Source organism: Bacteroides sp. AM41-16 (assembly GCF_003603495.1).
GTDB lineage: Bacteria > Bacteroidota > Bacteroidia > Bacteroidales > Bacteroidaceae > Bacteroides > Bacteroides uniformis.
The window spans coordinates 1-57,671 of the sequence record NZ_QTNE01000021.1; the positions used below are offsets into that span (position 1 = coordinate 1).

Here is a 57,671-nt window from a genome sequence, read left to right on the forward strand (position 1 = left end):
TTTCATCCTTCGTAGTTCAAAGTCGGGTGGTTGTCAAGATGATTTTTCTGGTTTGGTGTCGTCTTTTAAGCTGCCGCATAACGAAAAATGGTAGCCGTAGTTGCCGGATTTACAGCACTTTCGTATCAATTTAGCACTTCGGTTCGTTAAAAGCACCAAAGTATCAAGTTGGCACGAAAGCCGGCAATTATCGGCTACCATATGTTAGTGGCATTTATCATTTCATTATATTCATTTGCTTTAACGCATTTTTTGTTACATTAATTCTCGATGAAATAAAATCATCAACATTCAATCCGTCTGTCGGAATTACATTTGTTGCAAAAAAATAAACATTAGATTTTGTTTCAACATAACCAACAAACCAACCATTATATTTTTCTTCTATCGAACTTAATCCAGTCTTACCGCTTAAAATGTAATTTTCAGTTCGCTCAATTTCCATAATATTTTTGACAATCTTTATTGTCCTATCAGAAATTGGAAATTTTGAAAAATAGAATTTCCTTAAAAAGTCGATTTGTTGTTTTTGAGATATTTTTGAATTTCCTTCAAGCCAAAAATTGTCAATCGTTAAACTGTCAAAAATCATATTTTTATACTCAAATTTTTCTAAATATTCTTTCATTTTAATTGTTCCGATTTTCCTTGCAATTTCCTGATAGCAAGGAACACAGGAAATTCTAAAAGCATCTTTAAATGATAAATCTTTTTCCCAAATATCCATTTTTCTCTGCTCGCCATTCCATTTTAAAATAGTTGTATCATTTTCAATAATGCCTAATTCAACAGCAATTATAGAATTTGGAATTTTGAATGTTGATGCAGGTAATTTTCCGTTTTTAGCCCAATCAAAGTCATTTGAGTAAAAAGTATTCTTGTCGTTATCATAAATTAGAATTGAACCATTTACTTGAAAACTATCTAAAATTTTGTCAAAATCAGAAATTTCTGTTTCAATTATGTTTTTATTCGTTGTTGTGTTACAGCAAACAAATAAAAATATCATTGAAATAAAAACTACAAATAAAATATTTTTCATTTATTGTCTAATTATCCCTTAATTCCGCAACACTATAATTTAACTTTATTTATAAGTTCCTGAGCAACAATAAGTTGCCTAGGATTTTGCCGTGTCAGATTTTTCACTTATCTTAGTGTTGCAATTAGAAAACAAGCGAAAATCGTAACAAGGCGCTGCAAAGGTACAAATAAAATTCGAAAAACTCACACCTTTTGGAGGAATTTTTTCAATCATGGAGAAATTTGACTCCATGCTTTCACCCGTTATCGACTCAACACTGGGTCAGAGATGCAGCAGTATCTTCGGATATCAGTTCAGCGAGATAGTCCGTTCGCTGATGAGCGTTTATTTCTGTGGCGGCTCATGCGTGGAAGATGTAACGTCACAACTGATGCGCCATCTCTCGTATCATCCTACCCTTCGTACATGCAGCTCTGATACCATCCTCAGAGCCATCAAGGAACTGACACAGGAAAACATCTCCTATACTTCCGACCAAGGCAAGACCTATGATTTCAATACTGCAGACAAACTCAACACATTGCTTATAAACGCTTTGGTTTCTACAGGCGAGTTGAAGGAAATTGAGGAATACGATGTTGACTTTGACCATCAGTTCCTTGAAACGGAGAAGTATGATGCAAAACCGACCTACAAAAAGTTCCTCGGCTACAGGCCTGGCGTATATGTTATCGGTGACAAGATAGTCTATATCGAGAACAGCGATGGTAACACGAATGTGCGTTTTCATCAGGCAGACACCCATAAGAGATTCTTCGCTCTTCTGGAATCCCAGAACATCCGTGTAAATCGCTTCAGGGCAGACTGCGGTTCCTGCTCGAAGGAAATCGTCAGTGAGATAGAGAAGCATTGCAAACATTTCTACATCCGTGCCAACCGATGCAGTTCGCTCTACAATGACATCTTTGCTCTGAGAGGATGGAAGACGGAGGAGATTAACGGCATCCAGTTCGAACTCAATTCCATTCTCGTTGAGAAATGGGAAGGCAAGTGCTATCGTCTTGTCATCCAGAGACAAAGACGCAACAGTGGCGACCTTGACCTGTGGGAAGGCGAATACACTTACCGTTGTATTCTGACCAACGATTACAAGTCATCGACAAGGGACATTGTTGAATTCTACAATCTGCGTGGCGGCAAGGAACGTATCTTTGACGACATGAACAACGGATTCGGTTGGAGCAGGCTCCCCAAGTCATTCATGGCGGAGAATACTGTCTTTCTTCTGCTTACTGCATTGATACACAATTTCTACAAGACCATCATGAGCAGGCTTGACACCAAGGCTTTTGGGCTCAAGAAAACGAGTCGCATAAAGGCTTTTGTCTTCAGATTCATCTCCGTACCTGCCAAGTGGATCATGACTGCAAGGCAATACGTGCTGAATATCTACACAGAGAACCGAGCTTATGCAAAACCCTTCAAAACAGAATTCGGATAAGAATCCTTTCTTTCCGGTTTGAATCTGCGTATTACCTCAAGTCGCATCGTGGGGTAAGGGGATGGTGGCTACATATTGATGTTGTGCTGTTGCTTTTTACTGAAAGCTGCTACTAACGACTCATAAATCTACCCTTAATCGTGTATTGGATGATAGTTGCGGATTTTAGGTTAAAATAAACTTTGGTGCAAAGTTAATAAAATTCCGTGAGACTAAAGAGACTTATACGTAGAAAGTTAAACATACAACTGTATTTTCGCAGAAAATACTATAAAATGCCACCTGAAAAGCCCACTTTTCGTGCACATTTTTCCAACTAAAGCCATTTTTTCAACCTGATTGCTGAAACGACAATAAGGTTCACAATACCTGATTTTGCACCTTCAGGAACGCAGCACAAAATGATAGAAAATGAAAATTTCCGTTCATTTCCGTGTTAAGATATGTTAAGCAGATGTTTTCATTTTGGGGTTTTTGAAATTTTTGTTTCCAGTTTGTTTCTTTTGGTACTTTTTGCTTTTTGGGAGTGTTGATATTCAGCACTTTACAATTCGGAAGCAGATTCTGAAAAAAAAGATTATGATGATCGTTGGCGCATGTATTTTCTTAATCGCTGCCGCACAAGCACTTCCGATGTTCTTCGGTATCGGCGCATAACCCTCCCGCACGATGAAAGGCAAGGACGAACGCTATCCCGACTACCCGCTGTTCAAGGGCCTGCAACGGCCTTTGGAGTTCATGGGTATTCAGGGACGCTACATCTACTGGGCGGCGGGCGTTGCCGGCGGAGCCATCGTCGGATTTATCATCGCCTACTGCCTCGTGGGTTTCGTGGCCGGACTGGTCGTGCTGGTTGCGGTCGTCTCGACGGGTATTGCGCTTATCATGCTCAAACAGCGGAAAGGGCTGCATACCAAGAAAGACGGTCGCGGAGTGTATATCTACGCCCACTCGAAGAAACTGTGAGAAGAAAAGAAAAACCATCACGGGCAACGTGTGGTCTTGTTGAATGTTGAACGCGGGCCGGCCGCCTGAAATCCGGGTGGACCGGCCTTTTTTATTGTATTTTGAAATGACCTTGTACATCATTCTACTTTTTATCGCCTTGTGTGCCGGCATGGCCCTGTCGGTCTATGCGTTCGGTACCGGAGGCAAGCGTAAGCGTATCTTTCAGGACATCTATTTTTCTGTGGAAGATACGAACGGCGTGGGCGTGCTGTACACCAAGACGGGCGAATATTCAGCCATCCTGAAAATAGAGAATCCCGTGCAGAAATACTGTGCGAACATCGACAGCTACTACGAGTTCACGCACCTTTTCACCGCCCTCGCGCAGACGCTCGGCGAAGGATATGCCCTGCACAAACAGGACATCTTCATCCGGAAACAGTTCGAGAACGAGACGGGGGACAAACACGAGTTCCTCTCATCGGCCTACTTCCGTTACTTCAAGGGGCGTAACTATACGGACAGCGTGTGTTACCTGACCATCACGCAGGAGGCGAAGAAGAGCCGCCTGTTCTCGTTCGACAACAAGAAGTGGCGCGACTTTCTGGTCAAGATACGCAAAGTGCATGACCAGCTGCACGATGCCGGGGTACAGGCCAGGTTCCTGAACAAAGCCGAAGCGAGCGAATACGTGGACCGCTATTTCGCCATGAACTTCAAGGAGCGGATCGTGTCGATGACCAACTTCAAGGCGGACGACGAAACGGTCTCGATGGGCGACAAACGCTGCAAGGTATATAGCCTTGTCGATGTGGACTGTGCCGCACTGCCCTCACTGATACGGCCTTACACCAATATAGAGGTCAATAACACGGATATGCCCGTGGACCTGCTGGCTGCCATCGACAACATTCCGAATGCGGAGACGGTCGTCTATAACCAGATTGTCTTCCTGCCCAACCAGAAAAGGGAACTGGCCCTGCTGGACAAAAAGAAGAACCGGCACGCCAGTATTCCCAATCCGAGCAACCAGATGGCCGTGGAGGACATCAAGCGGGTGCAGGAGGTCATCGCGCGGGAAAGCAAGCAGCTCGTGTACACCCATTTCAACCTGATCGTCGCCGTACCGGCCGATACGGACCTGCAAAAATGCACGAACCACTTGGAGAATGCTTTCGGACGTATGGGTATCCATATTTCCAAAAGGGCGTACAACCAACTGGAACTGTTCGTGAACTCGTTTCCGGGTAACTGTTACGGCATGAACGAGGACTATGACCGCTTCCTGACGCTGGGTGACGCGGCGATGTGTCTGATGTATAAGGAGCACATACAGCACAGCGAGGAGACACCGCTGAAAATCTACTACACAGACCGCCAAGGCGTGCCGGTGGCTATCGACATCACGGGAAAGGAGGGGAAAAACAAGCTGACGGACAACTCGAACTTTTTCTGTCTCGGTCCTTCGGGCAGCGGCAAGAGCTTCCACATGAACTCTGTCGTGCGCCAGTTGTACGAGCAAGGAACGGACGTGGTGATGGTCGATACGGGTAACAGCTACGAGGGACTTTGCGAATACCTCGGCGGCAAGTACATTTCCTATACCGAGGAAAGACCGATTACGATGAACCCATTCCGCATCAATCGGGCGGAAATGAATGTGGAGAAGACGGGCTTCCTGAAAAACCTCGTGCTGCTCATCTGGAAAGGCTCGCAGGGTACGGTCACAAAGACAGAGGACCGCCTGATAGAACAGGTCATCACGGAGTATTACGACACTTATTTCAATGGGTTCGACGGCTTCACACCCCTGCAACGGGAGGATTTGCGTAAGGGGCTGCTCATCGACGACCGTAACCATGCCGAGAAGCAGGACGAGGACGAAGGAGAGCGGACCGGGCGTATCGAGCGCATGATCGACGAGATGGAACGCCGCCGTAAGGAGTTGAAAGTGGAAGAGCTGTCGTTCAACTCGTTCTATGAATTTTCCGTGCAGCGCATCCCCGACATCTGTGCCGAAAACCATATTTCGGGCATCGACATATCGACGTACCGTTACATGATGAAGGACTTCTATCGGGGCGGCAATCATGAAAAGACGCTGAACGAGAACATGGACAGTTCATTGTTCGATGAGACGTTCATCGTCTTCGAAATTGACAGTATAAAGGATGATCCTCTCCTGTTCCCTCTTGTCACACTGATTATCATGGATGTATTCTTACAGAAGATGCGTATCAAGAAGAACCGCAAAGTCCTGGTCATAGAGGAAGCGTGGAAGGCCATTGCCAGCCCGCTCATGGCCGAATACATCAAGTTTATGTACAAGACGGCCCGTAAGTTCTGGGCCTCGGTCGGCGTGGTGACGCAGGAGATACAGGACATCATCGGCAGCCCTATCGTCAAGGAAGCCATCATCAACAACTCCGACGTGGTGATGCTGCTTGACCAGAGCAAGTTCCGCGAGCGGTTCGATGAAATCAAGGCTATTCTCGGACTTACCGACGTGGACTGCAAAAAGATATTCACCATCAACCGGCTGGAAAACAAGGAAGGGCGCAGCTTCTTCCGAGAGGTGTTCATCCGCCGGGGGACGACCAGCGGCGTGTACGGCGTGGAAGAACCAAGAGAGTGTTACATGACCTACACCACCGAGCGGGCGGAGAAAGAAGCCCTGAAACTCTACAAGCGGGAATTGCGGTGCAGCCATCAGGAAGCTATCGAGGCGTACTGTCGGGATTGGAACGCCAGCGGTATCGGAAAATCCCTGCCGTTCGCCCAAAAGGTCAACGAGGCCGGGCGGATATTGAACCTTCATGTAAAACAATAACAATCAAATCATCAATTACAGAAAATGGAAAAGATAGACATCAGCCAAAGCGTGAAGACACTTGAGTTCGGGAGCAAATATGAAGCCCGTATCCAACGGATATTCCGTGAGTTCGACATCAAAACCATCCGGGATTTGTGCCAATGGCCCGGAAAGGACTTGGTAAGGGTACGCGACATGGGAAGAAAAAGCATCGAGGAAATAGAGGATGTTCTGGAAAGGTACAATCTCCGGTTGGGAATGCCCGGTAAGGAACTGGACGAATACGCCGGTATCGGAAATTCCGTGCAGGACGAGGAAGAAGAGGCGAAGTGGGAACAACGCAGGTACGAGATAGCCAAGGAGGTATTCATACACCACCGTCTGGTGGCAAATTCCGCCGTATATGAGGCCGACGAACTGATACGTGCACTAAGAGGCATGACGCGCCGTTGACGGGGGCTGTTTTTAACCGGGGAGGAATCCATGATGAAACGGCTGTCACTTATCCTTATGCTCCTGTCGCTCGTTGTCGTACAGCACATCCACGCGCAGTATTACAGCGTGAACTACGATGCGCGTACCGTGGCGGCAATGGCTACCGCTTTCGGTACGGAAGCCGTGGCGGAAAGCTATTACCGGGAGCAGGTCGATGACATACTCAAGCACTACAATGCGGCGGAAGTGGCCACGGCGGGGATTTTTGCCTCCAAGTTCTTGGAGCATAAAGCCTTTTCCGACCTCGGTATCTGGAACAGCAGTACGGAGAACTACTACTACCGCCGCATTTACCGCATGGTCTCGGAGAAGATCATACCCAAGATATGGGTGGTGGCGAAACTGATGCTCCGCTCACCGCAAACGGCTATCTACTGGGGCAGCTACCTGATGAAAATCTGCGACGAAACGAAAAGCCTGTGTATGCAGTTCGAGAGTGTAGTGACGAACAGCACGTTGGGCTTTTCGGACATCGTGTTTCTGGAAATCAACCGGAACATCGCCCCTCTGTTGAAACTCTCGGAGATAGGCGACATCGACTGGCAGCACATGCTGGACGACATCGCCAGCGTGCCGGGCAATTTCACCAAGGAGAACCTGCAACACGACATCGACAACCTCTACAACATGGGTGTCGGTCTCGCCTCGGCAGGTATCGGGAACATTGGTGACGCCCTGTTGCAAACCAGTTCGTTCCATGAGCTGATGGGCGGCAGGGTCAGCAAGGTCATCGACCTGTATGACCATTACGGTGCGCTCTTCGAGCAGGCGGAGCATGACCTCGGCGGCCTGCTGATTGACATGGTGGGCGGTGAGGACAACGTGGCGGGACTGTTCGATTTCAGCAACTACGACCTTACCTCCTGGATGACGGACTATCTGGACGAGACGGCGGGAAACTACTACACGCAACGGTGGTATATCGCCCGGCGTGAGCAAGGGAGTATCGCCTTGTGCGACTACTACCCGCCGACGGACGATAACAGCATACTGAACGGCGGCGAATGGACGCGTTTCGAGACAACCGATCCCGACTTTTATCCCAATGCCTCGCAACGGGAGCAGGCGCTCGCCAATTCGGAACGGTACGCCGGTTGGTCGAGAAGCCGGGTACAGCAGCTCAACAACCAGAATGACGGCTATACCTATAGTATCAACTACTGGCAGAACGGCTATATCATCAGCCGGGGCGGCAAACAGACGAAGAAGGCATACGCCTACGAAATCCATGTGAAGAAAAGCTGGAACCGGGAAGAGGTCGTCTATGAAGAGGTGTTCGATTCCTACTCGATGGACCTGAACACGTTCAAAGCCGGGCTTAACGCCCGACTCTCGGAGTTCAACGACAACGAGGAAGGTTATACCTATTATATAGCTTCTGACGCGCGGAACTATTATCAGGCGACGGACGCCGCGAAATTGCAAGGCTGCGAGAGCGTGACCATCAGTGTAACCTGTTCGGACGGGGCTACGCTCGGTCAGGGCACGACGCAGTACAAGTGCCGAACGTGCGGCAAATCCCTGAACGCCCATTCAAAGGAGTGTGCCATGCAGACCACGGTTACGGAGAACGAACTGGACTTGTCCGAGCTGGACGCCATGCTGCAGGAGGCAGAGAATCAGGTAGCCGCCATCCAGTCGCAAATCAACGCGTTGGAGAGCGAGAATGCCGACCTGCTGAAAAAAATCGCCGAGGCAAGCGTGGAAGATGCGGCGGTGTACCGGCAGCAGTACAACGCGAACAAGACACAGATAGACCGCCTGAAAAGCGAGCTGTCCGAATGGCAGAAGAAACAACGGGAATACACCGACGCGAAAACCGAGGCGTCGGGCGATAACGATGTGGCAACAGACGACTATTACCGCATACCGGCCATCATGCAGGACTGCAAGACGGCTTACAGCCTGTCGTGGCAGGACGGCGGGGCGTGGAACGGCTACACCTATGTCCGTAAGGCGACCATGCCGAACATCAACGGGGTCATCACGTTCAAGGCGACGGTCTCGATAGCCCGCAAACCGAAATATTTCCTCGGTATCAAGATACACCGTGCCATCGTGCAGATCAGTTGGGAACTGACCACGGAATACACCGACACGTATGTGGCCGACGTGCTGACGCTCGACCCTAACCTGTCGGACGCGGAGAAAACGAAACTGGTGAACGACCGTATTGCGGAGATTGCACGAGAGCATCCTTCGTGCAAGATCACGACGGAATATGCCCGTACCCCACCATTGGAAGAGACTCCGACCGGGGAGGTGTACCATCTGCTGTGGTCAAGCGACCGGCTCGAAATCGCACGGGAAGTGGATTCCCGGATTACGATGATATATGCCGACCTCGTGTCACTGGAGAAGATGATGCACTACAAACGGAGCATCATCGACGTGCTGAAGGACGTGCTGCCCGAATTGGATATGGACGAGGGACGCAGGCTGACGCTCGTGGAGGAATGCCACGAACGCTGGGTGGAGAATGCGCGGAACCTGCGGAGCGGAAACGGCAGGAACGGCAAAGGCAGCGGAAAGGAGGTGCGGCCATGAAACGTGCCCTGCTGATGGCAGTCGTGCTGCTGGCTCTCCTGCCCGGCATTGCCAAGGCGCAATGGACGTTCGACATCGTGTCGGTAGAAGCCTACATCAACGACCACAAGAAGCAACGCAGCCTGCTGCTGGCCCGCAGTACGCTGGAATACAGCAACAAGCTGCTGCACGAGTACAGCCGCAAAGAGGTCGGCGAGTACAAGGAACTGAATGTGGACTTGGACCGCTACACCCGTGCCTTCGACGTCATCGACGTGATGTACCAGTCCTTGCGGACGGTGCTGAACGTGAAAAGCACCTATACGGCGGTCAGCGACCGTATCGGCGATTACAAGAGACTGCTGGAGGACTTCAACGATAGAATCGTGAAACGGGGGCGCATCGACCCCGGCGATGCCGTGATACTGGCCATCAACGAAAAGGCAATACGGGACATCGCCGATGACGGGAAACAGCTTTACAAATCGGTCAGTGACCTCGTGCTGTATGCCACAGGGGCGGCAGAATGTTCGACCTCCGACCTGCTGATGGTGCTGGAAGCGGTGAACACGTCGCTGGACGACATCGAGCGGCACCTGAACCGGGCGTATATCGAGACGTGGCGGTACATACAGGTGCGCATCGGTTACTGGAAAGCGAAGATTTACCGTCCCAAGGTCAAGGAGATTATCGACGGGGCTTTCGGACGATGGCGCAAAGCGGGACGGCTGGATTATTAACGAACGATAAAAGGGAAAGAAGGCAAACTATCTACAGGTTAGAGTTTGACTTCCATGCCATCGACATCGGGAAATAAAAACAGAGAAAGAATTTTTAGTACAAACAAGCCTATTGGGATTATACCAAGGGATAAAAAGACATTCAGATTGATGCAATGGAAAAGATTGTTTTTGCAAAAGACATTACGTTATATAAGGCCGATTGTCTTGAAGTGATGCCTTTTCTTCCGGAATCAAGCATTGATTTGGTTTTATGCGATCCCCCTTTTGGAATTACAGCTTCACAGTGGGATAAAATAATACCATTCCCGGAAATGTGGAAAGAGATCAGGAGAGTCAGGAAAGAAAATGCACCTACGGTCTTATTTGGCAGCGAACCGTTCAGCAGCTTTCTACGCTGCGGCAATTTAGATGAATTTAAATATGACTGGGTTTGGGAAAAGTCAAAAGCAAGCAATTTTCTTCTCGCTAAAAAACAACCTCTAAAAGCACATGAGCTAATAAGTGTCTTTGGCAAAGGCAGAACCCCTTATTATCCAATCATGGAGGAAGGCGAGCCTTACGGGAACCGCACGAAGAGAGGAAGCAATTGGACAGGGATAAACAATGTACCCAATCCTACATTCAGGCATGAAAACAAAGGGACAAGATATCCACGAAGTGTGATATACTTCAAAACAGCGGAATCGGAAGGCAAAACGATTCATGTCAACCAAAAGCCGATTGCATTATTGGAGTATCTGATAAAAACATACACAAAGGAAGGAGATACTGTCCTTGATTTTGCTTCGGGGAGCATGAGCACCGCAATTGCCTGTATCTATACGAATAGAAAATGTATTTGCATTGAAAAAGACGAGACATATTTCTCGCAAGGAGAGAAACGAGTCAGGAATGAATACCAATATTTATGACAGTAAAGGAAGCTCAAAAAAAGTATGACTATACGATATAAATAACTGTAAAATAATGAATAACCGGAAATTAATATGAACAGAACTCTCTTACTCATGGCGGTTGCAGCAGTTGCAACGAGCGGTGTCAAGGCGCAGTCGGTTACTTACAACCATGACTCGCCGAAACAGAACCAGATTACGGTTATGGAAACCGGTACGGGCGCTCTGTCGCCCGAACTTTATTACACGCTGCTGCACAACAAGTACAAGAAGTCGGCGGCAAGCAAGAACAAACTGTCGTTCCGCACGCTGGCGGGTGTGAACCTGTACAACCAGACAGACGAGGCGGAAGCCATCGACTCGGCACTGGTCAAGCGGGCCGAAATCGAGGCACTGAATGTAGCCGACCGGCAGATTGACCTCGCGTGGCTGGCCGAGGGCGATAAGATAAACGCTCAAATGGAACGGCTTCAGCGCAACATCGACCGCATCCCCCTTGCCGGGGGCACAACGGACGACAGGGAGCGGTGGACGGAATACTACCACGTCTACCAGTGCGCCATTGACGCTACGAAGGACGCCTACATGCCCAACGCACAACGGAAGAAAGAGTACCTGCGAATCTACGAGGACGTGGTACGGCAGAACGAGATTCTGGTCGGCTACCTTGCCCGAAGACAGAACGCCACGGTTGCGAACGGGCTGCTGAATGCAACCGCCGACCGGAGACTGGACAAGGGCGGTATCGTCCGCGAGGCGATGGGCCGGTGGAACGAATCGCGTTCCGCCGTGCGAGGGGCGCAATCGGGCGGCGAAACTGATACGGGAGACGGAGACGAGACGGTAAACAGAAAGAACTAAAAACACACAACGTATGGCAGACGGAAATATTCTTTCGGATTTCGGTATCGACCTCTTGGAAGAGGAAATCGACGACGTGATTTTTCAGACCAACGAGTTTCTGACCGATGCGACCTTTACCGGCTCGCAAGGTCCCTTCTGGTGGATTCTTCAAATGTGCATGGCACTGGCCGCCCTATTCGCCATCATCATGGCGGCAGGCATGGCGTACAAAATGATGGTCAAGCACGAGCCTTTGGACGTGATGAAGCTCTTCAGACCGCTGGCCGTGTCGCTTATCCTCTGCTGGTGGTATCCTCCGGCAGACACGGGCATGGCAAACAGCGGGAGCAACTGGTGCTTTTTAGATTTCCTCTCCTATATCCCGAACTGCGTCGGTTCGTACACACATGACCTGTACGAGGCCGAAGCCTCGCAAATCTCGGACAAGTTCGAGGAAGTGCAGGAGTTGATTTACGTGCGCGACACGATGTACACTGCCCTGCAGGCACAGGCCGATGTCGCCCATACGGGTACGTCGGACCCAAACCTTATCGAGGCAACGATGGAACAGACAGGTGTGGACGAGGTAACGAACATGGAGAAGGATGCGGCGAAGCTGTGGTTCACCTCGCTGACTTCGGGGGTAATCGTGGGGATTGACAAAATCATCATGCTGATAGCCCTTGTAGTATTCAGAATCGGTTGGTGGGCGACCATCTATTGTCAGCAAATTCTTTTGGGAATGCTCACCATTTTCGGACCTATCCAATGGGCGTTCTCGCTCCTGCCCAAGTGGGAAGGCGCATGGGCGAAGTGGCTCACAAGGTATCTGACGGTGCATTTCTATGGTGCGATGCTCTACTTCGTGGGCTTCTACGTGCTGCTGCTGTTCGACATCGTACTTTGCATACAGGTAGAGAACCTAACGGCGATAACGGCAAGCGAGCAGACGATGGCGGCTTACCTGCAAAACTCCTTCTTCTCGGCGGGCTATCTGATGGCGGCAAGCATCGTGGCCCTAAAATGCCTGAACCTCGTCCCCGACCTTGCGGCATGGATGATACCGGAGGGTGACACGGCGTTCTCAACCCGAAACTTCGGCGAGGGCGTGGCACAGCAGGCCAAAATGACGGCGACGGGCGCAATGGGTACGGTAATGAGATAACAAAGTAACGATAAATATTCAAACAAAATGGTCATCAAGAATTTAGAGAACAAAATCAAACTGGTCGGAATTATCTGCACCGCCTTTCTCGTGGGGTGCGTCATCATCAGCGTGTCGAGTATCTGGACGGCCCGCATGATGGTTACGGACGCTCAAAAGAAGGTGTATGTGCTGGACAGCAACGTGCCTATACTGGTACGCCGCACGACGATGGAGGAAACGCTTGACGTGGAAGCCAAGAGCCATGTCGAGATGTTCCACCACTACTTCTTTACCCTTGCTCCCGACGACAAGTACATCCGCTACACGATGGAGAAAGCGATGTACTTAGTGGACGAAACGGGCTTGGCACAGTACAATACGCTCAAGGAGAAAGGTTTCTATTCCAACATCTTGGGAACGAGTGCCGTCTTTTCGATTTTCTGCGACAGTATCACCTTCAACAAGGAGAAGATGGAGTTCACTTACTACGGGCGGCAGCGTATCGAACGGCGCAGCAATATCCTGATGCGCGAACTGGTTACGGCGGGACAGCTCAAGCGTGTACCCCGGACGGAGAACAACCCGCACGGGCTGCTCATTGTGAACTGGCGCACGCTGCTGAACAAGGACATCGAGCAAAAGACAAAAAGCAACTATTAACTCTACCAGTCCTATGAATATCAAAGGATTCAGACGTATGCTGTTCGGCGAGAAGATGCCGGACAAGAACGACCCGAAATACAAGGAGCGCTACGAACGCGACGTGGATGCCGGGCGACGCTTCGCCAAAGCGACACGTATCGACAAGGCAGTGGCCAAAGTACAGGGTTTCGCCAACGCCCACCGGACGCTGTTTCTCGTCATCGTATTTGGCTTCGCCATCTGCGGGCTGACATGGAATATTTACCGCCTGACGGTGGTGTACCGCCATCATCCGACCCGCCGGACGGCCACGGAGATGCAGGATTCCGTGCTCCGGGAACGGCATAAGATGCTTTCCGTACCGCATGTACGAAGATTCGATACGAAGGAAAGTGGTACGGAAAGGCCGGAATAGAACGGCAGGCTTATGAATATGCCGTTTGAGAGAACTATAAGCAAGTATGTGCAACTCAATTAAAGGGAAACAATGAACAATATCTTCAAGAGAATTAATTTCAGGCAGCCAAAGTATATGCTTCCGGCTATCCTCTATATTCCCCTTCTCGGCACGTCGTACTTCTTTTTCGACCTGTTCCATACCGAGAAGGTCGAGGTACAGGATAAGACACTCCAGACGACCGAGTTCCTGAATCCCGAATTGCCGGACGCCCAAATCAAGGGTGGCGACGGTATCGGCAGCAAGTATGAGAACATGGCCAAATCATGGGGCAAGATACAAGATTATTCCGCTGTGGACAACATCGAGCGGGACGAACCGGACAATAACCAAGAGGAATATGAATCGCAGTACACCGAAGAGGACATCGCCCTGCTTGACCGGCAGGAAAAGGAAAATGATCTGGCAGCGGAAGCGGCCGATGCCAAGAGGCGGGAGCAGGAAGCTCTCGCAGAACTGGAAAAAGCACTCGCCGAAGCGAGGTTGAGAGGACAACGGGAGGTCATGCCGTCCGAAACGGACAGCACCGCAACGGCGGCTCCGCCGGACACGATGACGCAGGCCAAGGGAACCATCGACGAGGAAAGCCGTTCGGTCAAAGCTCCTGCGGAGACGGACAAGGCAAGCGAGGTGGTGAAGAAGGTAAAGACGGCTTCGGACTACTTCAACACACTGGCGAAAGACGCTCGGGAACCGAAACTCATCAAGGCGATCATCGACGAGAACATCAAGGCCGTGGACGGCTCGCGTGTGCGGCTGCGCCTGCTGGACGACATCGAAATCAACGAGAGCGTGGTCAGGCGTGGTACTTACCTGTATGCCACAGTCAGCGGTTTCTCTTCCGGACGTGTAAAAGGAAGCATCAACAGCATATTGGTGGAGGACGAACTGGTCAAGGTCAGCTTGTCAATCTACGATACGGACGGGCTGGAAGGACTTTACGTACCCATCAGCCAGTTCCGCGAGACAAGCAAGGATGTGGCGAGCAGTGCCATGTCGGGCAGCATGAACATGAATACCAGCGGATACGGTAACAGCCTCGCCCAATGGGGTATGCAGGCGGTGAACAATGCCTACCAGAAAACGAGTAACGCCATCAGCAAGGCTATCAAGAAAAACAAGGTGAAGCTGAAATACGGGACGTTTGTGTATCTGGTGAACGGACGGGAAAACAGGAACTAAAAGGGCAGTGACAATGGAATCAGACATATCAAAACTTCATAAGGGAACGGACGGCTTCTATTACGAGGACTACATCGCTCCCGATAAGCCCGAAACATTCGTTGGGAAGCTCGTAAGTACCGAATGGTGGCACAAAGGGGTACGATTCGCCCTGATATGCAACTTTCAGGCAGAAGACGGGCGGAGGATTGCCTTATTCGCCTTCCAGAAGCATACCGGTTTTTACGGGCCGAGAGACGGTGCGGTCAATTTCAAACATGTGGAGAAGAATACCCTCTGGGAGTGTGAAATCCGGAAAACCCGGACGGAACGCTGTACCTGGATGAGCGCCCGACAAATTGTAGAACTGAAAACAGACGCAATATGATAGAGACGGATCGCATTTACCTTATGGACTGCATGGAGGGCATGAAACAGATAGCGGATAGTAGCGTGGACGCCATAATCGCCGACCTGCCTTACGGGGTGTTAAATCGCAGCAATCCGTCGGTGAACTGGGACCGCCAGATACCGTTCGCAGCCTTGTGGGAGCAATACCGGCGGATTACCAAGCCGGACAGCCCCATTATCCTGTTCGGACAGGGGCTTTTCTCCGCATGGCTCATGCTGTCGCAACCCCGGCTATGGCGGTACAACCTCGTGTGGCAGAAAGATCGGGTGACGGGACATCTCAATGCCAAACGTATGCCGCTCCGGCAGCACGAGGATATTCTGGTATTCTATAAAAAACAGCCGGTCTATCATCCGCAGATGACACCGTGTCCTCCGGAACGGAGAAATCACGGGAGGCGTAAAACGGAGGGATTTACCAACCGTTGTTACGGAACGATGAAACTCTCACCGGTACGCATAGCCGATGACAAATATCCGACCTCGGTCATCTTCATGCCGAAGGAACACAAGAAAGGCGCGTTCTACCACCCGACACAAAAGCCCGTGGCGTTGATGGAGTACCTGATACGGACCTACACCGACGAAGGCGATGTTGTACTGGACAACTGTATCGGGTCAGGCACAACCGCCGTGGCCGCTATCCGCACGGGACGACACTACATCGGATTTGAAATCGAACAGGTGTACTGCGAGATTGCCGAACGGCGGATTCAGGAGGAACTGGAATGCAGGAACAAAGCACAAGAGGAAAAAGAGATAAGGGAAGAAAAACAAAATCAATAAATCAATGACATGGACAAAAAAGGAATCGTAACGGCATTTCTTCTGGCGGCAGGACTGCTGGGAACGCCGAATGTACAGGCACAACGAACCTACGAGGAGATGGAACAACTTACGGTAAATGAACAGGTAACGACGGTCATCACGGCCTCGGAACCGGTACGCTTCGTGGACATCTCCACCGATAAGGTTGTCGGTGACCAGCCGATAGATAACATCGTCCGCCTGAAACCGAAAGAGGGCGGACACGAGGACGGCGAGGTGCTGGCCATAGTGACCATCGTAACGGAACGCTACCGCACGCAGTATGCACTGCTCTACACCACACGGGTGCGGGAGGCGGTAACTGACAAGGAAATCCAGTTGCAGGAACGAAACGCCTACCACAACCCGGCGGTCTCGATGTCCACCGTGGAGATGACACGCTTCGCCCGGCGTATCTGGAACTCGCCCGCGAAGATCCGCAACGTCGCCACCAAGGCACACCGCATGACCATGCGGTTGAACAACATCTACACCGTGGGAGAGTATTTCTTCATCGACTTCTCAATAGAGAACCGGACGAACATACGTTTCGACATTGACGAGATACGGGTGAAGCTGGCGGACAAGAAACTGACCAAAGCGACTAATGTGCAAGTCATCGAACTGGTCCCGGAACTGGTGCTGGAGACGGGCAAGACGTTCCGGCACGGCTACCGGAATGTGGTCGTGGTCAGGAAAATGACGTTCCCGAACGACAAGGTACTGACCATCGAGATGACGGAGAAACAAATCAGCGGGCGTGCTATCAGCCTGAATATCGACTATGAGGACGTGCTGTCGGCCGATTCGTTCAGCACGGCATTGCTGGAGGAGGAATGACAATGAGAAAGACGATTATCCTGACGATTGCCTGCATGTGCCTCGCCGTCGGCGCGAATGCACAACGGGGCAGCGGCCGCCTTTCGCTCGGAGCGGGGCTGCTGTACAAGAACGAGCTGGACGTGACGCTGGCCTACGAACACGAGATGAACTACCGCCATGCGTGGGAGTTCTTTGCCAACGGCTACCTGCAATGGGCAGAGTGCGAATCCTGCAAGCATGTATGCCCGAAATCTTTCTGGCAGAATTACCGTACCTACGGCTTCGGCGTGGCTTACAAACCCTGCGTCACGAGGGGACGCAACCATTACGGAAGCCTCCGTATCGGGGCTTCGGGCGGAAGCGATACGAGGAAGTTCCTTGTCGGGCTGCATTTCGGCTACGAGCACAACTATGTGTTGCGGGCGGGCTGGACGCTATACTGGCAAGTCAAGGGAGACGTGATGATAAAGGGGGCCGATGTGCTGCGTACAGGAGTTGCCCTCGGTATTAAACTACCTATAAAATAAGGGAAAGATGAAACAGAACACTATCAGAAAAACGTGCCAGGTAGTGCCGGTTCTCCTCATAACCGGGGCATTGGCTGCCTGCGACGCACATATAGAAGAACCCGACAAGACGGTACGTCCCGGACATGTCCTCTGCGTGGACGGCAAGGCCGTGCCGTACAGCGAGTATGAAAATTCCGGGAAACAGGCGATTGCCGTCGTCTTCCATACCTATTCGGACGGGGAAACGGAAGGAAACGGCTATGCCGTCTATCTGTGGGACATGACGCCGAAGGCTTTTGCCGACAGCCTCGGTGTCGAGCAGGGTACGTCGGCGGACATTGCTGCATACGACGGGAATGAGAACACGTTCGCCCTGTACGATACGGAAGAAACGGCCTCGCCGATGGCTGAAGCCGTTTTTGCCTTGTGGAAATACGGACAGAGCGCCTATATCCCCTCGGTGGCACAGATGCGTCTGCTGTATTCGGCACAGACCGTCATCAATCCGATTATCGAGAAATGCGGCGGCGACCCGCTGCCGACCGAGGCCGACGAGTGCTGGTATTGGACATCGACGGAGGTGGAAGGACAGCAGACAGTCAAAGCATGGCTCTACTCGACAGCCAGCGGAACCATGCAGGAAACGCCCAAGACACAGGCGCATAAAGTGCGTCCCATTATAACCATCAACAACTGAATTTATGATTATGAACGGAATTAAAGATTTTCAAGCACCACAGTATGTGGATATAGTACATCCGGACAAAGGATTCTTCGGGTATCTGTTAAGATGCAAATGTCCTAAACAAGAGGACGTTTCCGGTAATTTCATATTCCTCGACGATGGAATAGACTGCTACAAGAGGTTTCCCTCCGTAAAGAATCGCAGGGAAGAAATCCGGGCAGAATGGAACGGCCGTATCAGCCGTTACCATGATATTTTCCAAGGTCAGCTCTGCTATGTCAATGAAGAATTGATTGAAGATTTCATTGATTTCATGACTTATGGCTCTGACAATGCCGTCCGGATTTTCCTTGAGAAGTTTACAGCGGAAGTACGGGCTTCTGCAATATATGACGGGCTTAAACCTCTATATGCAGTTTCCCATGTCTGCCAGCTTTCCGCTGATAACCGTATGCAATGGCCTCACATCCACGTCCTCTGGGGTATTAAAAAGAATTGACATAGCAATGGAAGAGAGCAAGGAATTACAGGGATTTTACCGGATATTCCGTGCGGTGGTGTATGTCTCCGTACTGATGGAGTTTTTCGAGTATGCCATCGACCCGGCCATGCTGGACCACTGGGGCGGCATACTCTGCGACATTCACGGACGTATCAAACGGTGGGCCATCTATAACGACGGCAACCTCGTGTACAGCAAGGTCGCCACGGTGCTGCTGATCTGCATTACCTGTATCGGCACCAGAGCCAAGAAACATTTGGAATTCAACGCCCGGCGGCAGGTCTTGTACCCGCTCGTGAGCGGCTTTGCCCTGTTAGTGCTGTCCGTATGGCTGTTCGGTCATCCGATGGAGACGCGGTTCTACACGCTGCCGCTGAACATTATTCTCTATATGGCGGTATCGCTCACGGGGGTTATCCTCGTGCATGTCGCACTGGATAACATCTCCAAGTTCCTCAAAGAGGGACTGATGAAGGATCGTTTCAATTTCGAGAATGAAAGTTTCGAGCAATGCGAGGAACTGATAGAGACTCCGTACAGCGTGAATATCCCCATGCGATATTACTACAAGGGCAAGTTCCGTAAAGGCTGGACCAATATAACCAACTGTTTTCGTGGAACATGGGTAGTCGGAACACCGGGGTCGGGCAAGACATTCAGTATCATCGAGCCGTTTATCCGACAGCACTCGGCCAAGGGGTTCGCGATGGTGGTCTATGACTACAAGTTCCCGACGCTGGCCACGAAACTGTACTACCACTACAAGAAAAACCAGAAGCTCGGAAAGTTGCCCCAAGGCTGCCAATTCAATATGATTAACTTCGTGGACGTGGAGTACAGCCGCCGGGTAAATCCAATTCAGGCAAAATACATCAACAACCTCGCTGCGGCGAGCGAAACGGCGGAAACGCTGCTGGAATCCCTGCAAAAAGGCAAGAAAGAGGGAGGCGGCGGCAGCGACCAGTTTTTCCAGACTTCGGCTGTGAACTTCCTCGCCGCCTGCATCTACTTTTTCGTGAACTATGAACGCGAGCCTTACGATGCCAAAGGAAACAAATTGTACGCTGAAAAACGGCAGGACCCGGAGACGAAATTCTGGAAACCGACGGGTGTGGTACGCGCCAAAGAGGGCGGGGAAATCGTTGAACCTGCCTACTGGTTAGGCAAGTATTCGGATATGCCGCATATCCTGTCGTTCCTGAACGAGAGTTACCAGACCATCTTCGAGGTACTGGAGACCGACAACGAGGTTGCCCCGCTGCTCGGTCCGTTCCAGACCGCTTTGAAAAATCGCGCGATGGAACAGTTGGAAGGTATGATCGGTACATTGCGCGTCTATACCTCTCGTCTGGCGACCAAAGAGAGTTACTGGATATTCCACCGTGACGGTGATGACTTCGACCTGAAAGTGAGCGACCCGAAGAATCCGAGCTACCTGCTGATAGCGAACGATCCGGAAATGGAAAGCATTATCGGAGCGTTGAACGCCCTTATCCTGAACCGCCTCGTTACCCGTGTGAATACGGGACAGGGCAAAAATGTCCCCGTGAGCATTATCGTGGACGAGCTGCCGACGCTGTACTTCCACAAGATAGACCGCCTGATCGGCACGGCACGAAGCAACAAGGTGAGCGTGACGCTCGGCTTCCAAGAACTGCCGCAGCTCGAAGCGGATTACGGGAAAGTGGGTATGCAGAAAATCATCACGACGGTGGGTAACGTGGTGAGCGGTTCGGCCCGTGCCAAGGAAACGCTGGAATGGTTGTCGAGCGACATCTTCGGCAAGGTGGTGCAAATCAAGAAGGGTGTCACGATAGACCGGGACAAGACTTCCATCAATCTGAACGAAAATATGGACAGCCTCGTACCCGCCTCGAAAATCTCGGATATGCCGACGGGCTGGATCTGCGGCCAGACGGCACGGGACTTCATCCAAACAAAAACCGGCATAGGCGGCTCGATGAACGTGCAGGAAGCGGAGGAGTTCAAGACCTCGAAGTTCTTCTGCAAGACGGATTTCGACATGAAGGAAATCAAGAAGGAGGAAGCGGCGTATGTACCGCTGCCGAAGTTCTACACGTTCAAGTCGAGAGAGGAACGGGAACGCATTCTTTACCGGAATTTTGTGAATGTGGGAATGGAGGTGAAAGAAATGATAAAGGACGTGCAGAACAAACGAGGGGCGAAATAAGAAACCTGTTTCCGATATGAGGGAAAGTAAAAAAAATGCCTGCAATGATTCCGCGATTATTGCAGGCGTTTTGGCGTTTCCGGTATCTTGGAAAATCCTGTGGAGTTGGTTTTGGTATTCAATACTACACAAAAAGTATATTATACCGAAACAAAATCAACTTTCAAGACCTTTGGAACGGAAAATAATGCTACCTTTGCAGTTGAAAAAGAAAACAAATCATATACTGTGGATATAGAACAAAAAAGCAAAATAAACCAACTGCTGCTTTCCGCCACTCCCAAAGGATTGTTATTCTCCGAATGGCTGAAAAGGAACGGTTATTCCGACCAGTTGATAAAAAGATACCGGGAATCCGGCTGGCTTGAGATGCTGTCAAAGGGAGTCATGTACCGAACGGGAGACAGCCTGTCGGCATACGCCGCATTGTCCTGCTACAACAGGCAATTGGGCAAGACGTTCCGTGTCGCAGCTCATTCTGCATTGGAACTGTTCGGCTTCAACCACTATGTGCCTATGGGGAAACCGTTGCTGATGGTGGCACACGGCAAACAGCGTGTTCCGGAATGGATACGCCACGATGTTTTCGACAGGGTGATAAAACCGTTTTCCACCGATACCTTTTCAGAACCGCAGACCGCAACGATTGTGAAATACGAAGTGGATCTGCTGGTTTCTACACCTGAACAGGCATTCTTGGAATGTCTGTTGCTTGCACCGCAACAATATTCCTATATGGACTTGTTCTATATGATGGAACAACTGACAACGCTGCGTCCCGAAATGCTACAGCAACTGCTCGAAACGACCAAGAACCTTAAAGTAAAGCGTATGTTCCTTTATATGGCAGAAAAAGCGGGACACTATTGGTTCGAGGCACTTGATACATCCAAAATAGGACTGGGAACCTCCAAATTGCAACTGTCAAAAAACGGGATTTATATCTCCAAATACAAAATAACCGTACCTAAAGAACTGAACGAATATGAATGACATCTATAAAAAACAGGTGGCATTGTTGATACGCATTATGCCGTCCGTGTACCGCATCAAAGATTTTGCTGTGCATGGAGGTACGGCTATCAACCTGTTTCATAAAAACATGCCTCGCTATTCAGTCGATATAGACCTCACCTATATTCCCGTAAAGGAAAGGGCCGAGAGTCTGGACGCAATCAACAACCATCTGCGAACTTTGAAAAGCTACATAGAAAAATCCATACCGGGCATAAAAGTGATCCACAAGCATGATGTCTGGAAATTACAATGTACTTTGGACGGTGCGACCGTCAAAATCGAAGTGAACGGGACAAAGCGGGGTATCATCGGAGAGACAGAGGACAGGAAACTGTGCGAACGGGCTGAAACGGAGTTCAATATGACCTGTAAAGCACGTACAGTTTCTTATTCGCAGCTTTACGGGGGCAAAATTGCAGCGGCATTAAGCCGCCAACACCCACGGGACCTGTTCGATTGCAAGTATATGGAAATGGCGTCGTTTCATGATGTCAAGAACGGCTTCATGCTTTGCCTGTTGGGGAGCGACAAGCCTGTCATCGAATCTTTGCAGCCGAACGCCATCGACCAGACGGAAGCACTGGAAAAGCAGTTTGAGGGAATGTCCGATACTCCATTCACTTATTCGGATTATGAAGAGGCAAGGCATAACCTCATTCAGCAGGTAAACGACAGCCTGACCGAAACAGACCGGGAATTTCTTCTGTCATTTGAAAACGGCGAACCCGATTGGGAAAAATGCTGTGCCGGAGATTTAAGCCGCTATCCGTCCGTAAAATGGAAATTACAGAACATTGCCAAGCTGAAAAAGAGCAATCCTCAAAAGCACAAGGCGGGATTGGAAAAGCTACAGACCTTCTTATTTCCGAAGAAGGGATAAGTTTTTATGGGCATCATGCCGGACAGATTGGTGTTAACGGAAAAACAATATTTGGAATCATGTACAATATGCGAGAAATAAAAGAGGAAGACTTTGAAGCGGTGGCAAAATTTGAAATTGAAATTTCTGAAATCTCATTCGGAGAAAAGGCTATTACTGACCTCGAGTTCCACTGCAAGAAATTAGCCAAAGCAAAAGACCGACGCGGAATGATCGTGATAGAAGACACGGAATCCGGTAAAATTGTGGGCTGGGTATGGATGGAGAAAAAGCAGAACAGCCTGACCGGAGAGGTTTATGCCAACTTCAAGTCCATTTATGCGGATGAGTGCATTCGAGGAATGCAAATTGTAGACGACCTGTTTGAAAAAAGCATAGAATATGCGAGAGAGTGCAAGGCGGCTTATATTGTCGGCAAGGTTCATGCCGGGAACGTACCGATGCGCTCTTTGTATAAAAAGCATTGCTTCGAGCCAACCCATGTAACGATGGAAAGGAAATTGTTATGATAACGTCCGGCATACAAAGTTTTGCTCTCTCGCATGGCGAACAATACAAACACGGAAGAACAAGCCTGCGTGACTTGTCAGGTAAACTGCCTTTCGTGGCAAACGGGTGTACCATGCTGTTATGCGTTGAAGGCCGGGCTGTCGTAACCACCAATACACGAAAACGGACATTCCGCAAAGGTGATTTGCTTGTGTTGTTTTCGGACACCTTATTTGCACCGCTGTGTGTTTCTCCTTCATTCACGGCAGAATATATATCCTTGTCATTGGAACTGACAGGGGAGATTTTCTACAAAATGACTTCCCCCGCATTTTGGGACGGACTGTATGAATATCCGGTCTGCCGACTTTCGGAAGCACAATACTCATTGGCAGACGGAGTGTTCAAGCAGATGATATGGGCGATGGAGAACGGTGATGAAGAAAGCCGGAAAAACATCCTGCAAAATTGCATTTACAATGTTTTTCTGGCTTTAGATATTGTGTTCAAGCCGATGTTTCCCGACTTGGGCAAGTGTTATCAAAAGGATCAGTCAAGGGTGCTGTTCGGCAAGTTCATGTCACTGCTGGCTAAGAATTTCCATGTAAAAAGAGATGTACGATATTATGCGGACAGGCTTTGCATCACGACCGATTACCTTTATAAGATAACCTGCAAAATAGAACAGCGGACTCCGAAGGAAATCATTGACCTGTTTGTCGTAACGGAACTCAAACGCTATTTGGACAACACAGAACAGTCCGTCAAAGACCTGGCCCGTCTGTTCCATTTCGAAGACGCGTCGTACCTTTGCCGCTTTTTCCGCCGCACGGCAGGCTGTTCCGTTTCCGAATACCGCAACAGGCTTGGCCGCTCATAGGCTCCCCGCATCAAATCGCTGTATTCCACTTTCGCACATCCGAGCCGCTCCTGCAAATAGTCGAAAGCAGTCCACGGACGGACATTGGTGCCGCATGTGAACAAATCGACAGCGGCATAACCACACTCCGGCCACGTGTGTATGGTCAAGTGGGATTCTTGGATGACCACCACACCGCTCACACCCACTGGGGCGTATTTGTGAAAGTTTTCCTGTACTATGGTCGCTCCGGCACTTACTGCCGCTTCGTGCATGAATGTGCGAATCTGTTCCACATCGTCCAGTTTTTCCGGGTCGCAGTTGTAGAAGTCTGCAAGGATGTGATGCCCTAAGGGAAGGTATTGCTTTTTATCCGTATTCCCGTTTTTGTGCAGTCTGTCGAAAACCGTAGCTCCGCATACATTGCAGCCTTGTTTTTTCAACTCCCTGATGGTCTGATATTCCGCCTCTTTCCCCACGGCATAGACTTTGCCGCATTGCCGGCAGCGGTAACGGTTTTGCCGGAGATTGCGGTCTGCGGTGTAGATGTCATCGCGCCCTCGTTTTTCGAGAGGAAACAAGGCGCGTGTACGTTCTGTCGTTTCCAGGACAAAGAGCTGTCCTTTGTTGCCCAAAAGAGATGCGCCCATGTATTCATTGAACCGGGTGAACATCTCTTTGATGGCCAGTCCGTGCAGTTGGAAACATTTTTGCAGAAAGTAAACCTCCGTTGCCGACTTGTTCCCGAACGAGAAAAAGATTCTCAATCCGGACTCTTCTTTCAGTACGCTAATGGCACGTGACAGGAACAAGGAAGCTCCCTCTTGCGTATAAGGCGGATCGGTGAACAGGCAGTCGAAACGCCCGCACAAATGCGGAGGCAGAGGCATCCTCAAATCCACCCGTTCACAACTTATCGGCAGGGCGAACCGTCCGGCCAGCCGCTCCAGACACTCGATATAACGACCGTCCATCTCAAGTACATGGATGTGTGTCGGGCAGATGCTTGGACCGGGATAAAGTTCTTTCAGCAGAAACCCGATGGCAAGGCTGACAAAATCATCATCGCCCATGCATACGATTTGTCTGCCTGTCAATGTGCCGTTTGCCAAGCAGAGCAAAGCCCTGCGGAATGCTGTCTGTACGGTACATTGGGCTTGGTCCAGTGCTACATCCGCTACGGGGCGTTCGTCGAATGCCGCACGGTATTTTTTACTCAGCGCGTCAGCGTATGCGTCCCTTGCCTGTTCGCTTTCCGCCAGTCGGCGATACAGGCAGAGGTCAATCCCCTTGAATCCAAGAGCTTGTTCCACATACTCCTTTCCGTTATGAGTAAGCCCTACGCCTCCGCTGCATTGTTCCAATATGCCCAGCCTGATACCTTCGTTCTTTATGGCGGTCACGATAGGTACCGGCAAGAGTAATTTTTGAGAGAGGGCTTTGTTGGAAAGTGGCGCAAAACAATACAGCTCCTGAAAATAAAGTTCAATAATCCGTCGGCTATCCTTAATTGATACTGTCTTAAATATTTTGTCGATATAATCCATTTATTACATATCGTTGATTTACAGGCTGCAAAAATAGAACAACATCATTAAGTAATAGAGAGCAAAATCCTGCTGATATGGGTACTTTTCAATACAAAGGCAGATAGGTTGGATATATGGCCAGACGGCTCAGGACTTCATCCAAACAAAAACCGGTATAGGCGGCTCAATGAACGTACAGGAAGCGGAGGAGTTTAAGACCTCGAAGTTCTTCTGCAAAACGGATTTCGACATGAAGGAAATCAAGAAGGGGGAAGCGGCGTATGTACCGTTACTGAAGTTCCACACGTTCAAGTCGAGGGAGGAACAGGAACGCATTCTTTATCGGAATTTCGTGAATGTGGGAATGGAGGTAAAAGAAATGATAAAGGACGTGCTGAACAAACGGGAAACTAAATAGAAAGCCAGATTCCGATATGAGGGAACTAAAAAACGCCTGCAATGATTCCGTGATTATTGCGGACGTTTCGGCGTTTCCTATCTATTGTGAAAATCTTATAGTTCAAAATCAGCTTCTTGCGGCCCTACATAAAAGAAGGGAAATCAGGTGTTTTTTATATAACGGGTACATTTACCAGTCCCCCTTTTTTTGTATAATACCTGCATCTTCCGTTTTGGAGATAAACTCCCGAACCTGTTTTTCGGACAGTATATCTGCGAATATTTCCTTGAGGACAGCCCGGTTGATACAACCATTTTTACGGAAACAACAATAAAATCCTTTCAGTCTTTTACCGCAGTTTCGACGGGAGTTTATGAAAATAAAGTCGTATCTTTGCACTCTCTATCAAACAGATAAATCCATGTGAACAAAGGGTTGAACGGACATATCGCCATGCTTTCGACACAAATTATTTGTGGTTTGAATGTACCTGTCGGTAAATCGCTCCTGGCAGAGTGGATGACACCGATTGGGCTTGCCTCCTCTCGTGTTTTATTCGCCACGCTGATATTTTGGACGATCGGGCTTGTTTTCAGGAGAGAAAAGGTCAATGCCAAAGACTTGATGGTGATTGCTTTGGGCGGTATTTCCGGTGTTGCTTGTACTTATCTTTCCTTTGCGTGGGGACTTAATTATACGACACCAGTTCACTTCGCACTTATTGTCGCCTTAAATCCAATCGTAGTTATGCTCTTTTCCGTATTGTTTTTAAAAGAAGCTATCAACCGGCGGAAGTTGACAGGTGTTCTGTTGGGAATTGCAGGAGCATGGGTCTTGATTTCACAAATGGATATTGCCGCATCCGTTGAAAATCATATACTTGGCATTGTTTTCGCCATCGTCAATACAGTTATGCTCGGATTTTATCTGATTATCATCCGAAGAGTGGCGATAAAATACTCTCCTGTCACACTTCAAAAATGGATGTTCCTATTTGCAGCATTGTCCATGCTGCCGTTCAGTATAAATGAATTGTACGTGCAACCGCTTTATCAGTCCGCGTTCTGTTGGCAACCATTACTCCAGCTTGTATTCGTATTGTTGCTGGCAACTGTTCTCAACAATCTGCTATATCCCGTCGCTCTCAAGGGGATACAGCCCACCACTGCCAGCATTTACATCAACCTACAGCCTATTATAGCTTCTGTCGTTGCCATTTTAATCGGGCAGGACATTTTTAGCTGGGATGAACCGGTTTCGGCCATACTTGTCATATCCGGTGTTTTACTGGTCAGTCATTCACAAAATAAAAAATAAAGCTAATTTGCGGTTCTGTATTCATTGGGCGTACACCCGGCCATTTTCTTGAACCAACGGCTGAAGTGTTGCGGATATGGAAATCCAAGTTCATAGGATATTTCACTTATGGACTTCGCCGTATTGAATACCCGCTCTTTAGCGACATCGAGCATTTTCTGCTGGATGTGTTTCAGGGCAGGCATTCCCGTTTCTTTTTTCATCAGGTCACTGAAATAATTCGGGGAAAGACAAAGTTTGTATGCACAATATTGCACAGTCGGCATCCCTCCATGCCTTGCAGGGGCATCAGAGGCGAAATACTCATCCAGAAGGTCCTCGAAACGCGCTAACAGGTCGTGATTGGCATTGTCGCGGGTGATGAACTGACGGTCGTAGAAGCGGATGCAATAATCAAGCAGCAGCTTGATGTTATCCACGATGAGCGAACGGCTGTGCTTGTCGATAGGATACTGCAGCTCAATGCGAATTTTTTCCATACATTCTATAACCGTCCGTCTTTCTTGTTTGGAAAGGTGCAGGGCTTCGTTGGCATTGTAAGAAAAATATGAATAATCTTTCATTATATGCGCCAATGGTGTACCTCGCAGAAATTCGGGATGAAATGCAACAACCCATCCTTCGGGCTGGTGCAGCTGCCCGTCATCTTCAGATCCCATTACCTGACCGGGGGCGAGGAAAAGCATCGTCCCCTGCTGATAATCGTATATACTTTTTCCATATTTAAGATTTCCACAGTTCGCATCTTTCAATAGAATAGCATAGATGTTATACAGTTTTTTCCCGAACCGGAGAGGCTTCCCTTTACTGCCTTCAATAACGCTGACCAACGGGTGCAGGGTCTCCACGCCAAAATAGTCGTTGTACTGCTGGACTGTATCAACCTTCATTATTTCACTCATAATTTCCTCTTTTTTAAGTCATTGCAAATATAGCTATTTTTCTGTGATAGCTTTTCATTCTGCTTTTAATTAAAAGCAAAGATACGGATTCCCGATGGTACGGCATATACCGAAATCATCGTTTTGGATACCAATTTTACTGGTATACCGGCATCGTTCTTACCGGCCCGTTGAAATTGGTAATTCTATCCGTGAAATTGATACACAGGCTCTTAATTCCCCTATCTAATTTTGCAATCAGAAAGATAATCAAACAGATAACGACATGAAAAAAGAACAGATTCAAGAGAACGGCATCAGTCGTCGCGGGTTCCTGAAACGAACCGCATTGGCAGGCGCGGCCATCTGCATCGCGCCGGCATTGGAGAAAGTAACGGCCGCGGAAAAAGCCATTACAGGTAAATCGTCAGTATCGGCAGCAACCATTCCAGCAGGAATGGCAGCAGTCCGCGCACAGCGTACCTTGAGCAGCGGCAAGGCAGCCTTTACCATTTCGGCGATGGGCTTCGGCTGCATGGGGCTGAACCATCACCGCAGCCAGTCTCCCGATGAAAAGACCTGCATCCGGTTGATTCACGAAGCGATAGAACGGGGTGTAACCTTATTCGATACGGCTGAAAGCTATGGCTACCACAAGAATGAAAAACTGGTAGGCGAAGCCCTGAAAGGCTATACCGACCGCGTGTTCGTCTCTTCCAAATTCGGGCACAAGTTCGTGAACGGCGTGCAGGTGAAGACCGAAGAGGACAGCACCCCGACAAACATCCGGCGCGTATGCGAGAACTCCCTGCGCAATCTCGGCGTGGAGACGCTCGGCATATTCTACCAGCATCGCGTCGACCCTGCGACGCCCATCGAGGTCGTAGCCGAAACATGCGGCGAGCTTATCCGGGAGGGAAAGATACTGCACTGGGGCATGTGCGAGGTCAATGCTGAAACCATCCGCCGGGCGCACAAGGTATGTCCGGTTACGGCCATACAGAGCGAGTATCACTTCATGCACCGCGCGGTGGAAGAAAACGGCGTGCTGGCGCTTTGCGAGGAACTGGGTATCGGTTTCGTGCCGTACAGCCCGCTGAACCGTGGTTTCCTCGGCGGCATGATAAACGAGTACACCCGGTTCGACACCGCCAACGACAACCGCCAGACGCTTCCGCGTTTCCAGCCCGAAGCCATCCGTGCCAACACGCGTATCGTGGAGGTACTGAACGCTTTCGGACGGACGAGAGGCATTACCACGGCGCAGGTGGCATTGGCATGGCTGCTGAACAGGAGGCCTTTTATCGTTCCTATTCCCGGCACGACCAAGCTCTCGCACCTCGAAGAGAACCTGCGGGCCTGCGACATAGTGTTCACGTCGGAAGAAGTGACCGAGCTGGAAAAGGCCGTGGCCGCAATTCCGGTCGTGGGAAGCCGCTATGACGCTTTGCAGGAATCGAAAATCCAGAAATAGGAAGGGCGTATGAGAAAGGTTGTCTTTTATATGATGGCCGCCGCCTTGCTGTCGGGTTGCAACGCACGCAACGGGAATATCATGCAAATCGAGGAACAGGGCAGTTTCGCCGTGGGCGGCACGGTGCTCACCGATTCACTGGGGCGCACCTATCACGGCGACCACGCCTACGTGTTCTATCAGAAACCCGTCGATGCCCGGAAATACCCGCTTGTCTTCGCCCACGGCGTGGGGCAGTTTTCCAAGACATGGGAAACTACGCCGGACGGCCGCGAGGGGTTCCAGAATATTTTCCTGCGCCGCGGTTTCCAGACTTATCTCGTCGACCAGCCCCGCCGGGGAAACGCGGGGCGGAGCACGACACCCGCGACCGTTACCCCCGTCTTCGACGAGGAGACGTGGTTCAACCGTTTCCGCGTGGGCATCTGGCCCGATTATTTCGAGGGCGTGCAGTTCAGCCGCGACAAGGAGGCTCTGAACCAGTATTTCCGTCAGATGACGCCAACTCTCGGCCCTCCCGATCTGGATGTCTACGCCAAGGCGTATGCCGCACTGTTCGACAGGATAGGTCCGGCTGTCTTCGTCACCCATTCGCAGGGCGGAGGTGTCGGATGGCTTACACTGCCGCAGACAAGGAACATCCGTGCCATCGTCGCCTACGAGCCGGGAACAAACGTGCCTTTTCCCGAAGGGCAGATGCCGGAGGAAGGGAAAGTACTAACCCTGTCGAAGAAGACCGAAGGCGTGGAAGTGCCGATGGAAGAATTTCTGCAGTTCACGAAAATCCCTATCATCATCTACTATGGCGACAATCTGCCGGAAACCGACGAACGGCCGGAACTGTACGAATGGACACGACGCCTGCATCTGATGCGCAAATGGGCTGCCTTGCTCAACGAACACGGCGGCGATGTCACGGTCATTCATCTGCCGGAGATAGGTTTGAAGGGCAACACCCATTTTCCCTTCTCCGATTTGAACAACGTGGAGGTGGCCGATCACCTGTCGAGATGGTTACATGAGAAAGGACTGGATTGAGAAGGCGGAGTCATGGACGAAGGAACTTTCTGAAAATGGCGGGAATAGCCGGCGGAACGATGACTGAAAACGACTATTGAGTTAATCGAACAACCTTTAACAATTTTCATATGATACCATTATTTATCGGAGGCATCGGTATGCAGGAAGTGCTGCTGATTGCATTAGTCGTCCTGCTGTTCTTCGGAGGACGCAAAATTCCCGAACTGATGAAAGGCATCGGCAAAGGTGTCCGTTCATTCAAGGAAGGTATGAACGGCATGGAGAAAGAAATCAGTCCCGAAAATACCGACAAGAAAGAGGAGTGACATGGCAAAGGAAGACAAAACGGACGGCTTGAACTTTTGGGAGCACTTGGACGTGCTGCGGACGGCGATTGTTAAAATCGTCGCCGTGGCCGTCGTGTTCGGTATCGCCGCCTTTTGTTTTAAGGAAAAACTTTTTGCCGTTATCCTTGCCCCGAAAAACGACGGCTTCATCACGTACCGTCTTTTCAACCGGATTGCAGCATGGGCCGGCGGCGAGACCGGGAGTTTTGCCGTGCAGCTCATCAACACGGGACTGGCCGGGCAGTTCGTCATCCACATGAAGACGGCATTATGCGCGGGTGTCCTGTGCGCGTCGCCCTATATCCTTTACCAGTTGTTCCGGTTCGTGTCGCCTGCCCTGTATGCCTGCGAGCGGAAATATGCCGTGCGGATAGTCGGAGGCGGCTATGCAATGTTCCTGATGGGTGTGGCGGTCAGCTACTTTCTTATTTTCCCGCTGACATTCCGTTTCCTTGGAACCTATCAGGTCAGCGGTGAAGTGGAGAACATGATCGTCTTGCAATCCTACATTTCGACCCTCGTGCTGATGTGCCTGACAATGGGTATCGTGTTCGAGATTCCGATTTTATCATGGCTGTTTGCCAAATTGGGGTTTCTCACCGCCGATTTCATGCGACGTTACCGGAAGCACGCTATAGTGATTATCCTTATCGTTGCGGCTGTCATCACGCCGACTTCGGACGTGTTCACGTTGTCATTGGTCACATTGCCGATGTGGGTTTTATATGAAGCGAGCATTCTGGTCGTAAATAGAGCTGCAAGTAAAAAGGCAGTAGACAGATAAAGAAACGACATCTTGAAGTGAAAAACAATCTGCCGGCCAAAAGATAAAACAAACCTTTTTACAATAAGAGGTAAGGTACTGTAACACGTAGGTAATCCGTTTTATAAACGGCAGGTTTTTATTCGTTTCTGCATTATACATAGAAAAGCCGTACCCTGCTCGTTTTCCGAAAGGCACGGCTTTCATCCCCTAAAAAGAGGAATCAGACAGTGACAACAGTTACATATAAATTCTGTCGCTCCTGTTCGCAGAATTTATCGTACTCGGCTTTGTCCGTGCCGCTCTCGATAGCCCGGTCGATAACGTCTCCCAACTCGTCGAAACAAACCTCTTCGTTCACACATTCCACCTCCATTCCTTTCACAAGATAGACCTCGTAATAATCCGATCCGTTGAGTGCGACGATGACGTACCCTGCGTGCAGCCGTCCGTTCACCTTAATGCGGAGTGCCGGCAAATCCCTGTATAGGGTGGCGGCAAACTCTTTGATACCCCACGACATGAGGACGGTCATGGGGGTTAACGCTACTAACTGTTCCTTAATGGTCTGTGCGACCTGCATTACATATTCTTTTTCCATAATTCTAAGTTTATAAATTATTATTCCATGATTTACTCGAACCAATCGGGGTTATCCTTTTTGAGTTCGGCTATCAACTCGTTTTCGGGAAGCTGAAGCGTTCTCTCGTCGGTAAAGAAGAAAATCTCGTCATAAATCCTTTCGGCTTCTTTACTGGCAAAACCTTCGTTCTCGTCATTGAAACTGCCGGGCTGCAAGGCATCGAGCAGGATTGTCGAACCGATAAGCAATTCTTCGCCATCGACAGATTCCACGATGCGGGAGTAATAAGACCTGCCGTTGAATTGAATCTTAGTTGTTTTCATATCGTCGTTTTTATATTAATGGTACATTTTTTCCGTGTTCATTGAGGTATTCCATGATATGCTTCGCTTCCTCGTGCGATGCCCGGTTCCGGTCATCGTAACGGCGTGTTTCGTCCGCCATGACCTTGATACACGCCTTAATCAGGCGGTACAGGCTTTGCTGAAGCGTCGGGTGCATGTCCGGGATTGCCGCCGCGAACCGTTCGGGGTTGAAACTGAAACTGTTTACCGCCATTTCCCAGTCTTTGGCGAGGCGGTATTCTTTGCTTTCTTTAATGTCCATATTCTTGAATTTTAATAGTTCTCGTTGCATATTCTGTCAAGTTCCTCAATTATGGGTGTCACCTTTTTGCCTGTAAGACTTTCTATGTCATACAGCAAGTGCTCCAAGCGTTCATACGCCTTTTCTCCCGCTTTTGTAAATTCTCCGGTACTGTCGAATGCGCTACCTTCGCAGCCCAGTTCTTGCAATAATTCTTCTAATGTCTTCATTTGTTAAATTTTAATAATTGTTTTTCTTTCCCTCTGTTCGGCTTCCTTGTTGCCGGAGCCGCTTCGGGTTTTATGGTGCTTTCCGGGGCTGGCGAAAAAGCCCTTTCCGACGTTTTTTCTTGCCAATTACGCTTCGCAGAAGGAAGAATTTGCAAGAAATGCACTTCAAAACGACGGAATCAGGCGCGACAGCCCATATTTGCACCGATAAAAACCGGTGCGGTGACGGACGGGAAAGCCAGACGGGAGAGAATACGGAGACCTGAAAGCGGTAGAAAAGGACGGCTGGAAGCTAAAAAAGAGAATTTATATATCTATATATGGATAATTGTTGTTATATTTGCATATAAATAGTGATATATTGACATTATGGAAACAACGAACTATACCACAAACAGCGATATGCTGACGCTTTTGGCGAAGCGGGTCAAGGAGTACCGTCTGGCCGCCCGCATGAGCCAGAAGGAGCTGGCCGAACAGTCGGGTGTAAGCCAGACGACTATCAGCCATTTCGAGCAGGGGGTCAGCCGTAACCTGACCTTGGCCAATTTCATCTCCCTGCTGCGTGCGCTCGGTCAGGCAGAGCGGCTCGCGGAGATTCTGCCGGAACTTCCCATGCCGCCGATGGCGCTTCGGGAAATCGAGAAACTGATACCTAAACGAGTTAGGAGGGGCAAGAAATGATAGAAAGTCTCGATGTAATCCTATGGGATAAAAAGGTCGGCACGCTTGTCGCCAATCGGGAAGGACACCGCAGCAAAGCCTGTTTCTACTTCGACAGCGATTATGTCCGCGACGGCTACGACATCGCCCCGCTCCGTGCGCCGGTAAAAGGGGTTGCCGCACAGCGCGGCCTGCCGGTCTATCCCGATGAAGAGCGGCTTTTCGGCGGCCTGCCCTCGTTCATAGCCGATTCGCTGCCCGACCATTGGGGAAACACCGTGTTCAACGAATGGGCCAAAGTGCATCATATCCGTATGAGGGACTTGTCCGCCCTCGACCGTCTCGCCTATATCGGACGGCGCGGCATGGGGGCATTGGAGTTCGTCCCGCCCACTGCCGAGGAACTGGAGACACCGTTCAAGGTGGAGATCGCTGACCTCTACCAACTGGCCCGGCAGGCTTTCGAGGAAGCCGGACGGTTCAACGTCCCGGTATCGGGCAACCTGATGGTCGAAAGCCTGTTCAAGGTAGGAACGTCCGCAGGAGGACGACGGCCCAAAGCGGTGGTCAACGTCAATTTCGGGGAAGGACAATGTTACTCCGGACAGGTGGCGACCCCTTATCCGGGCTACACGCCGATGATCGTCAAGTTCGACGAACACCAGAAGATGCCGACGACACGGATAGAATACAGTTATTACCTGATGGCCGTAGACGCCGGGCTTCAGATGATGCCGAGCCGCCTGTTGGAAGGTGAGCAGACAGCGCACTTCCTGACCGAGCGTTTCGACCGCCGGAACGGCAAGAAGGTGCATATCCAGACATTGGCTGCCATGAACCCCTCGGCAGATTCTTACGAAGCACTATTCGAGGCGGCCTGCCGTATCGGCGTGCCGCCGGGGGAACTCCGGCAACTGTTTCGCTTGATGGTGCTGAACGTGCTGGGCGGGAACGTCGATGACCATAACAAGAATTTCAGCTTCCTGATGGGCGATGACGGGCGTTGGCACGTTGCTCCGGCCTACGACTACACGTTCTCGGTCGATCCGGACGCACCGTATTACGTCAACCGCCACAGCATGACTATCAACAACCGGACAGAGGGTATTACTGCGGCAGACCTGCTGGAAGTAGCCCGCCGGTACGGTATAAAGGCCGCAGAGCCGTTCATAGAAAAGACCATAGGCATCGTTTCGCGTTACCCGGAATACGGCCGGGAGGCCGGTGTCGGAGAGGAATGGATAGGAACGATAGAAAAGGAAATCGCTGCACGAGTGGAGTGCGTGCGAGCCGATTAAAATAGAGCATGGGATTTCATGCAGGGGAAATGAACCCACCCGTTTTTGTGGCGGGTGGGTTTGTCGTTGTCATTCCGCCCCTTTCTTGCTTAGGAGGGTCAACTGGTCGGGACGGTCGGGAAACCAATAGGCGTCGCTGTCAAGATATACGCATCTGTCACCATTCCAAGGCTTCCTGAAAGCTAATACCTCTTGAGGGCCGAATACTACTCCATAATCGTTTGTAAATGCTACCATGTCGCCTACGGCCAAATCGTCCTCCGTTTCCATGACTTCGGAAAGGCGATTATAAAACTCCATGCCTTCGGCTTCACGTTCCGCTTTCCAGCGCAAAAAATCCTCTTTATGACTTCTGCCCGTGTTTATCGGCGATAATTCCGAAGGCAAAACCTCCGCTTCCGAAGTACCGGACGAAATCAGAATAATGCTGTCGTCTTCCATGTTTTCCGGTGCAGAAATCACTCGGTAAGCCCCATCGGACAAACCGTTGTCCGGGTCATGCCAATAAAGCAGATTCCCTGTCTTGATAAAATCGTATTTTCCCATTGTCTTGTGAATTATTGATTATTTATTTCCCTTTTTTCGATCCTTTTCCTTTGGAACCGCTTCGGGGTTTTACTGATGCAGTACACGGTCGTCGGCACAGCTTCATACGACGGCTCTTCTTGCCAATTACGCTTCGCTTGGGAAGGAAGAATTTGCAAGAAGTGCACTTCAAGCCGGAGAATCAAGCGCGACGACCGACTTTCGCATCGGATAAAACCCGTGCGGTGAGGGACGGGAAAGCCGGACGGGAGAAACAGGCGGCTCGTGCCGCTACAAAAGGGAAAGAATGCAATTATAAGAGGAAACGGGCGGTGGCGGGGTATCCGGGAGGCTGACTATAAAAGGACGAAGGCGGGCGATAAAGACAAAGGAGATAGCGCACTGACTGTGTTATCAGTACGCCATCTTGTACATTCAATCTTCGGAACCCGACACTTTCATTTTTGGGAACAATCCTTTTCAAAAGCATTCTTCTCCGAATGGCTCGATGTTCGCTTTTTGGAAAATTTGCGGGTTATGCTGATAAAGAAGCGGCAGGTTCAACATAGCCATAGGGTATTCCACGAAGCCGCTCCTGCGTTTGTAGCCGGAATCGGTCGCCAATCTGTTTTCTACCAAAAAGTCCAACGCATCCGGGTAATTGTTCACGTCGATAAAGGTACGGTCCGGCAAACCGAGCGCATCCATTTCCTCCAAATTGACGGAAAGTACGATATATTCGTCTTCATCTTCCACCATTACCAAGATAAGAGCCAACCAGCCATTGCGATAAAACCGTGGTACGAGGTAATACCGTTCGCCTCTGAACTCGTATTCTTTCTGTCTGAAAGAGCTGTCCGGCTCTACGATTTCAAATTCATCTTCACCTGCGGTAAAAGCAATCATAGGGTTGCTGGCATCTACATACGCTTCACCTGCTTTGTAGCACAAATACTCTCTGTTTTCGGAACGCACGATAGCAAATTGAATTTCCATAAAATCTTAACATTAATCAGTTGAACAATCTGTTTATTTTTTCCCTCCTTTCGGAAGCCTTCAGGCTTCTCCTGTCGGGATTTGATTTTTACGTGCATTAAAGATTGCCTTTCAGGGAGAAACAGGCAAGGAATTTGGGCAGAATTTTATAGTTGCGGTATTGAGCGTCCGCGAAATATGGACGATTGAAAATCGGGAAAGCTGCTGAAAAATTGTGTTCAAATAGCGTAGCGGTACTTGAATGTTCCTCCAAGGCAATACCTTTGCACCGGAAAAAGCATGTCCCGACGGGCAGAGCCGTTGGCGAAGGGATTTCCGTACAAAAGGAAAACGAAGGGATAAAAAGGGAGATCTGCCAACGGCAGTGCTAAAAAAGACAGCCGCTCCTGCGGCTCTCTCTCTGTAGCGTTGCGCTATTTCTTCCCGGTCTTGCTATCCGGTTCGTCTTGCCGTTTTTTCGGGGTGAACAGTCCATTGAAACAGACCGTCGTGGCAAAAGTACGTGCCTGCGTGGCATTGCACAATCCCGCTCCGGGCATTGTCGCACCGTTGTAATGTTTGCAGTCCTTACATTTCATCATTACCTCTTTTGATTGGTTAGACAGTAGGACGGATTTCTCCGTCCTACTATTGAATTATGGTCAAGCTGCGACCTCTTCGGGTTGCGTATGTTCTTCGGGTTGTACCTCTGCCGTGGGTTGTGTATTTTCTGCCTCGGCGGCTTCTTCGGGCTTTGTCTGCCGTTCCTTTGCCAACAAGGCGGCTTTGCGTTCCTCGATACGTTTATGGCGTTTCTCATACACCTCATTATATCCACTTTCAATTTCGGCGAGCGTGTCGGGCATGTGCTTACGGGCAAAATCGAGCAAGAGGGTCGCAGCAGCGTTATTGCCGTATGCGCCTTTGAAGTTGTCTATCAAGAAATCCCTGCGGATAACGGCTTTCTGCTTGGCCGTGAGGTTGGCGATGATGTTCATTTTTTCTTCGTCCTCAAGGTGTTGGTAGGCTTTTTTCTCCCCGATACCGAATACCCCGAAGTGTTCCCTGCGGAGAGACGACAGCAGGAAGAAATATATCATCTTTTCCTCGTCCTGCGTGAATTTGCTTTCAGACGTATCAACGTCCAAAATCTGTTTCTTAGCGTCTGCAACGGTTTTCTCGACGGCTATTTCCTTGTTACGTTTGTCCTGCTGTTCCAATTTTTCCACCGGGGAAAGTTGTTTTTCGGTAGCCATGTCCGCATTGGCGGCAGCACTTGCCATGTAACACAGCGTAATTTCTTTCTGCCCGATGCAGATATAAAACGTGAGTTCGCCCGTATCGATTCGTTCATGAATTGACTTGCATTTTTCCATATAGTTGCTGAAATCCTGCTCGTACTCCTTGTATGCCGCCTCGTATTCCTCGGTAGTGTCGTATTCTTCCTTTTCGGGTGCTACCGGCGTTTCGGGGTATGCCGTGGCATAGGTATTGAGGTGCTCGACCTCGTACCCCATAGCGGTAAGGCGTTCCACCGCAAGCATGTTATTGTTGAAATCTTGGTAGCCCAATGATACGGAGGGGTATTGTTCCACAAACTGCAAGGCTTTCTCCACGAGATAGGAAGCGTTCATTTCGGCCAGACAACTCCGATTGGCGCAATTTCCGCAACCACCCTCGCAGAACAACATCATGTTGTTGGTATTGTGGGGGCATGAGGCGCATAGGGTCTTGTCGAATGCGTAACGGCTAAGGTCTGTCGTGAAATCCCGTTCGATAAACTTTGCCACATCGGCGGCTTTCAGTCCTCGCCAACAGTCGTACAACATGCTGTCGCTGTCTTTCAAGTGTTTATAGTACACCTCTTTCTGAATGTCCGTACCGTATCGGCAAATCTCACTCGCTACACTGATTGTGATTTCGTCCTTTTCCAGAAGTTCGGCGATTTCGGGTATCAATGATACGAATTTCAGACGGGTACGGATATAGTTCTCGTTTTTGCCGAACTGCACGGCCAATGACTGCACATCGTAGCGACCGCTTTCCATGAGCTTTTGGTAGGCGTTGGCTTCCTCTATGGGGGTAACGTCCTTGCGTTGCAGGTTCTCCGTCACGGCCATTTCGGCGGCGGTCTCGTCCGAAACATGCAAGATGACAGCCGGAATTTCGGTCAGTTCTGCCATAAGGGCGGCACGATACCTGCGCTCTCCGAAAATAATCTCGAAGCGGTCGGTGTCCACAATGGGGCGCACGCCGATAGGTTGCAATACTCCCTGCTGACGAATACTCTCGGCCAGTTCGGCAAGGCTCGCCTCGTCAAAGTGCTTGCGTGGGTTATAGTTGCTCGGTTGAATATTCATCAATGCAACTGATACGATGTTGTTCTCTACTACTGATTGAATGTTCGCTGTTTCCATAATTCATAAATTTTAATTTGTTATTACATTAGATTGTTTGATTACTATTGTCTTTATTGTGCGGTGTCATACTCGTATATTTCCGGATTGTCGTACCCGTCGAACACTATCCGAAACGTGTCAAAGTCCTTTCTGCCCGCCAGTCTGACGGTATCTCTTTTCCCGATGAAATAGGGTTCATTCATTGTCCGAAACGGTGCGCCGAGCGTTATCCTATCCACCAACGTACAAACTTTGCCGGGTTGTTCGGGCATGATATAACCCAGTGCGTACTCGTTGTAAACTACCAATTTGATTTTATCCATATCGCTGTCAATTTTACGTTGTTTTTTTCTTTCCCTCCTTTCGGTTCCTTTCTCTGCCTGAACCGCTTTGAGGTTTTACGGATGCGGTACACGGCTGTCGGTACAGCTTCATACGACGGCTTTTCCTGCCAATTACTCTTTCGCAGAAAGGAAGAATTTGCAGGAAATACACTTCAAGCCGCCGTATCAAGCGCGACAGCGGACCTTTGCATCTGATAAAACACAACGGTGACGGCAGAGAATGAAGCCGGGAAAGCGGTAAGGGAATCGGTAGAAAAGGGATATGCCCGTCAGGGTTAGAATAGGGATAAAACGGGCCATGTGCCTGTACTTGCGGGCAGGTAAAAAAGAGAAAGATGGTAAGACTATAAAGGAGGAATGCGCCCTATGGAAACAGCGGGCGGATAAAAAAGGACGCATGGCTGCCGTCTCCGGGGTGGGCAGACGCGGTAGCCATGCCTGTGTTTATTGTTCGTTCTTCTCCAGATACTCTTTCATTGCCTCGTTCACGATGTCTTTCAGCGACATGTTCTTCTTGATGGCGAGGAATTTCATACGGGTATGAATGCTTTTGTTGATGACGAAGTTGCAATGAACCGCCGTTTCTTTTTCCGTGGGGGCTGCTACCGGCTGTTTTCCGCCGGTAGTCTTTTTCGTAGGTGACAGCAACCCGTCCAGTCCGCCTTTCATGCTGTCTTTCAGTAAATCGCTCTTGCTCATATCGGGATTATTTTAATTTCAGTACCTCTTGCGCCAGTGCCATGTAGTCCTTGGCTCCGTTGCTGTTCCTGCTATACTCGAAGATGTTCTTGCCCTTTATGGGAGCTTCGGCCAAAGATACGTTATCCCGTATAACGGTCTTGAACACCTTTTCGCAGAATGAATCCTTGACGAGTTCGGCCACACTTTTGTTCAGTGTCTTGCGTTTGTCGAACTGGGTAATTACAATGCCACCAATAGCGAGTTTCGGATTCAGGCGTTCCTGGACGGTGGCAATCACATTCATGATCTTGGCCATGCCGCGCATGGCGAGGAATTGTGCCTGTACCGGGATAATCAGGTAGTCTGCGGCGGTAAGGGCGTTCAGCGTCAGCAACCCCAACGAGGGCGGACAGTCGATAAGGATATAATCGAATTTCCGGTTTTCGAGCAACTTGCCAATCAGGCCGTTCAATATCAGTTCCCGTCCCGGCTCGTTGATGAGTTCTGCCTCGGCAGCCGAGAGGTCGAGGCAGGACGGTACGACGGTTACACCTCCTGCCGTTTCAACTAATGGCAAGGGGTATTTGCCTTTCATCGCCCCGTACACCGTCTGTTCTTCCTCAATGGAGAGGCCGAAGGATTCCGTAAGGTTCGCCTGACCGTCCATGTCGATAGCCAGCACGCGCTTTTTCTTTTGCTGCAGGGCCGCAGCCAGATTGATGGTGGTGGTCGTCTTTCCGACCCCTCCCTTATGGTTCAAGACCGCAATTATTTTTGTCATCGTTTCACTCTTTTATTCCACTTGCAAAGTTAATACTATTTTTCGTAAATACTAAAATTAGTATATACTAATTCACTAAAAACTATTGTTTTAGCAGTGTAGTATTTTAGTATTTACTACTATACTAAAATAAAGTTTGACTAAGAGTAGTATATCCTACATTCGCAGACGAGTGGCTTACTAATCTACTACATATAGGATATACTACATTTAGTATTCGCTTATTTTCAAAGGTTTACTCTCTTATCAGAAAGGCAAATCCTCCTTTTCGTCCTGCGGGAAATCTGCAGGAGGAACGGGTGCGCCGTCTGCTCCGCTTACTGCATTGTCCTCTCCGGCTGCCGCGCCTTCCCGCCTTCCGGTATTGATAAAGGCAATACTCTCTGCCGTGATGGAGAGCTGTATCTGGCTCTCGCCGTTCTTGTCTTTCCACAGGGAAGATGACAGCGTGCCGTCAACAAGTATGAGTCTCCCTTTCGTCAGATATTCGGACAAGCGGATATGGTTGTCCTTGTTGCTGCGTACCCTTATCCAAGTGGTGATGTTTTGCCCCTTTGAATAATCGTCAACGGCTATGTCCATAGCCATGAATGAGCCGTGTGCTCCTGAAATTACTTGGCAATCTTTGCCGATGCGTCCGATAGTGTGAACATGTAACATAATAGAAAATTGTTTGTGGCAAGGTGGTTGGTCCTGCCGTTACCTAACTGTTTATTTTTTCCCTCTTTTCGGTTCCTTTCTCTGCCTGAACCGTTCCGGGATTTTATAGATGCGGTACCCGGCTGCCGGTACAGCTTCATACGACGGCTTTTCTTGCCAATTACTCTTCGTAGAAGGAAGAATTTGCAAGAAATACACTTCAAGCCGCCGGATCAAGCGCGGCAGCCTACCTTTGCATCTGAAAAATCGGACGGTGACGGCAGAGAGGAGACCGTAGAGGTTATACATATAATTGATATAAAGGGAAGAGGGCTTCGCCCAAGTATAAGAGCAGAGGAAAAGAGAGAGGTATAAAAGGAAACCGCCAACGGAGTTGCGGTAATTTACAAACGGGTATCGTGCCCTTCACCGACGATGTTGTCATAGGCACGATACCTTATCATAGCTTATTTTGTCAGAACCGGTATCTCAAAGGGAGGAATGCAGCAAATCGCCCATCCTTTGTTCTGGCAAAGTACAAAACCCTCTGACGATAGTATCTCCGTTTACGCCTTCAAGTCCGGCGAACATTTGTAATGCGTCAAACCCTCTGTCGAACTGTTCCATGATGACGGCGGGGGCAAAATGGATAATCCCGTGAGGGTAGCTTTTCGATGTGCCAATCCACCCGCGCAAATAATCATCGAAACAGCCTTCTGCTCTTGACGCATGGAACTCTTGTGAATGGGAACTGCAAATGGTTTTACCGTAGATTTCGTCTCCTAAAATTAAAGTTCCCGTTTGCGGATTGTACATAAAACGCCGATTGGTTATTTGAAGAATATCTATGATTTCCCATTTGACATTGATAACCATCAGGATTTTTTCAACCTGCCTTTTCATGCGTTTGCCTGTTTTACAATTTTTCTTGTCCATCACTTGTCTTTTATGCCGTGAAACATCTGCTTTTTTACCCTTTTTTCGATTCTTCTCTCTGTCTGAACCGTTCCGGGATTTTACAGATGCGGAACACGGCTGCCGACAGGGCTTCATACGGCGGGTTTCCCGGCCAATTACGCTTTCATGGAAAGGAAGAATTTGCGGGGAATGCACTTCAAGCCGCCGGATCAAGCATGGCAGCCGACCTTTGCATCTGGCAAACCGGACGACACCGGCAGAGAGGAGACCGGAACAGACCGGTAAATATGATGGTAAAAAGGGAGTACGGCTTTGCCTGTATAAATGCAGGGGAAGCGAAGTAGAAAAGGGTCCGGCTTGGGCGGGTCCGGCAAGGGTCTGCCGGGGCAAACATGAAAGGGATTCTCCTTATCCGCTCCACGCCTGAATTTCGACCGGGCGGAATGAAAGCGCGGAGCGAATAAGAAGTATCACCGTTTGCCCTTGACGTGGCAGGTCACAAGGGAAAGATACGGAACAGAGGCGGAAAGTCCGAAACCAGCGGCATAAAGACCGGTCGGGCTGTGGAATACCGTGTTGTTTCGACAGGTCGAAGCTCCGGCATGGAACGGCACGATCCGGGCTGCCGCCGGTTTTGAACGGCCTCCCGTACCTTTCCCTGACGACTTGTTACGGCACAGACTTTCCACTGGTTCACGGGGTTGGGAAAGCCGGCGTATAATAGGGAAACAGCCTGAAGGTAAAAAAGGAGTAATCGTACTATAAAAGGTATCGGTTGCCCCGCAATCCGTCCGGAGGGCTTTCGCCCATCGGACAGACCACAGAGGTTATCGGCTTATAGTTTGGGCTTGTTCTTCGGGAGAATGGGGCAAGAAAGTATTATTCTGTAAAATGGCCCCAGCTCGGTCTTTACCGGGTCTTTCGATACCAAGAATGTTGCGCTCTCCTTGACCTTCGCTATATCCAAAATGGTCTTACAGATGTACTTATTCCTCAAACGTGTTCCTCCCCTGTTGAACTGCAGCGGAAAACCTCGCTTGTCAGTGGTTTTGTGCAGAAACCACTCTTTCGGGTTGTTTTCATCACAGCCAAACTCCAGTCGGTCGTTCATTGTGATATTCATTTCTTTTGCCAATTTGGTGGATAGATACATGTTGCCGGTAACGCTGTTGAACCTTATGCTTCTTTTACCTACACGGTTTTCTCTTGTCCGGCAATTCTCGACGTTGTAAATTACAAATTTCATTTTCTTGAATTATTTACGGGTTATACAAATTACATGCTTACGTGGGCGTACCTTTTGGAAAATCCTTCGTGATTGCGGATAGTGTCGGTTATATCGCTTATTCTCCGGTGTATCGCACTTGCGGAAATGCCTGCATAGGCGGAAAGGTGTCTGTATGAACATTTCGCCTCGTACTCTTTCAGTCTGAAAAGCTCGTAGTCCGTTTGGGGATATTTCTTCTTCACAAACAGCAGTATGTCATACACCAGCTTGTCGGAAGCTGCCAGCACCTCGACGGACGGTGTTTCTTCTTCCTGCATGAGCAAAAAGAAATGTTCGTTGTCGGGGAAACAGTAACAACTATCCTTGTGAATACATTTCAGTCTGCACTTTTTGTACACGCCGAAAAAATAAGGCTCGAAGCTCTCGACAGGTATTTCCGAAATCACGACTTCCCGTTTCATCGCCAAATAGGCGTCGTGAAAGGCGTCCTCGTGCAGGTAACGTCCGAATATGTTACGCAATCTCTGATAGTTGTAAACGAACCAGTTGTCAAAAAGCGAATTTTTTTTCATGTTTCAATTTGTTTTTAAGTTTTTTTTATTTCCCTCCGGTTCGAGCGATTACCGGAAAGTTCGATTCTTTTTTCTGCCTCGTCTTTGCATCACGGGGTTTGCAGCAAGGATTCCATGAAAAATACTCTTGGAATGGAATGAGAAGGAAGATTTTTCATCAGGAAAATCGAAGATGGGCCTTGAGGCAAAGTTTTGAGATGCAATCAACTTTGCGGAAAAAAGTGTCGGGCTTTACGGTCGTCGGTTCGTGATAGCATCTCAATCTACAAAGGGGGGGGAAGCGAAAGCCTGCCTATAAAAGACAAGGTGTGTGGTATAAAAGGAGTGGCTGGAGGTACAAGGGGAAGATTCCGTTACAACCGGGTATGGCCGTGGCAGACCGGAAGGTGAAAAAATCCCCTGTCCGGTGTTGTAACCGAACAGAGGGAAAAGGTTAAATCTATGAATTATGGTCATGCCGCTTTGTCGGTGGCCTCGTGTTCGGAAAGGGCGGACTGCGTGCGTTCCGCCTCTTTCATGCTTTCGTCGATCCGATGCTGTAAAGCGTTGCACTCCTGTTTGAGCCTTGCCAACTCGTCCGCCTTGCTCCACTTGCGGGCGATGATTCCCTGCAAAGCGGGTATCTCGCTCTCCAGCTTGGCTATCTTCTGCCGTTGTTCCTCAATCATGCCGGGCAGCTTGGCGAGGGCGGCTTGCGGGTATCGGGAGGATTCCACGAAGCCCAGAGGCAATGCTCCCGATATGCCACAACGGTATTTCAGTCCGCTTACGCCCTCGACGAGGAACGTGTTGCGGTAGAATGTACCGCCCATGTCATACTCGCTGTACACCGACAGGTTCAATCCGGCATACGTGCCTATCGTACCGATTGCCCCGTTGCGGTAGGTCTTGGAAATGCGGTGCAGCTCCCGTCCGGTCTCTTCCGCCGTGGCTTGTGCGAGGTTCAACAGCCGGGTCGTCCGGTCTCCGGTGTAAGAGGTGATATATTCCCAGTCCTGCGTCATGCGTGCCGCCGCACTCTCGGCCTTTGTCATGTCTTCCCGGTTGGCCGCAATCTTACGCTCGGCCCTGATACGGTCTTTCTTGAAAATGGCCTGTTCCTTTTCGAGCTGCATAATCTTATTGTCGAGCTTCGTTTTCTCCAACAGGTCGGTATTTCCCGACAGGAGAGCCACGAACTCGGCGAAATTCATGCCGTTATCCTCGTCCATAGCGTCCTCGTCGATACGGCGCACAGCAATCGTACCGTTGTTAATTTGGTTGATGAACATTTGCTTGGTTTTCAACAGGTTAAATTTGTAAGCGTCGAGCGTCTTTTCCGTTCCGTAAATCACCACGTCCACGGTATTGTTTCCCCAGAGCTTAACGGTGTTGCCTTTGCGTACCGCACGACCGTTGCGCTGCTCCATGTCGGCGGGGCGCCAAGGTATCTCCAGATGATGCACCGCAACGGCCCTTTCTTGGGCGTTTACTCCCGTTCCCAACATCGAGGTAGAGCCGAACAACACCCGTACCCTGCCACTGTTCATGTCCGCAAAAAGTTTCTTTCTCGCCCGTTCGGTCTTGGCGTACTGGATAAACTGGATTTCATCGGCAGGAATCCCCATTGCCACCAGCTTGTCCTTGATGTCGCTATAGATGTTCCACTCGTTCGGCTTGTAAGTGGCAAGGTCGCTGAAGACGAACTGTGTACCACGATTGGCATTTGAACTTACATAATAATCATAAATAGTTCTTGCGCAAATCGAAGCCTTGTTGTTCGGGTCATCAGTAAACTTATCGCCCAACAGACGCATATCAAGAGACATCTTACGGGCCACGTTGGTAGCAACAAGCATTTTTGCCTTGTCGAGATTGTCCGGCTGCGGAATATCCAACCCCAAATCTTCCCATTGTCCGCTGTGCGCAAAGGCGACGAGCCGCCCGATCATTTCCTCCTGTTGGATAGTGGGTGCATGGGAAAGGAAACGCACGTTTTTGTCCGGCACATCGAGGTTTATCATATCGGCTGTACGATAGTCGGTAATCTCCCGCAGGAACATCGCCAGTTCCGGCACTTTGATGTAAGTGCGGAAACGCTCTTTGCGCTTTATCGTACCCGTTACGTTCAGCTCGTAGTCGGCGGCCTTTTTCGTGAAGATAGCCGCCCAAGCGTCGAAACAGCTTACTTGTTGCCGTTTGAGTTCCCTTGGACGCAGATATTTGAACATCACGTACAGTTCGGTCAGCGCATTGACGACCACCGTACCCGACAGGAACGTAGCCCCCAAGTCCTTTCCCGTGCGGCGTTGAATGTCCCGAATGGCAAACAAAAGGTTCATCGCCCTTTGCGAGCCTTGCGCATTGCCGATGCCCGCTACTCTCGTGTGGCGTGTCTGGAACATCAAATTTTTATAGCAGTGGCATTCGTCTACAAAAATGTGGTCTATGCCCATCGAACGGAAATCGATGGTATCGTCTTTCCGGAGGTCTATCTTCATCTGCAGTTCGGCGAGCTTGGCTTCAAGGTTCTGTTTCCGGGTTTCCAGTCCTTTCTGCATCCTGCCGCTCCGGTAACGCATAGTGGATTGCTCCAGCACTTCGAGGCTGCGCTCCACATCGGCCAGTTCTTCCGAGAATATGTCGTACATGGTTTCTTCGGATTGCGGAATCTTGCTAAACTGGTCGTGTGTCAGGATAATGCAATCCCAGTTGTTGTTCTTGATTTTTGAAAACACTTCCTTGCGGTTGGCGGGGGTGAAATCTTCCTTGCCCGGATAGAGCACCTTGGCCGTGGGGTATGCCTTTCGGAATGTATCGGCAATCTCGTGTACATTGGCTTTCAGCCCGATAATGAGGGGTTTCTGCACCAGTCCGAGACGTTTCATTTCGTATGCGGCCACGCACATAATCATCGTCTTGCCCGTGCCGACCTCGTGCCAGCAGATACCGCCGCCGTTCTGCTTAATCATCCAGATAGCGTCTTTCTGTGAGGGATAAAGTTCTTTGTACGGGAACAGCTCGAAAGAGAGGCCGGGGAACGTCTGCGCCGAGCCGTCGTAGTGCGGACGCACGTAACAATTGAAGCGCTCGTTGTATGTCCTTACCAGTTCGTCCCGGACTTCCAAAGGCTCATCGTCAAGCCACCGGTTGAAACGGTCTCTAATTTCCTGTATCTTGGCGGCGGCCTCCTGCATGGCTTCCTCGTCCGGCACACGTATTTTGCTGCCGTTCCGGTATTCCTCTTTCGTTATCTCAGGTACGGTATCGTGCAGGGCGTGTACAAACAAGTCCTCGCCGTTGTAATTGCGCACGGAATAGGTATTGTATGCCACGGGCGAATATCCCTGCAGCCGAATCAAGTAGGTATCGTTCACGTCGAAATACATCACGTCCGCACCCACTCCGAATAGGTCGGAGGCGAAATCGGCGTACAGCTTCGTATCTATCCACCGCTCGCCCATGTTGATGTCGAGTTCTTCATAGGGTATCGGTTCGGGTATGGTGTTCTCCAGTGCCTTTGCGGACGCTTCGGCCCATTCTTTCTCCTTGCCTGCGAGATTCGGGAGAAAGGAAAGCGTCTCTTCCTGCTTGGCGATGATGTTTCCGGAGAGGAACTTTCCTTTGTGCTCCCATTCCCCATTGGCCGGATTGTAGAAAATTTCCCCTTGCAGGGCTTCGATGATTTCTTCTTCCTCCTTGTTCGTGGCTTGTGCCATGTAGCCCATATCGACCTTGCCGTAAAAGTTCAGGCTGCTTGCCAAGGCTTCCACGGGGGACAGCGTTACGGCGGTGTCTATCTTCTTGAAAGCTACAGGTTCACGCATAACGTCGGCTTTGAAGATGTCCCTGCCGACCTGCATTTCTATCGTGAACACCTCCGTACCGAGGCTGTCGAGCAAGATAAACTCCTTGTTGTCGTTGTCGTGGAAAAATCCCCATTTGGCAATAAAAGCGTCGTATAGGGTGTTGAGTTGTTTACGCAGTTCCGAGCACTCCTTTTGTTCTTCCCGTTCCCTGCCGGACAGCTCGAAATACACCTTGCGTATGGGGAAATAGTCGGCGGCCCTGTCCGTATTTACCTTGCCCTCGTCCACGGGTACGAAATCAACGGCTGTCTCCGTGTAACGGCTCGACTTACGAAACCGAAGCGTACCTACCTGCCCCTCGAAAACGACCATTGCGCCGTTCTTCATCCATGTTTCCATGTCCTCCGTGTAGGCACGTATGCCTTTGACCGTCTGCGGCTCGCCGAAAAGAGACATCTGCACGGGGGTGTTGTCCTGGCCGTGATTGGCAAAAAGAGCCTTGCGAAAATAGCGGTCGAAATCGTATTTGAGCAGTGCGGAAAGGTATTGGGACATGGCGTTTCCATCGCCTAACCACTGGTATTTGCGGACGTACTTACCGAACTGGTTCAGCGCAATGCGACTGTCCGTGGCAAGGGCGGTCTTGGGGAGGGTAAAGATTTTGTTCGCATAGTCGGTCATCGTTCCTGCCGTGTCGACCTTTTCCTTGGAGACCTGCAAAAACATCTTCTCCCGTAACGAGAGCGTCGCCTTGCGGCTGTGCTTTTGGAATATCAAAAGGTCGCTCCCTACCTCTATGCCGCTCGTCTGCATGAAAAGGGTATCGGGTAGCCGTAAGGCCGTTATGAGGTCGGCATGATTGACGAGGTACTCGCGCACGAACTTGTTGCCCGGCGTGTCGGCAATTCCTCTCGGCGCAACGAACGCCAGCAGTCCGCCCTCGTTCAACAGTTCCATTGCCTTGACAAAAAAGTAGTTGTGTATGGTCTTGGCTGACTGTTCGTACATGCCGCCTTTCTTCCACATTTCCGCATCGAACACCCGGAAATTGCCGAACGGGATATTCGAGGCGATAACATCGAAGCTCTCATGCTCCAGATGCTGGTCGGCTATCGTCTCGAAGCCTGCCGTTACCGTGGTCGCCTCGTCATACAGAAGCGACAGGATAAGCCCCGTAAGACAATCTTTTTCAAAAGCGTAGCTGCGAGTGCCGGGCATGGAGACGGGCAGAAAGCCGCCAATTCCCGCACTGGGTTCAAGAAAGGTACTCATTTGCAGGCAGTTATCCTTGAATGTAGCGTGTATCTGCCGGGTTACTGCGTCCACGAGGAATTTCGGTGTGTAAAAAGCAGTCAGGACGGAGGATTTTATACTGTTGATGACGGCTTGCCGCATGGCGTCGTCATAATAGGGATATGCGCCTATCAAGTCCTGCAGCTTGCGGATAGGCTCGGCCACATCATCGCTGACGGTATGCTCCGTTCCTATATTCAATACATCTTTAATCCCCCCGAAACCGGAATATCGGGATAATACCTCTTTCTCTTCGTCAGTGGCTTGTCGGTCGTCGATACGGACTTTCATTGCCGTTGCAATGGCTTCCACGTTTGCCACCAGTGATTTTAATTTGCTGTAACTCATAATTTAACCTTGTTTGTTTCCCTTTATTCGGCCTGTTTGCGGCCTCCGGGATTATTTTTCTGCCTCTTGAAGGTGGCAGGGACAATCGGACAAGGCTGAAGCGAAAAAATACGCTCGACAACGGAGAGGAAGATTTTTGCGCCTCACTCGCGGCGCAGCCGGCATTGGCAAGATTGGAACGGCCCGTTACCTTCGCGGAAAAATAATACCCCGCAGGTCGCTGCAAGGCTGGGCACGGAAACCGACAGCTAAAAGAGGGAGGAAAATGCGTACAAGGGAGAAAGGACGGAACGGGTATAGAAAAGGGAGAAAGCGTCGTACAACGGGGAATGCTGCCGACAGACCGGAAATCCGGAGAAGATGGGATAAGACAAGGGAATCCTGTGCATAATCAAAAGAAAAACTTACCCCTGTAACCGATTATAATGAATAACCTATGACTGAAAAGAATACTCCCATCTTATCTCCCGAATATCTCGATTTCAGAAACGAGATAACCTCCCGCATCCGGTCGCCCCAATACGAGGCATTGAAGGCCGTAAACAAAGAGATGATCGCCCTGTATTGGGAAATCGGCAGGCGGATTACCGAACAACAAGCGGCCTTGGGCTGGGGAAAATCCGTCATGGAGAACCTTTCGCGGTACATACAAAAGGAGTTTCTGGGTATAAAGGGATTCGGTGTTTCCAACATGTGGGACATGGCCCGTTTTTATACCGAATACCGGTCGAATGAAATTCTCCAACCGTTAGTTGGAGAAATTAGCTGGTCGAAGCACATCGTCATTCTGACCAAGTGCAAAGAGATGCAACAACGGCAATTCTACATCTTGTCAACCAAGAAATACGGCTGGACGAAAGATGTACTTATCAACAAGATAGAAGCAAAGACCTACGAAAATTATCTGCTCGGTCAGAGCAACTTCGACATGACCTTGCCGGAGAAGATAAAGAACCAGGCCATACTTGCCCTGAAAGACGAATATACATTCGACCTTGTGGGCCTTTCGAAAGAACATTCCGAATACGAACTGGAACAAGCGATTATAAAGAATATCCGCGCGTTCCTCATGGAGTAGCGAGATATTCAGTTTTTTCTAACTGAAAGTGAGTACAGAAATGTTATCATAGCATGGCAGAGACTATTTGTCAATCCACTCTTTTAGCCGTTGAGCCTTCTCTTTACTAACGGTTATTTTTGTGTTCGGATACCCTTTTAAGCGGACAATAAGTTTCCCTCCGAAATAATTAGAAAGAAACAATACGTATTCTATGTTAATTATGTATTGGCGGTTGGCACGGAAGAAGCAATCAGGATTGAGTTGCTGTTCGAGTTCGTCCATTGACATATTGACAACTTCTGAAGTTCCATTATTAAGACGAAGGTATACCGTCTTGTTTTCGGTTTCGATATGGTTGATGTCCGAAACACGTACGGTCTTATACCCGTCACGATAGGGCAACAGGAAACGTTCCCGATAGCGGAACTGGTTCTTCTGCAACGAATCGAAAAGCTGCCGGAGATTTTCGTCAGCATAATTCTTGCCAGCTTTGGTAGCTTTATCTATGGCAGCTTCAAGTTCATCGGCATCCAAAGGCTTCAGAAGATAGTCAAAGCTATTGAACTTGAAAGCCTGTACCGCATATTCATCGTATGCGGTGGTGAATATGATTGGAACGGTTGCCGGAGCATATTTAAGCGCTTCAAAACTCAGGCCGTCAGTAAGGCGGATATCCGCAAGGATGAGGTCTGTTGTTTTGCCTGATTGGAAAAAATCGACCGCCTCTTTGATATTTGTAAGTGGTCCTTCAATTATAAACGTCGTATCAATGTCGTTCAGCAATCTAATGAGACGCATGGCATTGCGCTGTTCGTCTTCAAGAATCAGTATCTTCATAGGGACTGTTTTTTTATGATGGGCAAACTCACCGAATAGAAGTTCTCGGCATTTTCTATCTTGACTTTTTTATCGCAGAGCAACGAATAACGCTCTATTATGTTTTTATGACCCAAGCCGGTCGATTCCATTTTTGAGAGCAAGGGAGATTTAAGGTTGCGCACTGTGATATAGTCGTCAGACAACGTGATGTCAATAAACAACGGATTTTCCATCGAAAAACCGTTATGCTTTATTGCATTCTCCACAAGAAGTTGCAACACGGCCGGGGGAAGGTATCCTTTGCATTCTTTCAGTTCGAGGCTGATGTTCGTGACGACCCCTCCGACGTGGCGCACCTGCATCAGATACAAGTATGATTCAAGGAACTTTATCTCATCTCTGACGGGAATCAGATTCCGGTCCAGATTGGTGATGATGTACCGGTACACTTTCGACAGGTTACTCAGGAACTTGCCGGCAAGTTTGGTATCTTCCTCTATCAATTCCAGCAGGTTGTTGAAGTTGTTGAACATGAAGTGCGGATTAATTTGCAGCTTCAGCGAGTTGAGTTGCGACTGTAAGGCAATCTCCTTCTCCTTCATCAGTGCCATTTCAAGAGCCTGCTTCTCATCGCGCGCCCTGATGTATGACTGGAGGTAGAATGTGTTGGCATAAACGCTTGATATGAAAGTGGCTATCATGGCAAAAGTGTAAGCCCCCTTCATGTTGATCAGTTCGTCAAGAAGCCCGTTGCCGGTTTCATCCCACAAAAGATTGAACAGAGATGTCATGCCGAACGTAACGAGGTTATTCAGCGTCAAAAGACAGGAAGCATAGACAATCACCCACACATAAGATGTTCTGAACGGCAAAATCTTAAAAACAAGGTAAGAGAACCCCAAGGATATGTAGGTAAAGAGCATACACAACAAAAAATCGACGACATAATCGACTGTCGCCATTCCCGGTAATTGGTTGGCGGTTTCGTCATCAAGAATTAACCATATAATAAGGTAGAGGATATAGGAAACGAGCGATAGCAGGAAGCCGTTCCGCCAGTTCATTATTTTTACATTTTCTTTGATCATATTTGGTTGCAAAGTTACTTCATGTTGCAAAGGTACGACTTTGCTTTTTCATTTGATAGGTCGAAACCGGATGAAACAGACAAAACAGCAGTTGAAACAGATAAAAGGAGTGTCGAGACAGATGGTTCTATCATTTATACTGTATTCGATGCTTGCATAATGAACGTAGATTGCCAAAACAGGGTATGATTTTGGTAATCTGTAGGAAGGTGACGCATCAAGAAGCATGGCTTAACTGCCCAAAGATGTGCATCTTTGAAAAGAGCATTTACAATGACATTTCAGAAGCCATTTTAGCTGTTTTATAAATGTTTTTTTCCGTTTCGACTGCATGCCGGTTGTCGGCAAATTGGGTATGGAATATCTTTGCAGCCAAAATTGGCGACTTATGATTATTGAAACAGAACACCTTATCATCAGAGATTTTCAGGAGAAGGATGCCGTTGGTTTGCTGGAATACCTCTCCCATCCGCGTGTCAACTGCTTCGTGAGCGAACGCTTGTGCTCTGAAGAGTCTGCACTGGCTTATATATCCAATACTCCAAAGGAGTTGCTGCGCTATGCCGTGTGCCTGAAGGAAGACGATTTCATAATCGGTGATGTTTTTGCATTGCGTGAAGAAGCCGACACATTCAACGTGGGCTGGCATTTCAACCAACGCTTCGAGGGCAAGGGATTGGCGCATGAAGCGGCAACGGAATTTCTGGATTACCTTTTCCGTGAAGCAGGCGCACGTCGCATCTACGGCTTTGTGGAGGATGACAACCTGCGGTCGAAAAGATTGTGCGAACGTCTCGGAATGAGATATGAAGGATGCATGAAGGAATTCATATCGTTTGTGTGCCATCCCGATGGAACACCACGGTATGAGGACACCTGCATTTATGCGGTATTGAATAAGGAATGGAAAAACAATAAGAACAGATGATGAATAGAAGAACATGGATAGCCGGCATCACGGTAACAAGCCTGCTGGCTGCATTATTGACAGCCTGCAAACAAGAACAGAGGGAACAGGAAATGAGACAGACATTGCCCGTCATGGTGGTTTCTTCCCGGGCAGTTGAATTTCAAGAAAGTTATTCCGCCTCCATCCGTGGGCGGCAGGATGTGGACATAGTACCCCAAGTGTCGGGCCGTATCACCCGCCTGTGTGTGAAAGAAGGGGAGCAGGTTAAGACGGGACAAGTGCTTGCCGTCATCGACCAAGTGCCCTATCAGGCAGCCTTGCGCACCGCACAGGCAAACGTCAGCGCAGCACAGGCAAAAGTGGAAACGGCACGGATCGAGCTGCAAGGCAAGCAAGCCTTGTTTGATGAGAAAGTCATATCCGATTACGAACTCTCTCTTGCCCGCAACGGGCTGGCGGTAGCACTTGCCGAACTCGAACAGGCAAAGGCTCAGGAAACGGATGCCCGCAACAATCTCTCCTATACCGAGATAAAAAGTCCCAGCAACGGAGTGGTAGGCACGCTTCCTTTCCGCATCGGCGCACTTGTCAGTCCCGGCATGACGCAGCCCTTCACGGTAGTTTCCGACAATGCGGAAATGTACGCCTATTTCTCCGTCTCCGAAAACAAGCTGCGTCAGTTCAGGACACAATACGGTTCCATAGACAAGATGATTTCCCAAATGCCGGAAGTCGGCCTGCAACTGAATGACGGCACGTTCTACGGACGGAAGGGACGCATAGAGACTGTCAGTGGCGTGGTCAATGCCACCACCGGGGCGGTGCAAATCAAAGCCCGCTTCCCCAACCCCGACCGTGAGCTGCTGAGCGGCACCATCGGCAATATCGTCCTGCAAGGAGTGGATGCGGATGCCATCCTGCTGCCCAAGACCGCCACCGTGGAATTGCAGGACAAGATTATCGCCTACCGCCTCAGAAACGGAAAGGCCGAAGCAGCCTACCTGACCGTGGACCGTCTGAACGATGGTAACCACTTCGTGGTGAAGCAAGGTGTGTCCGTGGGCGACACCATCATCACCGAAGGGGTAGGACTTGTAAAGGAAGGAATGATTGTTACACCTAAAAACGTAACCCCATGAATCTACGATTTTTCATAGACCGCCCGGTATTCTCGGGCGTTATTTCCGTGGTGATTGTCTTGATGGGACTCATCGCCATCAAAGTGCTCCCGGTGGAGCAATATCCCGACATTGCACCGCCTACTGTCAACGTGTTCTGTACCTATCCCGGTGCGAATGCCGAAACCGTGCAGAAAGCGGTAATCGTCCCGCTTGAGGAAGCCATTAACGGAGTGGAGGACATGATCTACATGACCTCTACCGCATCCAACACGGGCGATGCTTCCATCAACATCTATTTCAAGCAGGGTGCCAACGCGGACATGGCGGCGGTGAACGTGCAGAACCGTGTGAATGGCGCGTTAAGCCAGCTTCCGGCGGAAGCCACCAAAAGCGGCGTCACGACAGAGAAACAGCAGAATGCCGAGCTGATGACTTTCGCGCTTTACTCACCCGACGACCGTTTCGACCAGACTTTCCTGAACAATTACATGAAAATCAATGTCGAGCCACGGGTGAAACGTATAGGCGGTGTCGGAAAGGCACAGCTGTTCGGCTCGAACTACAGTATGCGTTTGTGGCTCAAACCGGACAAGATGGCGGGGTACGGGCTTATCCCGGATGATATTTCGGCGGTATTGGCACGGCAGAACATTGAGGCCGCCACCGGTTCTTTCGGACAGAACTCCGACGGGGCAAACGAGTACACGATGAAATACCGGGGCAGGCTCTCGACTGCGGAAGAGTTCGGCGAACTGGTGGTCAAGTCCCTGCCCGGCGGCGATGTATTGCGATTGAAAGAGGTCGCGGATATAGAGCTGGGCGATGAGTATTACAATTATTCATCCGAAGTGAACGGACATCCGGCAGCCATGATGATGATAAACCAGAAATCCGGTTCGAACGCATCAAGCACCATCAATGAGATACACGAGGTACTCGATGACCTCAGCCGCGATTTGCCCGAAGGGGCAGAGTTTGTGGTGCTTACCGACACCAACAAGTTCCTGAATGCCTCCATCCATTCTGTCATCAGGACGCTTATCGAGGCGATACTTTTAGTCATCGTGGTGGTGTATGTGTTCTTACAGGACATCAAGTCCACGCTGATTCCCACGATTTCTATCTTCGTGTCCATCATCGGAACGTTTGCCGTAATGTCACTGATAGGCTTTTCCATCAACCTGCTTACGCTTTTCGCCCTTGTGCTTGCCATAGGCACGGTGGTGGACGATGCCATCGTGGTGGTGGAAGCCGTGCAGGCGAAGTTCGACGAGGGGTATCAGTCTCCGGTGCTTGCCGCCGATGATGCCATGAAGGGCGTGTCGTCGGCCATTCTGACCTCCACCCTTATTTTCATGGCGGTGTTCTTCCCTGTGGGCATGATGGGCGGTACTTCAGGGGCGTTCTATACGCAGTTCGGTATCACGATGGCGGTTGCCGTGGGCATTTCGGCCATCAATGCCTTCACCCTTTCTCCGGCATTGTGCGCCCTGCTGCTGAAGCCTTACATTGACGAGCACGGGAACACGAAGAACAACTTCGCGGCACGCTTCCGCAAGGCATTCAATGCGGTTTTTGACCGTTTGAGCCGTCGTTATGTGCGCGGTGTGCTATATGTCATTCATCGCAGGTGGCTGCTGTGGGGCACTATCGCGGTATCGTTCGGGCTGTTGGTGCTTTTTGTCAATACGACCAAGACCGGACTTATTCCTGAAGAAGATACAGGCACGGTCATGGTCAGCATGAACACGAAACCCGGTACATCCATGGCGCAGACCGGCAAAACCCTAAAACGTATAAACAGCCGTCTTGACAGTATCGCAGAGATTGAATACAACGGTACTGTGGCAGGCTTTTCTTTCAGTGGCTCGGGACCTTCGCAGGCCATGTCTTTTCTCACTCTCACGGATTGGGACGAGCGCAAAGGGGAAGGGCAGTCGGTGAACGATGTAATAGGCCGTATTTATGCCGCCACCGCCGATATTCCCGATGCCACCGTATTCGCCATGTCGCCCCCGATGATTGCCGGATATGGGATGGGCAACGGTTTTGAACTGTACTTGCAGGACAAAAACGCCGGAGACATAACCGCCTTCAGCCAAGTGACCGACCGGTTTGTGGAAGCGTTGTCGGGCAGACCGGAGATCGGTGAGGTCTATTCATCGTTCGCGGCTGATTATCCGCAATACTGGGTGGATATAGATGCTGCCAAATGCGAACAGTCCGGTGTGTCTCCTTCCGATGTCCTGTCAACACTCTCGGGATATTTTTCGGGAGAATATGTATCGAATTTCAACCGCTTCTCAAAACTGTACCATGTCACCATGCAGGCTCCTGCCGAATATCGCATGGACACCGAATCGTTGGACGGCATGTATGTCCGTACTTCCGACGGCTCCATGTCGCCGTTGAGCCATTTTGTCCGTCTTACCAAGACCAACGGTCCGTCGGACCTGACCCGCTTCAATATGTTCAATGCCATTTCCATCAGCGGGTCGCCGGCAACAGGATACAGTTCGGGACAGGTATTGAAGGCCATAAGGGAAACTGCCGACCACGTTCTCCCGTCAGGTTACACCTACGAGTTGGGAGGGTTGTCGCGCGAAGAAAGCAATACGACGAACAATGCCGTGTGGATATTCGTGCTGTGCATGGTCTTGATATACCTCATACTGTGTGCCCTCTATGAAAGCGTGTTCATCCCGTTTGCCGTGTTGCTGTCCGTGCCTTGCGGTTTGATGGGCAGCTTCCTGTTCGCGGGACTGTT

At 49.7% G+C, this 57,671-nt stretch carries 55 protein-coding genes and 4 pseudogenes (1 of these 59 running past the window's edge); 38 read left to right on the forward strand and 21 right to left on the reverse strand.

Annotation, left to right across the window (positions count from 1 at the left end; translation table 11 throughout):
- Nucleotides 1–217: 217 nt before the first annotated feature.
- Nucleotides 218–1,042, reverse strand: a complete 825-nt coding sequence (locus DW896_RS16435; RefSeq protein WP_004295324.1) for a class D beta-lactamase OXA-347 — start codon at nt 1,040–1,042, stop codon at nt 218–220.
- Nucleotides 1,043–1,211: 169 nt separating this feature from the next.
- On the opposite strand from DW896_RS16435, the gene DW896_RS16440 reads away from it, so the two are divergent.
- The 24 genes and pseudogenes from DW896_RS16440 (at nt 1,212) to DW896_RS21595 (ending at nt 24,346) form a co-directional block, all read left to right on the forward strand.
- Nucleotides 1,212–2,486, forward strand: coding sequence for an IS1380-like element IS612 family transposase (locus DW896_RS16440; protein WP_032534612.1), 1,275 nt, complete (start codon nt 1,212–1,214; stop codon nt 2,484–2,486).
- A 555-nt stretch (nt 2,487–3,041) separates the two neighbouring features.
- Nucleotides 3,042–3,143, forward strand: a pseudogene (locus DW896_RS16445) (DUF4134 family protein); the annotation flags it as partial.
- Between the two features lie 12 nt (nt 3,144–3,155).
- Nucleotides 3,156–3,452 carry a DUF4133 domain-containing protein gene (locus DW896_RS16450; RefSeq protein ID WP_007569249.1) on the forward strand — a complete coding sequence of 99 codons (297 nt, stop codon included), beginning with the start codon at nt 3,156–3,158 and terminating at the stop codon, nt 3,450–3,452.
- Between the two features lie 106 nt (nt 3,453–3,558).
- Nucleotides 3,559–6,264: a helicase HerA domain-containing protein gene (locus DW896_RS16455; protein WP_080783882.1), complete on the forward strand. Its 2,706-nt coding sequence runs from the start codon at nt 3,559–3,561 to the stop codon at nt 6,262–6,264.
- A 24-nt stretch (nt 6,265–6,288) separates the two neighbouring features.
- Nucleotides 6,289–6,699, forward strand: a complete 411-nt coding sequence (locus DW896_RS16460) for a DNA-directed RNA polymerase subunit alpha C-terminal domain-containing protein (protein WP_007569251.1) — start codon at nt 6,289–6,291, stop codon at nt 6,697–6,699.
- Nucleotides 6,700–6,732: 33 nt separating this feature from the next.
- Complete coding sequence (locus DW896_RS16465) at nt 6,733–9,288, forward strand: hypothetical protein (protein WP_044301990.1); 2,556 nt, start codon at nt 6,733–6,735, stop codon at nt 9,286–9,288.
- Nucleotides 9,285–10,007 (forward strand): hypothetical protein, encoded by a 723-nt coding sequence (locus DW896_RS16470; RefSeq protein WP_007569256.1) that lies wholly within the window; start codon nt 9,285–9,287, stop codon nt 10,005–10,007. Before DW896_RS16465 ends, DW896_RS16470 begins: the two co-directional genes overlap by 4 nt.
- A 155-nt stretch (nt 10,008–10,162) precedes the next feature.
- Nucleotides 10,163–10,921: a site-specific DNA-methyltransferase gene (locus tag DW896_RS16475; RefSeq protein WP_007569258.1), complete on the forward strand. Its 759-nt coding sequence runs from the start codon at nt 10,163–10,165 to the stop codon at nt 10,919–10,921.
- Between the two features lie 75 nt (nt 10,922–10,996).
- On the forward strand, nt 10,997–11,764 hold the full coding sequence (locus tag DW896_RS16480; RefSeq protein ID WP_007569261.1) for a DUF5045 domain-containing protein: 768 nt from the start codon (nt 10,997–10,999) through the stop codon (nt 11,762–11,764).
- A gap of 13 nt (nt 11,765–11,777) precedes the next feature.
- On the forward strand, nt 11,778–12,911 hold the full coding sequence (locus DW896_RS16485; protein WP_008655099.1) for a membrane protein: 1,134 nt from the start codon (nt 11,778–11,780) through the stop codon (nt 12,909–12,911).
- Between the two features lie 27 nt (nt 12,912–12,938).
- Complete coding sequence (gene traK, locus DW896_RS16490; protein WP_044301901.1) at nt 12,939–13,553, forward strand: conjugative transposon protein TraK; 615 nt, start codon at nt 12,939–12,941, stop codon at nt 13,551–13,553.
- Nucleotides 13,554–13,566: 13 nt separating this feature from the next.
- Nucleotides 13,567–13,950, forward strand: coding sequence for a hypothetical protein (locus tag DW896_RS16495; protein WP_044301903.1), 384 nt, complete (start codon nt 13,567–13,569; stop codon nt 13,948–13,950).
- A gap of 72 nt (nt 13,951–14,022) precedes the next feature.
- Complete coding sequence (traM, locus tag DW896_RS16500; RefSeq protein ID WP_007569265.1) at nt 14,023–15,174, forward strand: conjugative transposon protein TraM; 1,152 nt, start codon at nt 14,023–14,025, stop codon at nt 15,172–15,174.
- A 13-nt stretch (nt 15,175–15,187) separates the two neighbouring features.
- Nucleotides 15,188–15,541: a hypothetical protein gene (locus DW896_RS16505; protein WP_007569266.1), complete on the forward strand. Its 354-nt coding sequence runs from the start codon at nt 15,188–15,190 to the stop codon at nt 15,539–15,541.
- The gene (locus DW896_RS16510; RefSeq protein ID WP_007569267.1) at nt 15,538–16,350 is read left to right on the forward strand and encodes a site-specific DNA-methyltransferase; all 813 of its coding nucleotides are present in this window, start codon (nt 15,538–15,540) and stop codon (nt 16,348–16,350) included. Before DW896_RS16505 ends, DW896_RS16510 begins: the two co-directional genes overlap by 4 nt.
- 9 nt (nt 16,351–16,359) lie before the next feature.
- Entirely contained in the window at nt 16,360–17,211 is an 852-nt protein-coding gene (gene traN, locus DW896_RS16515) for a conjugative transposon protein TraN (protein ID WP_044301905.1), read from the forward strand.
- Nucleotides 17,208–17,720 carry a hypothetical protein gene (locus DW896_RS16520; protein WP_044301907.1) on the forward strand — a complete coding sequence of 171 codons (513 nt, stop codon included), beginning with the start codon at nt 17,208–17,210 and terminating at the stop codon, nt 17,718–17,720. Before traN ends, DW896_RS16520 begins: the two co-directional genes overlap by 4 nt.
- A gap of 7 nt (nt 17,721–17,727) precedes the next feature.
- Nucleotides 17,728–18,399 (forward strand): hypothetical protein, encoded by a 672-nt coding sequence (locus DW896_RS16525; protein WP_007569275.1) that lies wholly within the window; start codon nt 17,728–17,730, stop codon nt 18,397–18,399.
- A 4-nt stretch (nt 18,400–18,403) separates the two neighbouring features.
- The gene (locus DW896_RS16530) at nt 18,404–18,886 is read left to right on the forward strand and encodes a hypothetical protein (protein ID WP_007569279.1); all 483 of its coding nucleotides are present in this window, start codon (nt 18,404–18,406) and stop codon (nt 18,884–18,886) included.
- Nucleotides 18,887–18,893: 7 nt separating this feature from the next.
- Nucleotides 18,894–21,080: a type IV secretory system conjugative DNA transfer family protein gene (locus tag DW896_RS16535; RefSeq protein WP_007569281.1), complete on the forward strand. Its 2,187-nt coding sequence runs from the start codon at nt 18,894–18,896 to the stop codon at nt 21,078–21,080.
- A gap of 228 nt (nt 21,081–21,308) precedes the next feature.
- Nucleotides 21,309–22,073: a type IV toxin-antitoxin system AbiEi family antitoxin gene (locus DW896_RS16540; protein ID WP_032571833.1), complete on the forward strand. Its 765-nt coding sequence runs from the start codon at nt 21,309–21,311 to the stop codon at nt 22,071–22,073.
- Nucleotides 22,066–22,977, forward strand: coding sequence for a nucleotidyl transferase AbiEii/AbiGii toxin family protein (locus tag DW896_RS16545; RefSeq protein WP_007569286.1), 912 nt, complete (start codon nt 22,066–22,068; stop codon nt 22,975–22,977). The genes DW896_RS16540 and DW896_RS16545 overlap by 8 nt, the downstream gene beginning before the upstream one ends.
- Nucleotides 22,875–23,486, forward strand: coding sequence for a GNAT family N-acetyltransferase (locus DW896_RS16550; RefSeq protein ID WP_225719309.1), 612 nt, complete (start codon nt 22,875–22,877; stop codon nt 23,484–23,486). Before DW896_RS16545 ends, DW896_RS16550 begins: the two co-directional genes overlap by 103 nt.
- Nucleotides 23,483–24,346: an AraC family transcriptional regulator gene (locus tag DW896_RS21595; RefSeq protein WP_080783878.1), complete on the forward strand. Its 864-nt coding sequence runs from the start codon at nt 23,483–23,485 to the stop codon at nt 24,344–24,346. Before DW896_RS16550 ends, DW896_RS21595 begins: the two co-directional genes overlap by 4 nt.
- A 14-nt stretch (nt 24,347–24,360) precedes the next feature.
- Here the strand turns inward: DW896_RS21595 and speD are convergent.
- Nucleotides 24,361–25,872, reverse strand: a pseudogene (gene speD / locus DW896_RS21760) (adenosylmethionine decarboxylase); the annotation flags it as partial.
- 106 nt (nt 25,873–25,978) lie between these two features.
- On the opposite strand from speD, the pseudogene DW896_RS16565 reads away from it, so the two are divergent.
- A pseudogene (locus DW896_RS16565) lies at nt 25,979–26,272 on the forward strand (type IV secretory system conjugative DNA transfer family protein); the annotation flags it as partial.
- Between the two features lie 405 nt (nt 26,273–26,677).
- The gene (locus DW896_RS16575; RefSeq protein WP_007569300.1) at nt 26,678–27,571 is read left to right on the forward strand and encodes a DMT family transporter; all 894 of its coding nucleotides are present in this window, start codon (nt 26,678–26,680) and stop codon (nt 27,569–27,571) included.
- Between the two features lie 2 nt (nt 27,572–27,573).
- Here DW896_RS16575 and DW896_RS16580 read toward each other — a convergent pair whose 3' ends face one another.
- Nucleotides 27,574–28,473: an AraC family transcriptional regulator gene (locus DW896_RS16580; protein ID WP_007569301.1), complete on the reverse strand. Its 900-nt coding sequence runs from the start codon at nt 28,471–28,473 to the stop codon at nt 27,574–27,576.
- Between the two features lie 265 nt (nt 28,474–28,738).
- Here DW896_RS16580 and DW896_RS16585 point away from each other — a divergent pair, with 265 nt between their 5' ends.
- From DW896_RS16585 to tatC, 5 genes are read left to right on the forward strand one after another with little or no spacing between them, the layout of a single operon-like run.
- Nucleotides 28,739–29,926 carry an aldo/keto reductase gene (locus DW896_RS16585; protein WP_007569302.1) on the forward strand — a complete coding sequence of 396 codons (1,188 nt, stop codon included), beginning with the start codon at nt 28,739–28,741 and terminating at the stop codon, nt 29,924–29,926.
- Between the two features lie 9 nt (nt 29,927–29,935).
- Nucleotides 29,936–30,964, forward strand: a complete 1,029-nt coding sequence (locus tag DW896_RS16590) for an alpha/beta fold hydrolase (protein WP_007569304.1) — start codon at nt 29,936–29,938, stop codon at nt 30,962–30,964.
- On the forward strand, nt 30,961–31,044 hold the full coding sequence (locus DW896_RS21900; RefSeq protein WP_080783879.1) for a twin-arginine translocation signal domain-containing protein: 84 nt from the start codon (nt 30,961–30,963) through the stop codon (nt 31,042–31,044). The genes DW896_RS16590 and DW896_RS21900 overlap by 4 nt, the downstream gene beginning before the upstream one ends.
- A gap of 30 nt (nt 31,045–31,074) precedes the next feature.
- Entirely contained in the window at nt 31,075–31,272 is a 198-nt protein-coding gene (tatA, locus tag DW896_RS16600) for a twin-arginine translocase TatA/TatE family subunit (protein WP_007569305.1), read from the forward strand.
- A gap of 1 nt (nt 31,273) precedes the next feature.
- Complete coding sequence (tatC, locus tag DW896_RS16605) at nt 31,274–32,077, forward strand: twin-arginine translocase subunit TatC (RefSeq protein WP_044301911.1); 804 nt, start codon at nt 31,274–31,276, stop codon at nt 32,075–32,077.
- A 202-nt stretch (nt 32,078–32,279) separates the two neighbouring features.
- On the opposite strand, the gene DW896_RS16610 is transcribed toward tatC, so the two are convergent.
- The 4 genes from DW896_RS16610 to DW896_RS16625 are packed head-to-tail and all read right to left on the reverse strand — an operon-like array spanning nt 32,280 to nt 33,454.
- Nucleotides 32,280–32,657, reverse strand: coding sequence for a hypothetical protein (locus DW896_RS16610; protein ID WP_007569310.1), 378 nt, complete (start codon nt 32,655–32,657; stop codon nt 32,280–32,282).
- Nucleotides 32,658–32,689: 32 nt separating this feature from the next.
- Nucleotides 32,690–32,962, reverse strand: a complete 273-nt coding sequence (locus DW896_RS16615) for a hypothetical protein (RefSeq protein ID WP_007569311.1) — start codon at nt 32,960–32,962, stop codon at nt 32,690–32,692.
- Nucleotides 32,963–32,972: 10 nt separating this feature from the next.
- Nucleotides 32,973–33,245, reverse strand: a complete 273-nt coding sequence (locus DW896_RS16620) for a hypothetical protein (protein ID WP_171059051.1) — start codon at nt 33,243–33,245, stop codon at nt 32,973–32,975.
- Nucleotides 33,246–33,256: 11 nt separating this feature from the next.
- Nucleotides 33,257–33,454 (reverse strand): hypothetical protein, encoded by a 198-nt coding sequence (locus DW896_RS16625; protein ID WP_007569317.1) that lies wholly within the window; start codon nt 33,452–33,454, stop codon nt 33,257–33,259.
- Between the two features lie 369 nt (nt 33,455–33,823).
- Here DW896_RS16625 and DW896_RS16630 point away from each other — a divergent pair, with 369 nt between their 5' ends.
- Entirely contained in the window at nt 33,824–34,138 is a 315-nt protein-coding gene (locus DW896_RS16630; protein WP_007569322.1) for a helix-turn-helix domain-containing protein, read from the forward strand.
- On the forward strand, nt 34,135–35,415 hold the full coding sequence (locus DW896_RS16635) for a type II toxin-antitoxin system HipA family toxin (protein WP_044301912.1): 1,281 nt from the start codon (nt 34,135–34,137) through the stop codon (nt 35,413–35,415). The genes DW896_RS16630 and DW896_RS16635 overlap by 4 nt, the downstream gene beginning before the upstream one ends.
- A gap of 69 nt (nt 35,416–35,484) precedes the next feature.
- Here the strand turns inward: DW896_RS16635 and DW896_RS16640 are convergent, their stop codons facing one another.
- Nucleotides 35,485–35,961, reverse strand: a complete 477-nt coding sequence (locus DW896_RS16640; RefSeq protein WP_007569325.1) for a hypothetical protein — start codon at nt 35,959–35,961, stop codon at nt 35,485–35,487.
- A gap of 137 nt (nt 35,962–36,098) precedes the next feature.
- On the opposite strand from DW896_RS16640, the gene DW896_RS21375 reads away from it, so the two are divergent.
- The gene (locus DW896_RS21375) at nt 36,099–36,296 is read left to right on the forward strand and encodes a hypothetical protein (protein WP_154396197.1); all 198 of its coding nucleotides are present in this window, start codon (nt 36,099–36,101) and stop codon (nt 36,294–36,296) included.
- Between the two features lie 124 nt (nt 36,297–36,420).
- Here the strand turns inward: DW896_RS21375 and DW896_RS16650 are convergent, their stop codons facing one another.
- From DW896_RS16650 to DW896_RS16710, 11 genes are all read right to left on the reverse strand, one after another.
- Nucleotides 36,421–36,936, reverse strand: coding sequence for a DUF4313 domain-containing protein (locus DW896_RS16650; protein ID WP_007569328.1), 516 nt, complete (start codon nt 36,934–36,936; stop codon nt 36,421–36,423).
- Nucleotides 36,937–37,349: 413 nt separating this feature from the next.
- A complete protein-coding gene (locus DW896_RS21520) occupies nt 37,350–37,517 on the reverse strand; it encodes a hypothetical protein (RefSeq protein ID WP_007569330.1) in 168 nt (55 codons plus the stop codon).
- Nucleotides 37,518–37,577: 60 nt separating this feature from the next.
- Nucleotides 37,578–39,332 (reverse strand): ParB/RepB/Spo0J family partition protein, encoded by a 1,755-nt coding sequence (locus DW896_RS16655; protein WP_044301913.1) that lies wholly within the window; start codon nt 39,330–39,332, stop codon nt 37,578–37,580.
- Nucleotides 39,333–39,385: 53 nt separating this feature from the next.
- Nucleotides 39,386–39,637 (reverse strand): hypothetical protein, encoded by a 252-nt coding sequence (locus DW896_RS16660; protein ID WP_007569334.1) that lies wholly within the window; start codon nt 39,635–39,637, stop codon nt 39,386–39,388.
- A gap of 465 nt (nt 39,638–40,102) precedes the next feature.
- Nucleotides 40,103–40,357, reverse strand: coding sequence for a plasmid partition protein ParG (locus tag DW896_RS16670; protein WP_007569339.1), 255 nt, complete (start codon nt 40,355–40,357; stop codon nt 40,103–40,105).
- A 7-nt stretch (nt 40,358–40,364) separates the two neighbouring features.
- Nucleotides 40,365–41,120 (reverse strand): ParA family protein, encoded by a 756-nt coding sequence (locus DW896_RS16675; RefSeq protein WP_007569340.1) that lies wholly within the window; start codon nt 41,118–41,120, stop codon nt 40,365–40,367.
- A gap of 246 nt (nt 41,121–41,366) precedes the next feature.
- On the reverse strand, nt 41,367–41,780 hold the full coding sequence (locus DW896_RS16680) for a single-stranded DNA-binding protein (protein WP_007569341.1): 414 nt from the start codon (nt 41,778–41,780) through the stop codon (nt 41,367–41,369).
- A 468-nt stretch (nt 41,781–42,248) separates the two neighbouring features.
- Nucleotides 42,249–42,695: a hypothetical protein gene (locus DW896_RS16685; RefSeq protein ID WP_007569346.1), complete on the reverse strand. Its 447-nt coding sequence runs from the start codon at nt 42,693–42,695 to the stop codon at nt 42,249–42,251.
- Nucleotides 42,696–43,512: 817 nt separating this feature from the next.
- Complete coding sequence (locus tag DW896_RS16700; protein ID WP_007569349.1) at nt 43,513–43,923, reverse strand: hypothetical protein; 411 nt, start codon at nt 43,921–43,923, stop codon at nt 43,513–43,515.
- Between the two features lie 29 nt (nt 43,924–43,952).
- The gene (locus tag DW896_RS16705; RefSeq protein ID WP_007569350.1) at nt 43,953–44,477 is read right to left on the reverse strand and encodes a hypothetical protein; all 525 of its coding nucleotides are present in this window, start codon (nt 44,475–44,477) and stop codon (nt 43,953–43,955) included.
- 452 nt (nt 44,478–44,929) lie between these two features.
- Nucleotides 44,930–49,906 carry an N-6 DNA methylase gene (locus DW896_RS16710; RefSeq protein ID WP_007569351.1) on the reverse strand — a complete coding sequence of 1,659 codons (4,977 nt, stop codon included), beginning with the start codon at nt 49,904–49,906 and terminating at the stop codon, nt 44,930–44,932.
- A gap of 436 nt (nt 49,907–50,342) precedes the next feature.
- Here DW896_RS16710 and DW896_RS16715 point away from each other — a divergent pair.
- Nucleotides 50,343–50,981: pseudogene (locus DW896_RS16715) on the forward strand (DUF1016 N-terminal domain-containing protein); the annotation flags it as partial.
- 66 nt (nt 50,982–51,047) lie between these two features.
- Here the strand turns inward: DW896_RS16715 and DW896_RS16720 are convergent.
- Together DW896_RS16720 and DW896_RS16725 are read right to left on the reverse strand one after the other, a co-directional pair.
- A complete protein-coding gene (locus DW896_RS16720) occupies nt 51,048–51,803 on the reverse strand; it encodes a LytTR family DNA-binding domain-containing protein (RefSeq protein WP_007569354.1) in 756 nt (251 codons plus the stop codon).
- The gene (locus DW896_RS16725) at nt 51,800–52,849 is read right to left on the reverse strand and encodes a sensor histidine kinase (RefSeq protein ID WP_229034938.1); all 1,050 of its coding nucleotides are present in this window, start codon (nt 52,847–52,849) and stop codon (nt 51,800–51,802) included. The genes DW896_RS16720 and DW896_RS16725 overlap by 4 nt, the downstream gene beginning before the upstream one ends.
- 412 nt (nt 52,850–53,261) lie before the next feature.
- On the opposite strand from DW896_RS16725, the gene DW896_RS16730 reads away from it, so the two are divergent.
- The 3 genes in view from DW896_RS16730 to DW896_RS16740 are tightly spaced (each overlapping or abutting the next) and all read left to right on the forward strand, a layout consistent with a single transcriptional unit that may run on beyond the window.
- The gene (locus DW896_RS16730) at nt 53,262–53,801 is read left to right on the forward strand and encodes a GNAT family N-acetyltransferase (RefSeq protein WP_171059046.1); all 540 of its coding nucleotides are present in this window, start codon (nt 53,262–53,264) and stop codon (nt 53,799–53,801) included.
- Nucleotides 53,798–54,922 carry an efflux RND transporter periplasmic adaptor subunit gene (locus tag DW896_RS16735; RefSeq protein ID WP_007569358.1) on the forward strand — a complete coding sequence of 375 codons (1,125 nt, stop codon included), beginning with the start codon at nt 53,798–53,800 and terminating at the stop codon, nt 54,920–54,922. The genes DW896_RS16730 and DW896_RS16735 overlap by 4 nt, the downstream gene beginning before the upstream one ends.
- Nucleotides 54,919–57,671, forward strand: the 5' portion of a protein-coding gene (locus tag DW896_RS16740; RefSeq protein WP_007569360.1) for an efflux RND transporter permease subunit. 361 nt of this gene lie beyond the right edge of the window; 2,753 of the gene's 3,114 nt are visible here — the first part of the coding sequence; its start codon is at nt 54,919–54,921; the stop codon falls past the right edge of the window. The genes DW896_RS16735 and DW896_RS16740 overlap by 4 nt, the downstream gene beginning before the upstream one ends.

Bases quoted from the DNA above. Each gene is read 5' to 3' on its own strand.
- DW896_RS16620 (WP_171059051.1), bottom strand. From the start codon at position 33,245: ATGGACATTAAAGAAAGCAAAGAATACCGCCTCGCCAAAGACTGGGAA.
- DW896_RS16495 (WP_044301903.1), top strand. From the start codon at position 13,567: ATGAATATCAAAGGATTCAGACGTATGCTGTTCGGCGAGAAGATGCCG.
- DW896_RS16675 (WP_007569340.1), bottom strand. From the start codon at position 41,120: ATGACAAAAATAATTGCGGTCTTGAACCATAAGGGAGGGGTCGGAAAG.
- DW896_RS16585 (WP_007569302.1), top strand. From the start codon at position 28,739: ATGAAAAAAGAACAGATTCAAGAGAACGGCATCAGTCGTCGCGGGTTC.
- DW896_RS16525 (WP_007569275.1), top strand. From the start codon at position 17,728: ATGAAACAGAACACTATCAGAAAAACGTGCCAGGTAGTGCCGGTTCTC.
- tatA (WP_007569305.1), top strand. From the start codon at position 31,075: ATGATACCATTATTTATCGGAGGCATCGGTATGCAGGAAGTGCTGCTG.
- DW896_RS16725 (WP_229034938.1), bottom strand. From the start codon at position 52,849: ATGAACTGGCGGAACGGCTTCCTGCTATCGCTCGTTTCCTATATCCTC.
- DW896_RS16530 (WP_007569279.1), top strand. From the start codon at position 18,404: ATGATTATGAACGGAATTAAAGATTTTCAAGCACCACAGTATGTGGAT.
- DW896_RS16590 (WP_007569304.1), top strand. From the start codon at position 29,936: ATGAGAAAGGTTGTCTTTTATATGATGGCCGCCGCCTTGCTGTCGGGT.
- DW896_RS21520 (WP_007569330.1), bottom strand. From the start codon at position 37,517: ATGATGAAATGTAAGGACTGCAAACATTACAACGGTGCGACAATGCCC.
- DW896_RS16625 (WP_007569317.1), bottom strand. From the start codon at position 33,454: ATGAAGACATTAGAAGAATTATTGCAAGAACTGGGCTGCGAAGGTAGC.
- DW896_RS16705 (WP_007569350.1), bottom strand. From the start codon at position 44,477: ATGAAAAAAAATTCGCTTTTTGACAACTGGTTCGTTTACAACTATCAG.
- DW896_RS16735 (WP_007569358.1), top strand. From the start codon at position 53,798: ATGATGAATAGAAGAACATGGATAGCCGGCATCACGGTAACAAGCCTG.
- DW896_RS16635 (WP_044301912.1), top strand. From the start codon at position 34,135: ATGATAGAAAGTCTCGATGTAATCCTATGGGATAAAAAGGTCGGCACG.
- DW896_RS16610 (WP_007569310.1), bottom strand. From the start codon at position 32,657: ATGGAAAAAGAATATGTAATGCAGGTCGCACAGACCATTAAGGAACAG.
- DW896_RS16435 (WP_004295324.1), bottom strand. From the start codon at position 1,042: ATGAAAAATATTTTATTTGTAGTTTTTATTTCAATGATATTTTTATTT.
- traN (WP_044301905.1), top strand. From the start codon at position 16,360: ATGGACAAAAAAGGAATCGTAACGGCATTTCTTCTGGCGGCAGGACTG.
- DW896_RS16460 (WP_007569251.1), top strand. From the start codon at position 6,289: ATGGAAAAGATAGACATCAGCCAAAGCGTGAAGACACTTGAGTTCGGG.
- DW896_RS16535 (WP_007569281.1), top strand. From the start codon at position 18,894: ATGGAAGAGAGCAAGGAATTACAGGGATTTTACCGGATATTCCGTGCG.
- DW896_RS16480 (WP_007569261.1), top strand. From the start codon at position 10,997: ATGAACAGAACTCTCTTACTCATGGCGGTTGCAGCAGTTGCAACGAGC.
- DW896_RS16720 (WP_007569354.1), bottom strand. From the start codon at position 51,803: ATGAAGATACTGATTCTTGAAGACGAACAGCGCAATGCCATGCGTCTC.
- DW896_RS16465 (WP_044301990.1), top strand. From the start codon at position 6,733: ATGAAACGGCTGTCACTTATCCTTATGCTCCTGTCGCTCGTTGTCGTA.
- DW896_RS21595 (WP_080783878.1), top strand. From the start codon at position 23,483: ATGATAACGTCCGGCATACAAAGTTTTGCTCTCTCGCATGGCGAACAA.
- DW896_RS16545 (WP_007569286.1), top strand. From the start codon at position 22,066: ATGAATGACATCTATAAAAAACAGGTGGCATTGTTGATACGCATTATG.
- tatC (WP_044301911.1), top strand. From the start codon at position 31,274: ATGGCAAAGGAAGACAAAACGGACGGCTTGAACTTTTGGGAGCACTTG.
- DW896_RS16660 (WP_007569334.1), bottom strand. From the start codon at position 39,637: ATGGATAAAATCAAATTGGTAGTTTACAACGAGTACGCACTGGGTTAT.
- DW896_RS16505 (WP_007569266.1), top strand. From the start codon at position 15,188: ATGGAATCAGACATATCAAAACTTCATAAGGGAACGGACGGCTTCTAT.
- DW896_RS16615 (WP_007569311.1), bottom strand. From the start codon at position 32,962: ATGAAAACAACTAAGATTCAATTCAACGGCAGGTCTTATTACTCCCGC.
- DW896_RS16730 (WP_171059046.1), top strand. From the start codon at position 53,262: ATGATTATTGAAACAGAACACCTTATCATCAGAGATTTTCAGGAGAAG.
- DW896_RS16700 (WP_007569349.1), bottom strand. From the start codon at position 43,923: ATGAAATTTGTAATTTACAACGTCGAGAATTGCCGGACAAGAGAAAAC.
- traK (WP_044301901.1), top strand. From the start codon at position 12,939: ATGGTCATCAAGAATTTAGAGAACAAAATCAAACTGGTCGGAATTATC.
- DW896_RS16680 (WP_007569341.1), bottom strand. From the start codon at position 41,780: ATGTTACATGTTCACACTATCGGACGCATCGGCAAAGATTGCCAAGTA.
- DW896_RS16450 (WP_007569249.1), top strand. From the start codon at position 3,156: ATGAAAGGCAAGGACGAACGCTATCCCGACTACCCGCTGTTCAAGGGC.
- DW896_RS16475 (WP_007569258.1), top strand. From the start codon at position 10,163: ATGGAAAAGATTGTTTTTGCAAAAGACATTACGTTATATAAGGCCGAT.
- DW896_RS16550 (WP_225719309.1), top strand. From the start codon at position 22,875: ATGGAAATTACAGAACATTGCCAAGCTGAAAAAGAGCAATCCTCAAAA.
- DW896_RS16510 (WP_007569267.1), top strand. From the start codon at position 15,538: ATGATAGAGACGGATCGCATTTACCTTATGGACTGCATGGAGGGCATG.
- traM (WP_007569265.1), top strand. From the start codon at position 14,023: ATGAACAATATCTTCAAGAGAATTAATTTCAGGCAGCCAAAGTATATG.
- DW896_RS16485 (WP_008655099.1), top strand. From the start codon at position 11,778: ATGGCAGACGGAAATATTCTTTCGGATTTCGGTATCGACCTCTTGGAA.
- DW896_RS16630 (WP_007569322.1), top strand. From the start codon at position 33,824: ATGGAAACAACGAACTATACCACAAACAGCGATATGCTGACGCTTTTG.
- DW896_RS16650 (WP_007569328.1), bottom strand. From the start codon at position 36,936: ATGGAAATTCAATTTGCTATCGTGCGTTCCGAAAACAGAGAGTATTTG.
- DW896_RS16580 (WP_007569301.1), bottom strand. From the start codon at position 28,473: ATGAGTGAAATAATGAAGGTTGATACAGTCCAGCAGTACAACGACTAT.
- DW896_RS16455 (WP_080783882.1), top strand. From the start codon at position 3,559: ATGACCTTGTACATCATTCTACTTTTTATCGCCTTGTGTGCCGGCATG.
- DW896_RS16470 (WP_007569256.1), top strand. From the start codon at position 9,285: ATGAAACGTGCCCTGCTGATGGCAGTCGTGCTGCTGGCTCTCCTGCCC.
- DW896_RS16670 (WP_007569339.1), bottom strand. From the start codon at position 40,357: ATGAGCAAGAGCGATTTACTGAAAGACAGCATGAAAGGCGGACTGGAC.
- DW896_RS16655 (WP_044301913.1), bottom strand. From the start codon at position 39,332: ATGGAAACAGCGAACATTCAATCAGTAGTAGAGAACAACATCGTATCA.
- DW896_RS16520 (WP_044301907.1), top strand. From the start codon at position 17,208: ATGACAATGAGAAAGACGATTATCCTGACGATTGCCTGCATGTGCCTC.
- DW896_RS16710 (WP_007569351.1), bottom strand. From the start codon at position 49,906: ATGAGTTACAGCAAATTAAAATCACTGGTGGCAAACGTGGAAGCCATT.
- DW896_RS16640 (WP_007569325.1), bottom strand. From the start codon at position 35,961: ATGGGAAAATACGATTTTATCAAGACAGGGAATCTGCTTTATTGGCAT.
- DW896_RS16685 (WP_007569346.1), bottom strand. From the start codon at position 42,695: ATGGACAAGAAAAATTGTAAAACAGGCAAACGCATGAAAAGGCAGGTT.